Raw genomic sequence first — 40,662 nt, forward strand, 5'->3', positions numbered from 1 at the left:
TCCTCAGGGGTGCCTCGGCACGGCGGAGACACCCCTGAGGGCCAGCCGGGACCCCTGGCGTCAGCGCGGGCGGTAGGTGGTGAGGTTGACGGCGGCGGTGACGGTGACGGCGTCGGTGGGCAGGTCGGCCGGGGCGACGTGGCGGGCGCTCGGGGTCATGCCGATCAGGGTGCGGGCCTCGGTGGCGGTCAGCGTCAGCATCCGGCGGTGGGTGGTGGAGCCGGCCGGGGTGAAGTGCTCGTCGAGGGACTCGCTGACCCGGCCGGCCTTGTCCGGGTCGACCTGGAGCAGGCCGTAGGCGGTGATCAGCTCGGTGAGGTGGTCGGCAGCCGGGGTGACCACCAGCAGCCGGCCGTCCGGGCGCAGGACGCGGCGGAACTCCTGGCCGTTGCGAGGGGCGAAGACGTTGATGATCACGGATGCCGCGGCGTCCGCGACCGGGAGCGGGCGCCACAGGTCGGTCAGCACGGCGGCGGCACGCGGATGGGACCGGGCCGCGCGGCGCAGGGCCGGCTTGGACACGTCCAGGCCGAGGCCGACGGCGGCGGGGGCGGCGTCCAGCACCCGCGCGAGGTAGTCGCCGGTCCCGGTTCCGGCATCGAGGACCATTTCTCGTACGACAGAAGGCGCGGCCTCGACCGGCACGTCCGCGAGCGGAGCGGCTGCGGTGAGTGGCGGGTCAACGGTGAGCGACGCGGCTTCCGCAAGCGCGGTGGCGATGAACGCGTAGTGGCCGGCGGCCAGGAACGCGGACCGATCGGCGATCATCTCGGCACTGTCGCCGGTGTGCGGGAGCCGTCCGGCGCTCAGATCGGCATAACCCTGCTTGGCCATGTCGAAGCTGTGACCGTCCGGGCAGCGCAGCGCCCGCTCGTGCCGCGAGAGTGGCCGTCGACACACCGGGCACCTCAGGTACGGCAATGCGCCATCGAGCATAAGGAGTTTTTTCTTCCTTTTTCGGGTGGCGGGCGGGGCGGTCGGATGGCCCTTTAGGCTCTGCTGATGGCTGGCATCATGCATTCGGACATCGTCAAAGCTCCCAAGGTTCTGCTCCACGACCACCTGGACGGGGGTCTGCGGCCGGCCACGATCGTCGAGCTGGCCGCCGGGGTCGGCCACGAGCTGCCCGAGCAGGACCCGGCCCGGCTGGGCGACTGGTTCGTCGCGGCCGCCGACTCCGGCTCGCTGGAACGGTACCTGGAGACGTTCGCGCACACGGTCGCGGTGATGCAGACCGAGGAGGGCCTGCACCGGGTCGCCCGGGAGTGCGCACTCGACCTGGCCGCCGACGGCGTGGTGTACGCCGAGATCCGGTATGCCCCGGAGCAGCACCTGGAGCGCGGTCTGACCCTGGACCAGGTGGTCGAGACCGTGCACGCCGGTTTCCGCGACGGGTGCGCCGAGGCGGCCGCGAACGGCAGCCCGATCCGGATCGGCACCCTGCTGACCGCGATGCGGCACGCCGCCCGGTCCCAGGAGATCGCCGAGCTGTCCGTGCGGTACCGGGACTCCGGGGTGGTCGGCTTCGACATCGCCGGCGCCGAGGCGGGCTTCCCGCCCACCCGGCACCTGGACGCCTTCGAGTACCTGCAGCGGGAGAACTTCCACTTCACGATCCACGCGGGCGAGGCGTTCGGCCTGCCGTCGATCTGGGAGGCCATCCAGTGGTGCGGCGCCGACCGGCTCGGCCACGGCGTGCGCCTGATCGACGACATCACCGCGCCGGCGCCCGGTCCGAGTTCGGTCACCGCGACCGGTGGCACCGAGGCGGCGCCGCCGGTGCTGGGCCGGCTGGCCGCCTACGTCCGGGACAAGCGGATCCCGTTGGAGCTGTGCCCGTCGTCGAACGTGCAGACCGGCGCGGCCGCCTCGATCGCCGAGCACCCGATCAAGCTGCTGCACGATCTGCGCTTCCGAGTCACCGTCAACACCGACAACCGGCTGATGAGCGGCACCTCGATGAGCCGGGAGATGACCCTGCTGACCGAGTCGTTCGGCTGGGGCTGGGCGGAGCTGCAGTGGCTGACCATCAACGCGATGAAGTCGGCTTTCATCCCGTATGACGAGCGATTGGTGCTCATCAACGAGGTCATCAAGCCGGCGTATGCCAAGTTGCTGGGCTGAGCCCGACCGGAAAGTAGCGCCAAATCCGGCTTTTCGCCCTTTTCCTGGAAAGGGGCGAACGTACGTCAGACGAAATTACCTGTCCGGATCTGGCGCTCCACCGTTCGGCTAGACTGCCGCCTACAAACTCGGCATAATCCGGCATCTCGCCTTGCCGATCGCGCGAGACCGAGCCATCGTCAGTCCTGTCGCGATCGACTACGATCTGACCCGTCGGCCTGCGCCCACCCCCCAACGCCGCGCCGACGGTCGAGTGACCTTGAGATACATGCTCCTCTACAGGTAGTGATTTCTGACCGGCGATGTTCAACGGCGACGTTGCAACATCGCGTCACACAACCGGTCCGTGTCCGCCTGGTCTTTCTCTTTGACACTCGTCGTGATGGAATCTCGGGGGCCCGACCCGGCGAGTCGGCCGTGCGCGGAGTCCGGCGAGCCGAATGCCGGGCCCGAATCAGGAGGACGGTGACGTGAGCAAGCGCCCAAGTGAGGCGGACGGCGTCATGTCGCGTCTGCGGCGACCCACGGGTCGACTGCGAGACCTACCCATCTGGTCCAAGCTTGGTCTCATCATGCTGGTCCCAACCGTTGCGACGATCATCGTCGGCGTCAACGGCCTGGTCGACCACATCGATGAGGCTGACAATGCGGAGAACGCACGGACCCTGGCTGCACTCTCTCAGGCCGCCGGCGGTCTCGTCGACGAGCTCCAGTCCGAGCGGTCGTACGCGATGCAGATCGCGGTCGCCAAGGACAAGGACCTCAACAAGAAGTTCCACAACGGCGCAGAGGTCCCCGCGGTCGTCAAGGCCGCGGTCGACAAGTACAACGCCGAGCACTCCAAGGTCGAGGCCGCGAACCAGCCGTACGCGCAGCAGCGTGCCGCCCTGGACGAGGTTCCCGGGCGGGTCGACATCCTGCTCTCCCGGCTGGACTACAACCTGGCCGACCTCGCGGCGTACCGCAGCAAGGTCACCAAGGGTCTGGAGAGCGCCAAGAGCGTCGAGACCAACTACAACAAGTTGATCGACGACCTGCTCTCGGTGCGTGACGTCGCGGCGCAGCAGGCCAGCGACACCGGTCTGAGCGACCACCTGCGGGCGGTCGCCGAAGTGGCGCGGGCCAAGGAGAACATCTCCACGGAACGCTTCATCGGCCACCAGGTCATCGGCGCGCAGGAGTTCAACAACACCCTGCGGCAGGCGATGCTCTCCGCGAGCCTGGGCTTCACACAGGCGACCACGACGCTCCAGGCGGTCGCGACCGACGGTGAGTTCGAGTTCTTCAAGAACACCACCGAGGCCAACGACGCTCAGCGCGAGGCCACCAACCTGACCGGTCCGCTGCTCGCCAACGTGGGCACCCAGATCGAGAACAAGAACCTCACCACGCCGGCGTGGGAGAAGGCGATGTCCGACTACAACAACACCTTCCGTCAGGTCGAGGTGCAGTTGGACAAGGACATCGTCGCTCAGGCCACCGACCTGCGGAACACGACGAACCGCCGGGTGTTCGTGGAGACCAGCATCCTGCTCGGGATGCTGCTGCTCGCGATCCTGTTCGCCTGGTTGGTCGCCCGCTCGATGGCCCGCTCGCTGCGTGAGCTGCGTCAGGGTGCGCTCGCCGTCGCCCAGTTCGGCCTGCCGCACGCGGTGAGCCGGCTGCGTGACCCGGCGCTCTCCGCGTCGCTCACCCCGGCACAGGTCGCCGACCAGATCGCCGAACCCCTTCCGGTACGCAGCCGGGACGAGTTCGGGCAGGTGACCGAGGCGTTCAACGCGGTCCACCTGGAAGCGGTGCGTACCGCGGCCGAGCAGGCCGCGCTGCGGGCCTCGGTCGCGACGATGTTCGTCAACCTGGCCCGCCGTTCCCAGATCCTGGTCGACCGGCTCATCGGTCACCTGGACCGCCTGGAGCGCGGCGAGGAGGACCCGGACCGTCTGGCCGAGCTGTTCCAGCTCGACCACCTGGCCACCCGAATGCGGCGTAACGACGAGAACCTCCTGGTCCTCGCGGGCGCCGACTCCACCCGTGTGCAGCGCGAGCCGGCTGCTCTGATCGACGTGCTGCGCGCCGCGCAGTCCGAGGTCGAGCACTACACCCGGATCGAGTTCGGCGTCATCGACCGGGACATCGAGGTGTCGGCGCACGCCGTCAACGACATGGTCCACCTGGTCGCCGAGCTCTTCGACAACGCGACCGCCTTCTCCCCGCCGAACTCGAGCGTTCTGGTCGAGGCTCGCCGGGCCGGTGAGAACGCGATTCTCACCGTGGAGGACCACGGCATCGGCATCAGCCGCGAGCAGCTTCGCGACCTGAACGAGCGCCTGGCCAACCCGCCGACGGTGGACGTCGCCGTCTCCCGGATGATGGGCCTGGTCGTGGTCGCCCGGCTGGCGAACCGGCACGGTGTCCGGGTCGAGCTCCGCCCGGCCGACCGCGAACGCGGCACGCTCGCCGAGGTGGGCCTGCCCAACTCCGTCCTGGCCATCGGCGGTGCCGGTCGCGTACCGACCGGTTACGACGCCCGGCCGGGTGGATACGACGCACCGCCGGCCGCGATGCCGTCCTTCGGTGAGCCGCTCGCTCTGGAGAGCGGCCGCGGCGGATACCCGGGCAACCGGCCGTACGACCCGGCGCTCAACGGCACCAACGGTTCCGTTCCGGCCTGGTCCGACCTGACCGGCGCGGCTCCGTCGAACGGTTTCGGCGGCGGCCAGTCCAACGGCTTCGGTGGTGGCGGTCAGTCCAACGGTTTCGGTGGTGGCGGTCAGTCCAACGGCTTCGGCGGCGGGACGAACGGGTTCAGCAACGGTTCCACGACCAACGGCTTCCACGGCCCGCGGAGCAACGAGCCGCTGCCGCCGCTCCCGTCCGGCCCGATCAGCTCCGGCCCGCAGGGCTTCGCCGGTCTGGACGAGCTGGCTCAGCGCCGCAACGGCAACGACTACCAGCGCCCCGACGGGGACATGAACAGCTACGGCGCGACGATTCCGCGTCAGCTCCCGGCCAACCCCGAGAGCCAGAGCCGCAGCTCGTTCATGCCGCCGGTGTCCGCTCCGCCGGCCCCGCCGGTCTCCGCTCCGCCGGTTCCGTCCGCTCCGCCGTATTCGGCGCCGCCGGCCGCTCCGACCAGCCCGACCTCGTACGCGTCGGCGCCGCCGGCCTGGCCGCCGGTCGCCGGCGACCGGGAGAACGCCACCCCGCACGTGCCGGAGAACCTCGCCGCGGCGCTCGACATGACCGCCGAGATCCCGAGGTACCGTCCGGACAACGCGGAGTCGAACCCCGAGGTGGCCCGTCCGGTCAACCCGTCCATGGCGGCGTTGCCCGCGTCGGCTCCGCCGGCGTACGACACCTACGACCCGTCGGTCGCCCCGGTGAGTGGTCCGGCCGAGGTGCACGCCACCGCGACCGCACAGATCGCGGCGGCGCAGGCTCCGGCCCGCGAGAGTGCGATGCCGTTCGCCGACGAGACCATGGAGCTGCCGATCTTCCGGGAGCTCGAGTCGGCCTGGTTCACCACGATCCCGGCCTCGAAGCCGTCCGTCGCCGGCAGCGGTGACGAAGCGGTGGTCTCGCAGCGGATCCCGACCGGCGAGCCGGTCCGGACCGCTGGGGTGCCGCAGCAGGCGGTCTCCCCGGAGGCTCGGGAGCTGGACGCGGCCACTGTCGGCGCGAACAGCTCGGCGGCCAACGCCGGTTCCTACGGCGGCGGCGCCGCTGCGGGCAACAGCCCGTGGCAGACCGCGGCCGACGAGGGCTGGCAGGCGGCCGCCAAGGCGTCCGAAGTCTCCATCGACACGACCACCACGGCGGGGCTTCCCAAGCGCACGCCGATGGCGCAACTCGTCCCCGGCGGTGTTGACCGGGGCGGTAACTCCGTCCAGCGCCGTACGCCCGAGGGGGTCCGCGGCCTGCTGTCCGCGTACCACCGGGGTGTCGCGCGCGGTCGCACCAAGGAACAATCGACCAACCCGGAGGAGACTCCGGGAGGGCAGCAGCCCTCGCAGGCTGGCAAGGAGCATGAGGCATGACATCTACGCAGGATCTCGGTTGGCTCCTCGCCAACTTTGCTGACCGCGTTCCCGGGGTCGCACACGCGATCGCGGTCTCCGCCGACGGCCTGCTCCTGGCGTCGTCGCGGGATCTTCCCCGGGACCGCGCCGACCAGCTGGCGGCGATCGCCTCCGGCCTGGTCAGCCTGACCCAGGGTGCCGCACGGTGCTTCGAGGGTGGTGCCGTCCTGCAGACGGTCGTGGAGATGGACAATGGGTTCCTGTTCCTGATGTCGATCTCCGATGGTTCCTCGTTCGCGGTGCTCGCGGCGCGTAGCTGCGACGTCGGTCAGGTGGGCTACGAGATGGCCCTGCTGGTCGACCGCGTCGGTGAGGCACTGACCCCGGCACCGCGATCCGCGGCCGGGGTGCTGGGCTGAAGGCGCAGTGAGCCGGCCCATCCGGCTACTGTCCAAAAACTTGAAAACCAATACACTTCGAGAGGCCGAGGGAGGGGTTGACGGTGACGATGCCCGAACGCGATGAGCCGACCGGTTCGCTGGTCAGGCCGTACGCCGTGACCCGTGGTCGAACCCGGCCGAAGCTTGAGATAGCGCTGGAAGCGCTGGTCGAGACAACCGTGCGCGGCCGTTCAGGAATTCGCGGCAGCCAGGGTGGAAGCGAGCATCAGTACATCGCGGCGATGTGCGACGGGGGACGAGTGCAGTCACTCGCCGAGATCGCCGCCCGCATGCAACTGCCGCTAGGTGTGGCACGAGTGATCGTCGCAGACATGGCCACTGACGGCCTGGTTGCGGTGTACGAGCCCACCTCGCTTGAAGACGAGACCGACGCGGTAGGCACGGAACTGCTGGAAAGGGTGCTGAGTGGACTTCGCAGGCTCTGACATGTCGCAACGTCCCGCTGCGGGACGCGTGACATCGGCGAAGATTGTCATCGCCGGTGGTTTCGGCGTCGGTAAGACGACGCTGGTGGGGTCGGTCTCGGAGATCACCCCGCTTACCACCGAGGCGATCATGACTTCTGCCGGTGTGGGTGTCGATGACAACCGGCAGGTACCGGGGAAGATGACCACCACGGTGGCCATGGACTTCGGCCGGATCAGCATCGACCGGGACCTGATCCTCTATCTGTTCGGAACGCCTGGCCAGACACGGTTCTGGTTCATGTGGGACGAGCTGGTCCGGGGCGCGATCGGTGCGGTCGTCATGGTGGATACGCGTCGGCTCGCCGACTGCTTCGCCGCCATTGACTTCTTCGAGCACCGTCGCCTGCCGTACCTGGTGGCGATCAACTGCTTCGATGGCATGCAGTATCACAACCCGCAGGACGTTCGGGACGCTCTGGCGATCTCGAGCGACGTGCCGGTGGTGAGCTGTGACGCCCGCAACCGCGAGTCGACGAAGAACGTCCTCATCTCGCTTGTCGAGTATGTGCTGACGATGCGTCGCACGCGTGCGGTAGCGCCCGCCTGACGAACGGTGAAAGCCCCGCTCCGCGAGTCGGAGCGGGGCTTTCGCGCGCCTTACCGCAGGCAACCCGCGCAGCGGATCAACAACCCTGCGTGATCGGGGGTCCGGGCAGGGCGGGCAGGGCAGCCAGGTCGTCGACCCGGTGCTCGGGCAGATAGGCGTCGATCCGGGACGCGTACGGCGTGGTGGCCCAGGCCTCGCAGAGCTCGCTCGAGCAGGCGCTGAGAAGCCCCAGGACGTATCCGTGGCCCCGGAGCTGATCACGGTCGCGAAGAGCCTCCGGGCGGGGCCTACGGAGCCGTTCAGCGCCCGCGCGGTGGGTGGTGACCGCTGCCATGAGCCGGTCGTTGCCGGGTTCCACGCCGCAAGCATCAAGCACCGGCGGTGAGCATGCCGCAAGCATCGAGCACCGGCGGTGCGAAAGCGTGAGGGGCCGCGACCCATCGGGTCGCGGCCCCTCACCACAGCTGGAACTCAGCGGCCGTTCGTGTTCCCGGCCCCGTTGCGGTACTCGTCGGCCGGCTGACCGTCGCGGGTGAAGTCCCACCCGCCGGCCGCCTCGCGACCCGGGCGACCGCCCATCGCGAACCCGCCGATCTCCTGACCGCGCCGCCAGCCCCGGAAATACCCGGTGGTGTGCGCCGCGATCGAGGCCGCGTCCCGGACGATCCGCAGCGGCCGCTCCTCGCGCAGCGGTGAGCCCGGCACCAGGTTGGCCTGCGGCACCCGCTTCGGCAGGCCGGCCGAGGTTTCCGCGGCGACGGCCGGGGTGGCCGCCTTCTCCGCGGCACGCCAGCCGCTGTCGTTCGGGTTGGCCCAGTCCCGGATGCCCTCGCCGGTCTCGGTGGTCGGGCCGGTGAACCAGGCGGACCTGGCCGCCGCGAAGATCAGCAGGTCACCGTCGCTGCCGTCGGCCGCGACCGGGGGTGCGGCGCTGCGGTCCAGCGCGGTCACCCGCGGCGGCAGGCTGTCGGCGCCGCGACCGCCACCGTCGACCACGCGCAGCGACGGCGGCTCACCGAGCTGGTCGAGGCCGGGCAGCTTCGCCCGTCCGCCGTTGAGCTGCGGTTCCACCAGGCGCAGTGCCGGCGGCTCCTTCGGCATGTCCTGCCACGGCGGCCTGATCCGGCCGTCCGGGCCGGGCAGCCCGGCCGAGGCGGCGGGCCGCTCCGGCAGGGTGGCCTCGTCGCCGCCGGAGTTCAGCAGCGGCCAGTTGGCCCGCGATCCCGGTTCCGGCGTCTCCTGGGCGGGACGCTGGGCCGGCATCGGCATCGGCAGGCTGAAATCGGTCGGTCCGGTGGGCGTGCCGTTCGTCGCCGCGGGCGGCGGCGGGGTGGCACGGGCCGGCCGGGCCGGGATGACCGTGCGTTGCCGCTCGGCCCTTGCCCGGTTGAGCTCGGCGTTGGCGAGCGTGGGCCGGAACGGCTCGCCCGCGTCCGCCGGGCTGCCCAACCCGCCGGCCGGCGAGATCGGGGTCCGGCCACCGGGGGAGATCGGATTCCGGGCGGCCGGGGAGATCGGGCTGCGGGCAGCGGGCGAGATCGGGCTCCGGGCGGCCGGCGACGCCGGTGCGGACGGAATCCGGCTGCCCGGCAACGGCCGGCTGCCCGGCAACGGCCGGGTGCCCGGGGTGATCGGGGTCATCCCCGGCGGGGGCGGCGGCACGGACACCGGCCGGTTGCCCGGCGAGGTGGTCCGCATCGGCAACCCGTTGGCCGCGGCCGGCGCCACCGGCGGCGGCATGATCGGGTCCGGGGCGGCCGGGGGAGCGTTCATCGGCCGCGGGGTGGCCGGTCCGTTGCCGGCCACCGAGGGTTCGGGGCGGTTCCGGCGGCCGAACCGCGACGCCAGGTCGGTGCTGGGCGTGCTCGGCAGGGCAGCCGGTTCGACGGCCCGGCGGGAGGAGCGGCGCCCGACGTTCGACTCGGTGGCCGGGCTGGAGGCCCGGGCGGTGAGCGTGCCGACCAGGGCGGCGCACGCCGCGTCGCAGGTGCGGATCGCGGCGATGGCCTGGCGGACCGTCTCGGCGGCGGCCGGCGCCAGTGACTTGTTGATCCCGCCCCGGCGCGGGGACTCGCTGATCGCCACCTGCAGTGCGGTGACGGCGGAGATCACCTGGTCCTCGGTGCCGGCTCCGGTGCGAGCGAGGGTGTGCGCGACGTCCTGCGCGGCCTGCGCCGGGTCGCCGCCGCGGCCGGTCAGCCGGCCCGGCTCGGGAACCGCCTCGAGCACGGCCATGGCGAGCGGGTGCGACGGATCCGGGTACGCCCGCAGGGCGGCCGGGTACAGCTCGCGGAGCACCTCGCGGAGCGCGACCGAGGCCGCGTTCCGCCCGACCAGCATGGCCACGTGCGCGGCCAGGATCGGCTTGTAGCTGACCAGCTCACGCGGCGCGGGCAGGGTGACCGCGGCGATCGCGCCGGCCTGGAGAGCACGGGCCAGCCCGACCGCGCGGCGTGCCGCGGCCGGGGCGGCCATCTCCTCCGGGGAGTCGTCGTCCGAGAAGCGCTCGGCGAAATCGTCCGCGTCGTCGTCATCGATCACGACGAGCGGCCGGCCGGCGGCGGTGAGCAGCGAGGTGACGACGTGGTCGTCACTGTCCGCGGCGACCGCCGCGTCGCTGAATCCGGTCGTGCGTTCCACGAGCAGCGTTCCCAGCAGGGCGTACCCGCTCGGGTCGTCGCTGATCTCGTGGACGCCGAGCAACCGGCCTGCGTCATCCACCACGGCGATGGTCAGGGGCGCGGCCGAAGCCGTACGCACCCCGTCATCAGCCGACGCCAGACCGCAGTACACGCGCACGAGCGCCACGGCGTCCTCCTCCCCGGGACTGCTTCTCTGTGGCCAAGGACTGATTTTCCCTGGTAATCGGTCAGTCACGCCAGTCCACAGCGGCGGAGATCTTGCTGATCACCGAGCGCCAGCCGAGACTTGCCTGCTGTGCACCGATCTTCTTCAGCCGCCGACGGCCGAAGAAACCACCCATACCACCGTTTTCCGCGGCACGGAGGGAATCGTCGAGGTCATCGAGCGGGGAACCGGGCGACAGTGCCAGGATCACCGGCTTCAGCCGGAGTGCGTACCCGAGGTCCCGGGCCACCTCTCCGGCGGCGATGAGCAGCGGCAGATCCCACGTGTCGTGACCGCCGCGCAGGTTCTCCACCACGAGGTCGAGCTCGTAGCGTTCCTCCGGCAGCGGGTCGATGTCGCTCGACTCTACCCGCTCCGCCAGGTCACCCCAGGTGTCCAATTGTGCGAGATCGTGCGGAGCACCCGAACGAATGAAGGACACCAGCGCTTCGGCGTTCTTGAAGGCGAGCAACCGGCCCTTGTGGCTGAGGAACATGGGCACTACTTCGTCGTCCGGCTGGGCGTTCGCGTCCTCCGGCTCGTCCTCGAAGTCGGCCGGATCGGGTTCGCCGTCCGCCGGCTTCTCGCCATCGGCCTTGCCGGTGGACGTGTCGCCGGCCTTGTCATCGGTCTTGTCGTCCTCGGCGAGCAGCGCCTGGAACTCCTCGTCGACGATGACTTCTTCCTCGTCGTCGTCCTGGACGACGGCGGCCCGCTTGCGCGCCTCGAACGGGTCGTCCTCGTCGACCTCGATCTCGGTCGGGGTCAGCTCGGCGACTGTCCGGTATGCCCGGAGGGTCAGCCCCACGCCGCCCGGGAGTGCGATCTCCACCGGCTCGACACGGGCCTGCTCCCAGAGCTCACGCCCGTTGAGTCCTTCCGGCGAGGACTGCTCGGCCACCGGCGCGGACGCCTCGGGCTCGTCGGACTGGCTGGTCACGGTTGACCTCCGGGTTGATCTGAGGTGGGACGGACGGGTGACTACGGGCACATACCCTAGTCCGCAACGCTGTGTGACAGCGGCCCCGTCCCCTCCACTTCCTCCGCGCGTCGGTGATAAACCCTCAATAACCCTTCGGGTGCCAGACGGTCTTCGTCTCCAGCAGCGCCGTCATCGGCTTCAGCCCCGGGTCGGCGGACAGGTCGATCCCACCGTCCGGCGGGCGGATCACCCGCTTCAGCGTGCCGGCCGCGGCCCGTTCCAGCTCGGCCGCCAGCTCGGCGTGCTCCACCCCGGTCAGGTCCAGAGCGTTCACGTCGGCGTGCGCGGCCAGCCAGGGCGCGGTCTCGGCGTACCGGCCGGTGAGGATGTTCACCACGCCGCCCGGCACGTCCGAGGTGGCCAGCACCTCGGCCAGGGTGATCGCGATCTGCGGGTCGGCGGCCAGCACCACCGTGGTGTTGCCGGTGACCACCGCCGGGGCGATCACGCTGACCAGGCCGAGCAGGCCGGCCGGGGCGACCACCGCGACCACGCCGGTCGGCTCGGGCGCGGAGATGTTGAAGAACGGCCCGGCGACCGGGTTGGCCCCGCCGGCCACCTGGGCGATCTTGTCGGACCAGCCCGCGTACCAGACCCAGCGGTCGACCGCGGCGTCCAGCTCGCCGGCCGGGACGCCGAGCGCGGTGAACTCGGCGCGCCGGGCCTCCACCATCTCGGCCACCCGGTACAGCACCTGGCCACGGTTGTACGCGGTGGCGCCGGCCCAGCCGGACTGCGCCGCCCGGGCCGCGACCACCGCGTCCCGGGCGTCCTTGCGCGAGGCGAGGGCCACGTTGTCGCCGTCCACCAGGTAGGTCCGTCCTGATTCGCTGCGCGGGAACTTGCCGCCGATGTAGAGCTTGTAGGTCTTCCGTACGGTAAGCCGCGCGTTCTCCGCGACGGCGACCGCCTTCGATGACTTAGGCAAGGTACGCCTCCAGGCCGTGCCGGCCGCCCTCGCGGCCGTAGCCGGACTCCTTGTAACCGCCGAACGGCGACGCCGGGTCGAATTTGTTGAACGTGTTGGCCCAGACCACCCCGGCCCGGAGCTTGTCGGCCACGGCCAGGATCCGCGAGCCCTTCTCCGACCAGATCCCGGCGGACAGCCCGTACGGGGTGTTGTTCGCCTTCTCCACGGCCTCGGCCGGGGTACGGAAGGTGAGCACCGAGAGCACCGGCCCGAAGATCTCCTCGCGGGCGATCCGGTGGGCCTGGGTGACGCCGGTGAAGATGGTCGGCGCGAACCAGAAGCCCCGCTCCGGCAACTGACAGGCCGGCGACCAGCGCTCGGCGCCCTCGGCCGCGCCGATCTCGGAGAGCTCGGTGATCCGGGCCAGTTGCGCGGCCGAGTTGATCGCCCCGATGTCGGTGTTCTTGTCCAGCGGGTCGCCGACCCGCAGCGTGTCCATCCGGCGCTTGAGCGAGGCGAGCAGCTCCTCGGCGATGTTCTCCTGGACCAGCAGGCGCGACCCGGCGCAGCAGACGTGCCCCTGGTTGAAGAAGATCCCGTTGACGATGCCCTCGACCGCCTGGTCGAGCGGCGCGTCGTCGAAGACGATGTTCGCGGCCTTGCCGCCCAGCTCCAGGGTGAGCCGCTTGCCGGTGCCGGCCACCGTCCGGGCGATCTCCCGGCCCACCTCGGTGGAGCCGGTGAACGCGACCTTGTCGACGTCCGGGTGGGCGACCAGGTAGGCGCCGGTGTCACCGGCCCCGGTGACGATGTTGACCACGCCCGGTGGCAGTTCGGCCTGCCGGCAGACGTCCGCGAAGAACAGCGCGGACAGCGGGGTGGTCTCGGCCGGCTTGAGCACCACGGTGTTGCCGGTGGCCAGTGCGGGCGCGACCTTCCAGGCCAGCATCAGCAGCGGGAAGTTCCACGGGATGACCTGGGCGGCCACGCCGATCGGCTTCGGGTCCGGGCCGAACCCGGCGTACGGCAGCTTGTCGGCCCAGCCCGCGTAGTAGAAGAAGTGCGCGGCGACCAGCGGCAGGTCGACGTCCCGCGACTCCTTGATCGGCTTGCCGTTGTCCAGCGACTCCAGCACGGCCAGCTCGCGGGAGCGCTCCTGGATGATCCGGGCGATCCGGAACAGGTACTTGGCGCGCTCCGCGCCGGGCAGCGCGGACCAGGCGCCGTAGGCGTGCCGGGCGGCGGCGACCGCGCGGTCCACGTCCTCCGGGCCGGCCGTGGCGACCTCGGCGAGGACCTCCTCGGTGGCCGGGTTGACGGTCTTGAAGGTGGCGCCGTCCTTGGCGGCCTCGAAGGCGCCGTCGATGAAGAGCCCGTAGGAGGAGTCCAGCTCGACGACCGAGCGGGACTCGGGTGCGGGTGCGTACTCGAACATGGGTCCCTCAGTCCAGGGTGAAGTAGTCGGGACCGGAGTAGTGGCCGGTGGTGAGCTTGGTGCGCTGCATCAGCAGGTCGTTGAGCAGCGAGGAGGCGCCGAACCGGAACCAGGCCGGGTCCAGCCAGTCGTCGCCGGCCGTCTCGTTGATCAGCACCAGGTACTTGATGGCGTCCTTGGTGTTCTTGATCCCGCCGGCCGGTTTCACGCCGATCTGCCGGCCGTGCCGCTCCCGGAAGTCGCGCACCGCCTCCAGCATCACCAGCGTGATCGGCAGCGTCGCGTTCACCGCGACCTTGCCGGTGGACGTCTTGATGAAGTCGGCGCCGGCCAGCATCGCCAGCCAGGAGGCGCGCCGGACGTTGTCGTACGTCGCGAGCTCGCCGGTCTCCAGGATCACCTTGAGATGGGCACTCCCGCACGCCTGTTTGACCGCGACGATCTCCTCGAAGACCCGGGTGTAGTCGCCGGCCAGGAACGCGCCGCGGCTGATCACCATGTCGATCTCGTCGGCCCCGGCCTCCACCGCCGCCCGGGTGTCGGCCAGCCGCACCTCGAGCGGCGCCTGGCCGGACGGGAACGCGGTGGCGACGCTGGCCAGGTGTACGCCGGAGCCGGCCAGCGCGGCGTGGGCCACGCCGGCCATCGCCGGATAGACGCAGATCGCGGCGACCGGGGGACAGCTCGGATCGCCGGGATCGGGATGCCGGCCCTTGGCGCACAGTGCGCGCACCTTGCCGGGTGTGTCGGCGCCTTCCAGGGTGGTCAGATCGACCATCCGGATCGCCAGATCGATGGCCTTGGCCTTGCTTCCGGCCTTCACCGATCGGGTGCCGAGCGCGGCAGCTCTCGCCTCGACACCCACCTTGTCGACCCCGGGGAGGCCGTGCAAGAACGAGCGGAGGTCGGACAGCCCGATGGGCGCTGTCACAGTCATGAAAACGATTCTATGCGACCCCAGGACAGTTGATCTTGAATGAACGGTAGGTTGAGCCCCGTGGACGTCCTAGTCGTAGATCACCCGTTGGCGCAGACCCGGCTCACCGCGATGCGCCGGACCGAGACCGAGTCCGGTGTCTTCCGCGCCTCCCTGCACGAGCTCACCACGATGGTGGTCTATGAGGCGGCCCGGCTCTTCGCGGTCGAGAAGTTCCCGATCCAGACCCCCGTCGCGCAGACCGAGGGCACCCGGCTGGCCAACCCGCCGCTGATCGTGCCGGTGCTGCGGGCCGGGCTGGGCATGGCCGACGCCGCGCTCGGCCTGCTGCCCGAGTCGTCGATGGGCTTCGTCGGGCTGGCCCGCGACGAGGTGACCCATGAGCCCCGGGCGTACATGGAGTCGCTCCCGGCCGACCTTGCCGGTCAGCCGGTGCTGGTCCTCGACCCGATGCTGGCCACCGGCGGCTCGCTGATCCACTGCTGCGAGCTGCTCGCCGACCGCGGCTGCACCGACATCATCATCTGCTGCGTGCTGGCCGCCCCGGAGGGCGTGCAGCGGCTGAAGGACTCCGGCCTGCCGGTGCGCCTGATCACCGCGTCGATCGACGAGGGGCTCAACGAGAAGGCGTACATCGTCCCGGGTCTCGGCGACGCCGGCGACCGCCAGTTCGGCGGCATGCGCCGCTTCTGACCGCGGTCCTCCTCCAGGCGCGCCCGGCGCAGGCCGGGCGCACCCCGCAAAATCACCTTCAGCTGGTGTACGACCAGGACTGCGCCTTGCCGTCCCGGAACGGCATCACCCCGTGGAACACCGTGGGGGAGTCGGCGAAGACCAGCGGCAGGAAGTGCCGGTCCGACTCCCACATCGGCAGTGTCCCGCCGAGCAGATCGGCCCGCTCCACCCAGTGCAGCGACCCCTCGTCGTTGCCGGTCTTCGGTGTCCCCGTCCAGGTGGGGATCCGGAAGATGAATCCGAACCAGTTCTCCCCGCCGCGGCCGAATCCCGGCCAGGAGATGGTCCCGGCGAAATCGAGCGGCCCGCACTCCAGTCCGGACTCCTCGGCGATCTCCCGGCGCATCCCGGACGACACGTCCTCGTCCGGTTCGAGTTTTCCGCCGAGCCCGTTGTAGTAGCCGAAGTGAATGTCATCCGGCCGGGTGTCCCGGCGGATCATCAATACCCGCGCGGAATCGGGTGACATGACATATCCGAGCGTGGCGAGTACGGCCCGCATGCGCGTCTCCTGTCGACGTCGAAATGGACGCCGCGCAGGGTAATCGGAAAGTCCCGTTTCGTGGGGTAATGTGAGCCGCGCCACCCGAAGGTAACGGTAGGTGGTCGCCCTGTCACTGACGCTTTCTGTAGAGGAATGGCTATGGCAGCCACCATCCCCCCGGCCCATCCGGTGATCGGCGCGGACGAGATCGCCGCCGCGGTCCGGGTGCTCAGCAGCGGCCTGGTCGTGCAGGGCCCGGAAGTCGCCGCGTTCGAGGACGAGTTCTCCGCCCTGGTGGCCGGCCGGCACTGTGTCGCGGTCAACTCGGGCACCTCCGCGCTGCAGCTGACCCTGCTGGCACTCGGCCTGAAGCCCGGCGACGAGGTGATCGTGCCGTCGTTCTCGTTCGCCGCGACCGCCAACGCGGTCCGGCTGGCCGGTGGCACGCCGGTCTTCGCCGACATCGAACCCGGCTCGTTCTGCCTCGACCCGGACGCGGTGGCCGCGGCGATCACGCCGCGCACGGTCGCGGTCATGCCGGTGCACCTGTACGGCCACCCGGCCGCGATGGACCGGCTCATGCCGCTGGCCACCCGGCACGGCCTGGCCGTGGTGGAGGACGCCGCCCAGGCGCACGCCGCCGCGCTGCACGGCACCCCGGTCGGCGCGTTCGGGGTGGCCGGCTGCTTCAGCTTCTACCCGACGAAGAACATGCACGCCCTCGAAGGCGGGATGATCACCACTGCCGACCCGGAGTTCGCCCGGCAGCTGCGCCTGCTGCGCAACCAGGGGATGGAGCAGCGCTACCAGAACGAGATCGTCGGCGCGAACATGCGGCTCACCGACGTGGCCGCGGCGATCGGGCGGGTGCAGCTGGCCAAGCTCGGCGGGTGGACCGGGCAGCGCCGGGCGAACGCGGCCCACTTCGACGCGCACCTGACCGGGGTGCGGCTGCCGCCGGTCGCGGACGGCGCGCGGCACGTCTACCACCAGTACACCGTGCGGGTGGAGGGGAACCGGGAGGCGTTCCAGGCGGCGCTGACCGACCAGGGGGTGGGCAACGCGGTGTACTACCCGACGCCGATCCACCGGCTGCGCCCGTTCGCACAGGACCGCGGCGTCCACCTGCCGGAGACCGACCGGGCCGCCGCCGAGGTGGTGTCGCTGCCGGTCTACCCGACGCTGACCGCCGCCGAGCTGGACCGGATCGTCGAGGCGGTACAGGCGGCCGTGGTGCCGGCATGAGCGCGCTGCGCGCCGGCCTGATCGGGTACGGCGCGATGGGCCGCAACCACGCCCGGGTGCTGCACGCGCTGGACGGCGTCGAGCTGGCCGGCGTGCTCGACCCGGCGCCCGGCCTGGTCGGCCCGTACGGCGTGCCGGTCGTCACCGGCCTGGACGAGCTGCTCGCCCTCGGCGTCGACTACGCGGTGCTGGCCTCGCCGACCGGCCTGCACGAGGAGATCGGCCTGCGGCTCGCCGAGGCCGGTGTGCACACGATGATCGAGAAGCCGCTGGCCCCGTCGGTCGCCGCGGCGCAGAACCTGGTCGACGCGTTCGCCCGGCGCGACCTGATCGGCGCGGTCGGGCACATCGAGCGGTACAACCCGGCCCTGCAGAGCCTGCGGACCCGGCTGGAGGCCGGCGAGCTGGGCGAGATCTACCAGGTGGTGACCCGGCGGCAGGGCCCGTTCCCGGGCCGGATCGCCGACGTCGGCGTGGTGATGGACCTGGCCACCCACGACATCGACCTGACCGCCTGGGTGACCGGCCGGCAGTACCTGCGGGTGGCGGCGCACACCACGGCCCGCAGCGGGCGCCCGCACGAGGACATGGTCTCCGCGGTGGCCGGGCTGGAGGGCGGGCTGATGGCGAACCACGTGGTGAACTGGCTCAGCCCGTTCAAGGAGCGGTCCACCGTGATCACCGGCGAGCGGGGCAGTTTCGTCGCCGACACGCTGCACGCCGATCTGACGTTCTACGCCAACGGCGCGATCGGCACCGAATGGGAGGCGCTCCGCAATTTCCGGGGCGTCGCCGAGGGCGACATGATCCGGTACGCCATTCCGAGACGCGAGCCGTTGCTGGTCGAGCACGAACGATTCCGGGACGCGGTGAACGGCGGCGTGAATGACACGGTCACGCTGATCCAGGCATTGCGCACCGTCGAGGTGGCCGACGCGGTGCTGCGATCGGCCCGCGAAGGCGGCACCGTGGACGTACCCGAGGCATTTGTCACCGCGCCCCGGAATCTTCCGGAAGCGCACAGCGGTCGTGCGCAGTCGCCTCGGGAATGGTTCTCGGACCGTTCGTCCCGGACGTTCGTCCCCTAGCCGTGGACGAGCGGGTCCCGGACGTGACGGTCATCGTCGCGGTCTACAACACGATGCCGTATCTCACCGACTGCCTGGCGTCGGTCTTCGCGCAGACCATCGGGGCGGACCGGCTGCAGGTGATCGCGATCGACGACGGCTCCACCGACGGCGGCGGCGCCGAGCTGGACGCCTGGGCGGCCCGGTTCCCGGCCACCCTGACCGTGCTGCGCCAGCCGAACTCGGGCGGCCCGGCCGGACCGAGCAACCGCGGCCTGGAGTACGCCACCGGGCGGTACGTGTTCTTCCTCGGCGCCGACGACCGGTTCGGCCCGGAGGCGCTGGCCCGCCTGGTCGCCGCGGCCGACGAGACGCAGGCCGACGTGGTGCTCGGCCGGATGGTCGGCGGCGGCGGCCGGCGGGTCGACCAGTCGGTGTTCGCCGGCGGCGACCGCGACGACCTCACCCTGGCCGGCTCGCCGCTGGCCTGGGCGCTCTCCAACACCAAGCTGTTCCGCCGCGCGCTGCTCGAGGAGCACCGGATCCGGTTCCCGGAGGAGATGACCTCCTGCTCGGACCAGCCGTTCACGATCCGGGCGGTGCTCGCCGCCCGGCGGGTCGCGGTCCGCACCGGGTACGACTTCTACCACGCGATCCGCCGCACCGACTCCAGCAACATCACCTTCCGGACGCCGGTGACCCGGCTGCTGCACGACACCGAGCAGCTGATGGCGCTGGCCACCGGCCTGGTCACCGACCCGCAGGCCCGGCACAACGTGCTGGTCCGGCACTTCTCCTGGGAGGTCGGCAAGCTGCTCGGCGAGCGGTTCCTGGCCGCCGCGCCGGACGAGCGGCTGGCCGTCCAGCAGGGTGTCGGGCGGCTGGCCGGGGCGTACCTCACCGAGGCGGTCAGGCGGGCGCTGCCGGTCCGGCACCGGGCGGCGATCGGGGTGGCCGAGCGCGGCACCCCGGACGACCTGCTCGCGCTGGCCCGGCACTACGCCGAGCACCGGCTGAGCCCGGCGGTGGCCGACCGGGACCGTTACTACGTGGCCTTCCCCGGCTTCCGGGCCGCGGGCCGGGACTTCCCGGACGCGTGGTTCGACGTCACCGCCGAGGCCGTCAAGATCGATCAGCAGGACGGCCCGGCGTCGGTCCGGTGGGGCCGGGACGCGGCCGGGCGGGCCGCGCTGCTGCTGAGCTGGCCCACCCGGATCCCGTCGCAGGAGGGCGAGACCGCGCCGGTGGTCCGGGTCCGGCGCGGGCCGAGCGTGCCGGTCGCGCTGGACCGGGCGGCGGCGGCCGCCGCGATCCCGGTCGACGACCTGGTGCGCGGCGAGTCGCACCGCCGGTTCCGGGACATCACGTTCGCCCGCCGCGCCGGCGGCCACTCGGCGCGCTACCCGGTGACCGCGGCGGACGTGTCCGGTGCCGGTCGGCGGCTGCACCGGATCGGCGCGAGCCTCTACCTGGTCAACGCGGCCCGCGGCGCGGACGGCCAGGTCGGCGTCGAGGTCCGCCCGATCACGGTGCGCCGGATCGCCGCGCGGCTGCGCCGGACGCTCAGCGGCCGCTGACCGGGCCCGGGTCGCCCAGGATCAGCTCGTCGTACTGCCCGGCGGTCACCGACCAGTCCCAGGCGGCGAGCGCGTGCGCGGCGGCGGCCGCCCCGGCCGCCCGCCAGATCGGCTCGGTCGCGGTCTCCGCCAGGATCCGCCGGACCGCCGCGTCCGGGTCGTCCACCACCCAGCCGGCCGGGAAGATGCTGCCCGCGCCGGCCCGCTGACCGGCGAAGAACGGCCAGTTCCGGACGACCGGCACGGCACCGCTGGCGGCGCCCTCGACCAGGCCGAGGTGGAAGCTCTCCCGTACCGAGCTGCTCAGGATGACGCCGACGCCGGCCAGCGCGCCCGGCACGTCGTCGGTCTGCCCGGCCCGGTGCAGCGCCCCGCGGCCCTCCAGGTCGGCGACGTCGGCGGCGTACCGCTGGTGGTAGGCGGCCGCGACCGGGTTCGGCCCGGCGTCCAGCTCCTTGCCGATCAGCACCAGGTGGTACCGCTCGTCGTGCCGGCGCAGCTCGCGCAGCACCCGGAAGGCCCAGCGCGGGTCCTTGGCGATCGCGCTCACCCCGACCAGGCCGAGCGCGAACCGGGCGTCCGGCGGTTTCGGCAGGCGGTAGCGGTCCAGCCGGACCGCGTTGGTGACCACCGGGGTGCGCGGTGCGCCGGGCTGCCGCAGCCGGGGGACCACCGCGGTGGCGAACTCGCGCAGCGGCTCGGAGACGAACACCAGGTCGTCGACCCGGGACAGGTCCAGCAGGTGCGGGAAGACGGTGAACGCCTCGTAGCTGTGCAGCCGGACGATCACCCGGGCGGTGCCGGGGTCGAGGGTGGCCAGCATCGCGGCGTGGCCCAGGCACCAGTCCACCACGACCGTGTCGGCCCAGGCCAGGTCCGCGGCGAACACGTCGCGCAGCGCGTCGCCGTAGTCCGGGGCGCCGCCGAGCTGGTGCCGGATCAGCCGGCCGGTCTGTTTGGTGAGCAGCGCGGCGCCGTCGTCCGCGGTGAGCTCCAGGTGCCGGACCTCGACGTCCGGGCGGGCCCGGTACCGGGCCATGATCTCGGTGAGGAAGTAGACGTTGGTGTGTGTCAGGAAGAGCAGCCGCCGGGGCCGTCCGGGCGGCGGGGCCGCCGCCGGGACGCGACGCCCGCGCGGCGCCGCGAGGGCCCGTCCGGTCGCGCTGGTGTGCAGGCCGGCGAGATATCCGTACGGATCCCGCGCGCTCGGCGACCCCAGCGAGTCGAAGTGCACCGCCCGGTTGAACAGCAGCGGGATCACCTTGGCGAAGCGCCGGGTGGTCTCGGCCAGGTCGTCCCGGGCCAGCGCCGCGTCGGCCAGGGCGAGCTGTGCCGCGGCCGCCTCGCGCAGGAACACCGGGATCCGCCCGGCGGCGAACTCGGCGTGTGCCGCGGCCTCCAGGTGGTCGGCGCCGGCCCCGGTGTCCCGGGTGTGCCGCGCGGCGACCGCCCGGACCGCGCCGGCCTCGGCCGGCAGGCTCAGCTCCAGCAGCCGCCCGGCGACCCGTTCGGTCCAGCGGATCCGGCGCTCGTCACCCAGCAGCGGGGCGCCGAGCAGCAGCCGCCAGGCGCGGCGTCCGCGGGGATCGCGCAGCACCCGCCGGCCGGCGCCCTTGCGGGCCACCCGCTCCAGCAGCCGTCCGGCCCGTTCGCCGAGCGCCTCGGCGGCCACCGCCGGCGACGGGCCGGCCCGCAGCACCCGCCGCAGCCGGTGCCGGCCCGGTGCGGCGGCCCGCTCGGCGACCGCCCGCAGCGCCGGGGTCAGCCCGTTCACCGCGTGCGCGGCCCGGTTGCGCCGGGCGAACTGCCACACCGTGTGCACCGCGTGCGGGTCCAGCGCGACCAGCACGTCGGCCGTGCGGGCCAGCGCGCCCAGGACCGGGTCGTGCCGGGCGCGCAGCCAGAGCTTGCGGCCCTTCACCGCGCCGGCGTGCTCCCGCTTGTCCGGTCCGGGCAGCTTCGCGGCGGTCCGGACACCGTGCACCGCGGCCGCGCCGTCCGCCAGGGTGACCTTCCCGGCCGCCGCGCCGGTCGCCAGGGTGACCCGGGCGCCGGCCGCCGCCAGCTGGCGCAGCGCGTCGGCGAGCACACCCGGCCGGCCGGGGACGCCGGTGCTGACGATCAGGACCCGGGTCACGTGACGGCGCCGGTGACGCGCCGGATCGCCGGGTCGAGCTGGGCGGCCCGGGCGAACCGGGTGGCACCCGCCCGGGTCGCGGCGCGCTGCTCCGGGGTGGCGGTCACGGCCAGCCGTGCGGCGGTCCGGAACGACGTGGCCAGCCGGTCGGCGTCCGCGCCGACCGCGCCGGTCCACAGCGGGCTGCCGGCCAGCACGTCCGAGGCGTCGTGCTCGACCTCGTGCGCGGAGACCACCGGCAGGCCGCTGGCGTACGCCTCGTAGACCTTCCCGGAGGTCATGTACCGCCCGCCGGTGACGATGAAGACCAGCGCGTCCCAGCCGCCGTAGACCGCGGCCACCCCGGCCTTCGGCACCGGCCCGCCGAAGCGCACACCGTCGCCCGCGGCGGCCCGCAGCATCTCCGCGTACGCGTTGTCCTCCCGCGCCGCGCCGGCCCCGATGTGCCCGCGCAGCTCGAAGGTGGCGTTGCCGAGCAGCGGGTCGGCGGCCCGCGCCGTACGCCACCCGGCCAGCACCGCGGCCAGCAACGGCACCGGGAACGTGATCGTGCCCAGGTAGCCGAACCGCAGCCCGGCCACCGGGTCCGGGGTGCGCGCGCCGGTCGGCACGCTGTCGTCGTCGTAGCCGTTGCGGACCACGTGCACCCGGCCGGCGATCGCCGGGTGGCGCTCCCGGTAGTGCCGCGCGATCGGGTCGTTCACCGTCCACACCTCCAGCGCCGCGCCGAGCACCCGGCTCTCCCAGCGGCCGGCGATCGAGCCGGGCGGGAACGCCTCCACGCCGTTGACCACGTCGATCGACCAGCCGTCCCGGAAGTCCACCACGTACGGCACCCGGTGCTTCTCCCAGAGCGCCCAGGTCGGCGCGAGGGTCACGTACGGCGCGCACGTGGTGACCAGCAGGTCGGCCGGGTCCGACGAGTGCAGCCGGAGCACCGCCTCGGTCAGCGCCGGCGCCCAGCCGCCGAACGACGGCTCGGGGAACGTGGTCAGGTGCTCGTGCCGGGCCCGGGTCGCCCAGGCGGCCGGGTCCAGCGACCGGGCCCGGGAGAAGTGCCGGACCTCGGTGTCCAGCTCGGCGCGCTCCAGCGGCACCTCGACGATCCGGATCGCCGGGTGCACGCCGGCCGACAGGCTGTGGTCGAGGCCGAACTCGCGTTCCCAGGACTCCCGGCGGATGGTCAGCACGGTGACGTCCCAGCCCTGTGCGTACAGCCGGTTGGCGGTCTCGCGCATCCGGTACGCCGAACTCTTCGCGGCGGGCGGGAAGCCGATCGCCAGGTAGACGGCGTGCGGGCGGCCCCGGTCCGGGCGGCGCCGGGGACCGGTCACCCGGGACCAGCGCCGGCCGATCGAGCGGTGCGGACGTGTCATGTCGTATTTGGCCCTCAGGAGTGTCAGCCGCGGCCTGTTGCCCGGAGAGTGCCCAATTGGGCGGTTACCTTGGCATCGCAGCATACGTTTTGCGGGCCTCCCGCAGCCCCGTTTCGGGATCACCCCGGCGGAGGTTTTTCCAGGAAGAGGGCGTCATGGGTTCGGACGAGGCCGCGCCGGCCGGGCGGCGGATCGTGATGCTTGTCGACAACGGCGTCAACGGCGACTCGCGGGTGCAGAAGCAGGCCCGGTCGGCAGCCGAGGCCGGTTTCGACGTGACGCTGCTGGGCCGTTCGCCGGACGGCAAGGAGCACACCTGGACGCTCGGCCCGGCCCGGGTCCGGCTGCTCCCGATGCCCACGCCGCTGCACAAACGGCCGCACGAGTTCCGCCGGCACTGGGTGGTGGCGCCGCTGGCGTACCCGCCGACCGGGGTGGGCGCCCAGCGCCACCAGGCGATCAAGGCGTGGAAGGCCGACCTCCAGGTCCGCCGGGCGATGGGCGCGCAGGGCGTGGACGCCGCGCTGCTGCGCGCCGAGTCGCTGGCCGCCCGGGCCACCGGCCGGTGGGTGTCGCTGCGCCGGGCACAGGGCGTCCGGTCGCGGGCCGCGCGCAAGCGCCTGGACACCCCGGTGGACCGGTTCTACACCTGGTTCTGGCAGGCCAGCCTCGGTGACCGGTCGTGGCGGCGGATCGAGCCGGGGCTGTGGGACTGGGAGCTGGCGTACGGCAAGGTGATCGACCGGCTGGAGCCGGAGCTGATCCACGCCAACGACTTCCGGATGCTCGGTGTCGGTGCCCGCGCCAAGATCCGGGCGCAGTCCCGGGGCCGGAGCGTCAAGCTGGTCTGGGACGCGCACGAGTTCCTGCCCGGGGTGCGCCCGTGGACCGACCACGCCCGCTGGCGGCTCGGCCACATGGCACACGAGCGGGAGTACGCGCCGTACGCCGACGCGGTCACCACGGTCTCCGACGACCTGGCCGGCCTGCTCCAGCAGGCGCACCGGCTGCCGGAGCGACCGCGGGTGATGCTGAACGCGCCGGCCGCCGACCCCGATCACGACCCCGGGGACGGCCCGGTGCCGGGCGCGGACCTGCGCGCGATGTGCGAGCTCGGCCCGGAGACCCCGCTGGTGGTCTACAGCGGCGCGGCCGCACCGCAGCGCGGCCTCGACGTCATGGTCGACGCACTCCCGCGGCAGCCCGGCGTGCACGTCGCGCTGGTCACCAACAACCACCACGGCGCGTACCTGACCGGGCTGATGGCCAGGGCCGAGCAGCTCGGCGTCCGGGACCGGGTGCACCTGCTCGCCTACGTGCCGCACTGGCAGGTGGTGCCGATGCTGTCCGGCGCCGACGCCGGGGTGATCCCGATCCACCACTGGCCGAACCACGAGATCGCGCTGATCACCAAGTTCTTCGAGTACTCGCACGCCCGGCTGCCGCTGGTGGTCAGCGACGTCCGGACGATGGCCGCGACGGTGCGCGAGACCGGTCAGGGCGAGGTGTTCACCGCCGAGGACCTGGACGACTACGTCCGGGCGGTGACCCGGGTACTGGCCGACCCGGCGCGCTACCGGGCCGCCTACGACAAACCCGGCCGGCTCGACACCTGGACCTGGGACGCCCAGGCCGAGGTGCTCGTCGACGTGTACCGGGGCCTGCTGGAGAGGAACGCGAAGTGAAGATCTGTGTCGTCGGCCTGGGGAAGATCGGGCTGCCGCTCGCCGTCCAGTTCGCCGCGAAGGGCCACACCGTGCTCGGCGCGGACGTCGCCGAGCCGACCGTGCGGACCGTGAACGAGGGCCAGGTGCCGTTCCCCGGCGAGGCCGACCTGGACGTCAAACTGAAGGAGGCGGTCAGCGCCGGGCTGCTCACCGCGACCACCGGCACCGCGGCCGCGGTGGCCGCGTCCGAGGTGGTCGTGGTGGTGGTGCCGCTGTTCGTGGACGGCGACGGCGTGCCGGACTTCGGCTGGATGGAGTCGGCGACCCGGGACATCGCCCGCGGGCTGCGCCCCGGCACGCTGGTCAGCTACGAGACCACGCTGCCGGTCGGCACCACCCGGGACCGCTGGGCGCCGCTGCTGCGGGACGGTTCCGGGCTGGTCGCCGGCGAGGACTTCGACCTGGTCTTCAGCCCGGAACGGGTGCTCACCGGCCGGGTCTTCGCCGACCTGCGCAAATATCCGAAGCTGGTGGGCGGGGTGACCGCCGCCTCGGCCGCCCGGGGGGTCGCCTTCTACCAGGCGGTGCTGGACTTCGACGAGCGCGCCGACCTGGCCCGGCCCAACGGGGTGTGGGACCTGGGCAGCGCCGAGGCGGCCGAGCTGGCGAAGCTGGCCGAGACCACGTACCGGGACGTCAACATCGGGCTGGCCAACCAGTTCGCCCGGTACGCCGACACGCTCGGCATCGACGTGGACGTGGTGATCGACGCCTGCAACACCCAGCCGTACAGCCACATCCACCGGCCGGGCATCGCGGTCGGCGGGCACTGCATCCCGGTCTACCCGCGGCTCTACCTGTGGAACGACCCGGACGCCACGGTGGTCCGGTCGGCCCGGGAGGCGAACGCGGCGATGCCGGCGTACGCGGTCGACCTGCTCGCCGCGGCGCTCGGTGACCTGACCGGGCGGGTGGTGCTGGTGCTCGGCGCGGCGTACCGGGGCGGGGTGAAGGAGACCGCGTTCTCCGGGGTCTTCCCGGTGGTGGCCGAGCTGCGCCGGCGCGGTGCCGTGCCGTACGTGAGTGATCCGATGTTCAGCGACGCCGAGCTGACCGCACTGGGTCTGCCGGCCTGGGCCGGCGGCCCGGCCGACGCGGCGATCGTGCAGGCCGACCACGCCGAGTACCGCGGGCTCACCCCCGAGGCGCTGCCCGGCGTCCGGGTGCTGGTGGACGGGCGGCGGGTCACCGACCCGGCGCGCCTGCCCGGCATCCGCCGCCTGGTGATCGGCGGCTGACCGGCGTTATATCAGATCAAGCTCCACCGCAGCACAAAAATTGAATGAAGCTCCCCCGAAGGGGTCCTGCAACGCGGTTGCCTGTGGATGAGATGATCCCGGTGTGACCGGTGCGGGGATCCTTGTACCACCCGGTCTCGACGTCATGCCCGCGACGCGCTGAAAGCTCGCGGGAAACCGTAGACCCGCTGGTCTGTCGCCCCTCGTCCGTCCCGGTCGAGGCGTGGCCGTCCGTGACCGGGACCCCGCCGTGGTCGGGGGAGAGGACGACAGAGGTGCTGCGCCCCATGGTTGTCGCGCGGAAGGTTGTTCCGCAGCCGGTGCGCCGCTGGCTGGCCCGGGCACTTCCGGAGGCCGCACGTAACAAGATCTCACCACCCGCGCCGGCCCTGCCCCGCCCGATCGACCTGGCCCGGGTGGATCCGGAGGCGACCCCGCTCTCGGTCCGCGCGGTGAACCTCGATCGGGTGGCCGACGCGCTGGACGCCGCCGGCGTGCCCTGGTTCCGGGTGCCCGCCAACCGGTTCGAGCGGACCGTGGTGGCCGTCGCCGAGTCGTCCCGGCCGCAGGCCGAGCGGGTGCTCGCCGGGCTGGCCACCTCCGGCGCGGAGCTGCGCCCGGTGCTGCCGGAGCGCCGCTGGACGGTGACCGCGATGCTGCCGGGCGCCGCCATGCCGCCGCCGCGCCCGGGCAAGGGCGCGAAGGGGCCGACCGGCCGCGCGGTCAACGCGCCGGACCGGCCGGTCACGGCGAAGGCGAAGATCGAGAGCGTCGAGGGCCCGGAGGAGGAGCTGGCGCCCGAACCGGTGGCGACCGCGGTCTACTGGCCGGTCACCGACCCGGCGCGGACGCTGCTGCTGGGCCGCCAGCACGCCTGCGAGGTCGAGTTCTGGGCGGAGCTGCCGGATCGCCTGGTCAGCCCGCGGTACAACCGGTCCACCGAGGTGGTGCCGGCCGGCGACCCGGTCGTCGAGGCGGACGAGAGCGTCTTCAGCGACTTCCGGGAGGTCGCCGGCGAGCCGGGCCGGCGGTACCCGACCCGGCAGGCGTTCCTGACGCCGCCGATCGACCACGTCGACTTCCCGATCGACGTCGTCTACACCTGGGTCGACGGCGGTGACCCGGCCTGGCTGGCCCGCAAGAACGCGGTGATGGCCGACAACGGCTGGGCCGGCGGCAACGACCAGGCGGCCAACCTGGCCCGCTTCATCTCCCGCGACGAGCTGCGCTACTCGCTGCGCTCGCTGCACATGTACGCACCCTGGGTCCGGCGGATCTTCCTGGTCACCGACGACCAGGTGCCGGCGTGGCTGAACACCGAGCACCCCAAGGTCACCGTGCTCAGCCACAAGGAGATCTTCGGGACCGCGGGCCGGCTGCCGACGTTCAACTCGATGGCGATCGAGACCCGGCTGCACCACATCGAGGGGCTCTCCGAGCACTTCATCTACATGAACGACGACGTGTTCCTGGGCCAGCCGCTGCAGCCCGGGTTCTTCTTCACGGCGAGCGGGCAGACCCGGTTCTTCCTGTCCACGTACCGGGTGGACGGCGGGGATCCGCTGCCGGACGAGCCGCCGGTGATGGCGGCCGGCAAGAACAACCGGGCGATCATCGAGCGGGAGTTCGGCCGGCGCACCGCGTACAAGATGAAGCACACGCCGCACGCCGCGCGCCGCAGCGTGCTCGCCGAGATCGAGGAGCGGTACCCGGAGGCGCTCGCCGCCACCGCCGCGCACCAGTTCCGGCACCCGGACGACGTCGCGGTGCTCTCCTCGCTGCAGCAGCACTGGTCGTACCTGACCGGGCGCGCGGTGATCGGCGAGATCAAGTTCATGTACCGCGATCTCGCGCAGCCGCACACCGACGAGCACTTCGACATGACGCTGAAGAAGCGGCCATATCAGGTGTTCTGCCTCAACGACACGGTGGAGAGCGAAGTCTCACCCGAGGAGCAGGCAAAACTGCTGGCGCGCTTCCTGAGCGCGTATTATCCGTTCCGGTCTCCGTTCGAGCTGCCGTGACGGTGCGCATCTTCCCGTGAGGCAAGACCCATCAACCCCCACCCTGTCGCATCGGGTACAAGGAGTTTCGTTGTTCAAGGTTTCGATCATCCTGGCGTGCTACAACGTCGATGCCTTCATCGAGGACGCGTTCGAGTCCATCGTGCGGCAGTCCGCGTTCGCTCAGTTCGAGGTGATCCCGGTCAACGACGGCTCCCCGGACCGGACCTGGGAGATCATCCAGGAGTACCAGAAGCGGTACCCGGACAATTTCTTCCCGATCAGCTTCGACCAGGGCTCGGGCGGGCCGGGCCGGCCGCGCAACGCCGGGCTGGAGCGCGCCACCGGCGAGTACGTCATCTTCATGGACCCGGACGACCGGATCTACAAGGACGGCTACAGCACGCTTCTCAAGGCCATGGAGAAGCACCAGAGCGACGTCGTGATCGCCACCCGGTACGGCGTCAAGGAGAAGGCCGACGGCAAGAACCCGGTCTGGGTCGACTGGATGGCCGACCCGCCGTACGTCAACCAGAACTCCTACGAGGTGAAGCTGGACCTGCTCTCGCAGCGCCCGGTCATCCTCAAGACGATCTACCGGCGTGACCTGATCGACCGGTACGGGCTGCGCTTCCTGGAGAGCGTCAGCAGCAGCGAGGACGAGATCTTCGACAAGAAGTACCTGCTGCTCTCCGAGAAGATCACCAAGATCAACGACGTGGTGTATCTGTACACCGTCGCGCGCACCGGCAGCATCACCAGCAAGATCCGGATCAAGGTCTACGAGGACCTGGTCCCGATCTTCAAGGGTCTCGATGACTCGCTCTCGGTGTACTTCAACGACGCCATCGTGTCCTACCGCGTCGCCGCCCTGCTGCGCACGTTCTACCTGCCCAAGCTGCTGCTGCTCGACCCGGGCCTGACCGACCGGGCGCTGGAGCTGTGCCGGGACGCCTGCGAGGCGTTCGGCTTCGACCGGCTGCTGCAGACCGCGAACGCCACCGACAAGCGGATCATCGAGCTGCTCCGCGACCGGTCCTACAGCCAGCTGATGCTCTTCTTCATGAACCACCGCACCGGCGCGGCCAACCGCCGCAACCGGGTGCAGGCGAAGAAGCTCAAGGAGATGGAGCGCCGCCCGGTCAAGCTGGCCCTCAAGGCCTCCAGCCTGGTCGGCCTGAGCCGCAAGGCGGTCAAGGAGAAGGGCGGTCTCGGCAAGCTCTGGACCACCCGGATCCGGAAGAACCTGGCCGGCGCCCCGAACGGCTACTGGATCTTCATGGACCGCCGGGAGAAGGCCTCGGACAACGGCGAGGCGCTCTACCGCTACGTCCGGGACAACCGGATCCACGACAAGATCGCCTTCATCATCCGGCGGGACAGCCCGGACTACGCCCGGCTGGTCGCCGACGGCTTCAACGTGGTCGCGTACAACTCGCTCGAGCACTGGCGGCTGCACTACAACAGCGAGTACTTCTTCGCCTCGCACGTCGACGACGTGATCATCAAGCCGTGGGCCTCGTTCGGCGCGACCGACGGCAAGCCCCGCTACAAGCTGGTCTTCCTGCAGCACGGGATCATCCGGTCGGACCTGTCCGGCTGGCTCGGCGCGAAGACGTACCAGCTGTTCTGCGCGTCGGCGAAGCGCGAGTACGACGGTCTGATCAACAACGTCCGCTACAACGTCGGCCCGGACCAGGTGAAGCTGACCGGGCTGGCCCGGCACGACCTGCTGGAGGCCAAGGACGGCGACTACGTCCTGGTCAGCCCGACCTGGCGGTCGTTCCTGTCGGACGCCACCGAGGCGGAGTTCCGGGACTCGGAGTTCTTCCGCAACTGGCACCGGTTGATCCACGACTCGCGGGTCAGCGAGGCGATGACCGGGGCCGGGGTGCGCCTGAAGCTGGTGCTGCACTCCAGCATCAGCCAGTTCGCGCACTGCTTCGACGAGGACGAGCACGTCGAGGTGGTCCGCTACAGCGACGTGACCAGCTTCGCCGAGCTGCTGTCGTCGGCGCGGACGCTGGTCACCGACTACTCGACGATCTCCTTCGACGTGCTCTACCTGCGCCGCCCGGTGATCTACTACACCTTCCCCGAGCTGCAGAAGCACAGCACCAACGCGGGCGCCGACCTGAGCCTCTACGGCGAGCTGGGCACCCGGGTCGAGGAGCACGAGGCCGCGGTCGCCGCGCTGGTCGCGGCCGCCGGCGACGGCTTCCGGTCCGCCGAGGACAAGGTCCGCGCCGCGGACGACTTCTTCGCGTACGGCGACCGGCAGAACCGCAAGCGCATCATCGACGCCGTGCTGGAGGGATCCGCCAAGTGAGCAAGCTGATGTTCGTCTTCGGGACGCGACCGGAGTTCATCAAGCTCTACCCGGTGATCATGGAGGCTCGCCGGCGCGAGCACGACGTGATCGTCGTCAACACCGGCCAGCACCGCGAGATGCTCGACCAGCTGCTCGACGAGATGGGCATCACCGCCGACTTCAGCCTGAAGATCATGACTCAGCAGCAGACGCTGGCCGACATCCTGGCCCGCACGCTGAGCCCGCTCGACCAGGTGGTCGCCCAGGTCCGCCCGGACCACCTGTTCGTGCACGGCGACACCTCGACCACGCTGGCCGGCAGCCTGATCGCGCTGTACCGCAACGTGCCGCTCTCCCACGTGGAGGCGGGGCTGCGCACGTTCAACAAGCACTCCCCGTTCCCGGAGGAGATGAACCGGCAGCTCACCGGCGTGCTGACCGACTACCACTTCACGCCGACCGAGGTGACCCGGGGCAACCTGGAGCGCGAGGGCAAGGACCCGTCGCGGATCTTCGTGGTCGGCAACAGCGCGATCGACATGCTGCGCTACACCGTCCGCGACGACTTCCAGCACCCGGTGCTGGACGAGGTCGGCGACCGCAAGCTGGTGCTGATCACGGTGCACCGCCGGGAGAACATCTCCGAGCTGGGCCAGATGTTCTCGGCCCTCAACGACGTCGCGGAGCGGTACGCCGCCACCCACCGGCTGGTCTACCCGATCCACATGAACCCGGTCGTGCGCGAGGCGGCGGAGAAGTACCTCACCTCGCCGGCCATCCGGGTGATCGAACCGCTCGGCACCACCGACTTCCACAACATCCTGAGCCGCTCGCACATCGTGATGACCGACAGCGGCGGCATCCAGGAGGAGGCGCCCAGCCTCGGCAAGCCGGTGCTGGTGCTGCGGGACACCACCGAGCGCCCGGAGGGTGTCGAGGCCGGCACGCTGCGCCTGGTCGGCACGGGCCGGGAGGCGATCGTCCGCGAGGCGGTGCGCCTGCTCGACGACCCGGCCGAATACCAGCGGATGGCCACGATCGCCAACCCGTACGGCGACGGCACGACCTCGCAGCAGATCATGGACGTGATGGACAAGGTGGTAGCGGACGCCGGATGAGCGGTCTGCTCACCGTCGTGACGCCGGTGTGGCGGGTCCAGGGATACCTCACGGAATGCCTGGACTCGGTGCTGTGCCACCAGCACGACGCCGCGGTGCAGCTGGTGGCGGTCGACGACGCGTCACCGGACCACTGCGGCGCCCTGCTCGACGTGCGGGCCGCCGCCGACCCGCGGGTCGTCGTGGTGCGCCTGGACCGCACCCGGGGCCCGGGCGAGGCCCGCAACGCCGGGCTGGAGCGGGCCACCGGTGACTACGTGTGGTTCGTCGACGGCGACGACTGGATCGTGCCCGGCGCGCTCGCGGTGATCGAGGCGCGGCTGCGCTCCGAGAAGCCGGACGTGCTGGTCACCGGGGTGGCCCGGGAACGCTGGAACCGCCAGGTGAGCCGGTGGACCACGCCGGACCGCGTCACGTGCGGCCCGGCCGCGCTGACCGCGCCGCCGCCCCCGCTGGGCGGACTGATCGTACGACGGCAGCTCCTGCTCGACGCCGGCCTGCGGTTCCGTCCCGGCGCGTACGAGGACCTCGTCTTCGCCTACGAGGTCCTGCTCACCGCGACCACGGTGGCCACCGTCGAGCCGGCCTGCTACGTGGCCCGCCCGGACCGGCCCGGTGCCCTGCGCGCCACCGGCACGGCCGCGATGACCGGTGCCGTCGCCCAGTTCGGCCACCTGCTCGGCCGGCCGGAGGTCGCCGCGGCCGGGCCCGAGGTGCGCCGCCGGGTGACCGCCCGGGCCGCCGACGCGCTGCTCGGCGTGCTGCACCGGGTGCCGGCCGGGTCCCGCCGGGGCATGTTCGCCGGGATCGCCGCCCTGCTGCGCGAGCACGGCCCGGACCGCCCGGACGGCCTGCGGCTGCGGCTGGTGGCCGGCAACGCGTTCACCGCCTACCGCGCGCTGCGCGCCGTGCGCCGGGTGCCGCGCCGGGTCGCCCGCCCGGTCCGCCGGTGGCGCCGGAACCTGCGCAAGGCCGCACTGCGCGGCTACTACCAGTGGCAGCTGCGCCGGCCGATCGACGAGAACCTCGCGGTCTACGCGGCGTACTGGTACCGCGGGTACGCCTGCAACCCGGCCGCCGTCTACGAGACCGCCGCCGAGCTCGCGCCCCGGGTCAGGGGCGTCTGGGTGGTCCGCGCCGGTGGCCGGGACGTGCCGGCCGGTGTGCCGACCGTCCGGCCGGGCAGCCGCGCCTACTTCCGCGCCCTGGCCCGCGCGAAATACTTGATCAACAACGCCACCTTCCCGCCGTACGTGGTGAAACGGCCGGCGCAGGTCCACGTGCAGACCCACCACGGCACCCCGCTCAAGACGATGGGCCTGGACCAGCCCCGGTTCCCGGCCTCGCTGGCCGGCTTCGACGCCGAGCGGATGCGCCGCAACCTGGCCAAGTGGGACTTCAGCATCACCGCGAACCGGCACACCACGCTGCTCTGGGACCGGCAGTTCCCGATCGGCGGCGAGACCCTGGAGACCGGCTACCCGCGCAACGACCGGCTGGCCCGGGCCACTCCCGCGGACACCGCCGAGGCCCGCGCGGAGTTCGGTGTCGCCGCGCACGAACGGGTGGTGCTCTACGCGCCCACCCACCGCGAGTGGCACCCGGTCTTCACCCCGGTGCTGGACGTGGACGCGCTGGCCGAGGCGCTCGGCCCGGACACCCGGGTGCTGCTGCGCGGGCACTACTTCTACGACTCGCTGGGCTTCCCGCCGTCGCACCCACGGGTGATCGACGTGTCCCGGCATCCGTCGATCGAGCGACTCTGCCTGGCCTCGGACGTGTTGATCACCGACTTCTCCTCGGTGATGTTCGACTACGCGGTGCTGGACCGGCCGCTGGTGATCTTCGCGCCGGACTGGGACGTCTACCGGGCGGTCCGCGGCGTCTCGTTCGACCTCGCGGCCGAGCACGCCGGCACGTTCGCCCGCACCTTCGAGGAGCTGGTCGAGGCGTTCCGCAGCGGCCAGGTCCAGGGCGCCGGGGCGGCCGGCATGCGGACCCGGTTCCGGGACCGGTTCTGCGCGCTGGAGGACGGCCACGCCGGCGAACGGGTGGTCCGCCGGGTGTTCCTCGGCGAGACCGGCTGATTCACTCGGCGGCTGTGGTGACCATCATCCGCGCGGCTCTTTGTCGGATGCCCGATCCGGTGAACTCTTCCGGCAACTCCGGTCCTCAACTCCGACAGGGCGCGCCGTCACGCCGACCGGCGCCGGATGCGGGTGATGACCTGGAAACGGTCACTTCGGATGATCGCGGTACTACCGATGGCTCCCGGACGCCACTCGGGCCCGGCGTGCCGCGGCCGGGCGGACGACCGGCTGCTGGCGGTCGAGCGCTGAGCCGTTATGTTTTCTTCATGACCTCCATTCCGCTCGCCGAGGAACTTCTCCTTCTCGCGTACGACGATCAGACCGGCAAAGCGACCGGCTCCCGGATCGGGCTGGATCTCGGCATGGCCGCGGCCGTGCTGATCGATCTGGCGCTGGTGGGCCGGGTCGCCTACGTCGACGGCTACCTGCAGGTCAAGGACACGACGCCGGTCGGTGACACGATCGCCGACGCGGTCCTGACCAAGCTGGCCGGCGACCCGCCGCACACACCCGCCCAGTGGCTGCAGCGCCTGCGCCACCGGCTGCGCACCCGGGTCCTGGAGGACCTGTGCGCCCGGGGGGTGGTCAAGGACGTGGACGAGACCCAGCTCGAGTTCATCCACGTGCACCGCTACCCGACCGCCGACCAGTCGTACGAGGTGGAGATCCGCAACCGCCTGACCGAGGCGCTGACCACCGACAAGGTGCCGGACGAGCGCACCGCGGCGCTGTGCACCCTGCTCAGCGCGGCCCGGATGGAGCCGGCGCTGAAGCTCCCCGCCGACCAGGCCGAGCACGCCCACCGCCGTCTCGAGGCGATCTCCGCCGGGGCCGGGTTCGCCGGTGGGGCGAACATGGAGGACTCGATCGTGCGCCCCAGCGTCGCGCTGGTGGTCATCACCCTGGGCAAGGCCATCTCGGCCGCGCTCGGCGCTCCCAAGGTCGCGTGATCACGTCCCGGGTGTCCGGCCGGACACCCGGGAAACGAGGAATCACACGCCGAGCACCGCCGCGATCTCCGCGCGCAGGGTGGCCAGCCCGGCGGAGGCCCGGCTCCGGGCCGCCGCCACGTCATCGCCGGCGACCGGTTCCACCACTTCGAGGTACGCCTTGAGCTTCGGCTCGGTGCCCGACGGGCGGATCACCACCCGGGTGCTCGGAGTCCGGAACGTCAGCACGTCGTTCTCCGGGAGCCGATCGGTGACCTCGGTGACCGGCGCGCCGCGCAGCGTGGCCGGCGGGTTGCTCCGGGCCCGCCCCATCGCCGCCCCGATCTCGGCGAGGTCGTCCACCCGTACCGAGAGCTGGTCGGTGGCGTGCACGCCGAACTCGACCGCCAGCTCGTCCAGCCGGTCGGCCAGGGTGCGCCCCTCGGTCTTCAGCCCGGCGGCGAGCTCCGCGACGGTCAGCGCGGCGGTGATGCCGTCCTTGTCGCGCACCATGGCCGGGGCGACGCAGTAGCCGAGCGCCTCCTCGTACCCGAACGCCAGGTCCTCGGCGGCCCGGACGATCCACTTGAACCCGGTCAGGGTCTCCGCGTACGGCACCCCCCGCGCCGCGCACAGCCGGCCCAGCAGCGACGACGACACGATCGTGGTGGCGTACGTCCCGGGCGTGCCGCGCCGGATCAGGTGATCGGCGAGCAGCACCCCCAGCTCGTCACCGCGCAGCGGCCGCCAGGCGCCGTCCGGCCCGGGGACGGCCACCGCGCAGCGGTCCGCGTCCGGGTCGTTGGCGATCGCCAGGTCCGCCCCGGTCCGGCCGGCGAGCGCGACCAGGTGGTCCATCGCGCCCGGCTCCTCCGGGTTGGGGAACGCCACGGTCGGGAACTCCGGGTCCGGCTCGGCCTGGTCGGCGACCACGGCCGGCGCGGCGAACCCGGCGGCCGCGAACGCCGCGACCAGGGTGCCGCCGCCGACCCCGTGCAGCGGCGTGTACGCCACCGTGAGGTCACGCGGCCCGGCCACGTCCAGCACGGCGGCGGCGCGGTCCACGTACCCCGCAAGGATCTTGTCGTCGAGGACCGTGCCCGCGTCGCCCAGCGGAACCCCGGCGGCGCTCGCGACCCCGCGGATGGCGGCCTCGATGCCGGCGTCGGCCGGCGGCACGATCTGCGCGCCGTCCCCGGCCGGACCGCCGAGCCGCGCGCCCAGGTAGACCTTGTAGCCGTTGTCCTGCGGCGGGTTGTGGCTCGCGGTGACCATCACACCGGCCACCGCGTCCAGCGCCCGCACCGCGTACGCCAGCACCGGGGTGGGCAGCACCGCGGGCAGCAGCAGTGCCTCCCGCCCGGCGCCGGTCGCGACCCGGGCGGTCTGCTCGGCGAACTCCCGCGAGCCGTGCCGGGCGTCGTACCCGATCACCAGCGGCCCGGTGCCGCCCTGCTCGGCGAGCCAGCCCACCAGGCCGGCCGCCGCCCGGGTGACCACCGCGAGGTTCATCCCGTTCGGGCCGGCGCGCAGCCGGCCGCGCAGACCCGCGGTGCCGAAGGTCAGCGGCCCGGCGAACCGGTCGGCCAGCTCCCCGGCGGTGGCCGGTAGCCGGTCGATCAGCTCGCGTAGCTCGGCCCGGGCCGCCGGATCCGGATCGTCCGCGAGCCAGGCCTCCGCCGCCGCCCTCACATCAATATCAACTTCTGGTGCCATTACGGATTGATAGCACAGAGCCGTCACAGGTTGAGCTGGAAGCTCTCCGTCATCGCCTCGAAATACGGCTTGCTCTGGTCGAACTCGGCCGCCGGAGTGCTCAGGAAGAACGAATACATCGTGCCGTTGACCTGGGTCATCCGCCAGATGCCGTGGCGCATCGCGTCACCGGTGCCGCAGGTGTACTCGAACTGCGCGGCGGCGTGCCCGGCCACCTGGAGGTCCTCGGTGATCCCGAGCGACTTGAACGGCTTGGGGCAGTTGGCCGACTTCTTCAGCCCGTTCGGCGCGATCTCGGTGACGAACCGGGCCGGTGACGCCTTGCCGGCCTCGGCCAGCACCCGCACTTTGCGCAGCGCGTCGTCCGGGTCGATGTAGTCCACGTACGTCTTGCCCGCGGTCCGCTTCCAGCCGGCCGGCACCTTCACCGAGATGGCCTTGTTGCCCTTGTAGTCCTGGGTGTCCCCGGCGACGACCGGTGCCGGCGCGTCGGACTGCGGCGCGGCCACCGGGGTGGTCGGCGCCGCCGGGTCGTCACCGCCGGTCAGCGAGAAGATCAGGATGATCGCCAGCAGCGCGGCCACCCCGCCCCCGCCGACCGCCAGCTGCTTGTTGCGCGGCCAGCCCTGGAACGTCTGCACGGCCTTGCCGGTGGTGTCCTTGACCGCCTGGGTGGCGTTCTGCACCGCCATCCGGCGCTTGGCGGCCGGACTGGTGACCACGGTGCCCTGCCGGACCCCACCGGGCAGCCAGGCGTCCTGCGGCGGGATGACGGTGGTCGCGCCGGTCGGCTGGGGGATCTTGTGCGCGGGCAGCATGCCGGTCGGGTACCCGGCGCCCTCCGGCTCCGGGGCGCGACGGCGCCCGCCGGACGAGTTCTGCTGCTCCAGCTTGGTCAGGTGGTCGGTGAGCGACTCGCCGGAGGAGAGCATCGCCCGGCCGCCGATCTGGCCGCTGGGCTGCGGCGGGATCTGCTGCGTCGCGGCAGCCTGCGGCGGCGGCGAGACCGGCCGGGTCTGCGGGACGACCGAATACGGGTCGGTCATCATGTGCGGCGGGTTCTTGCTGGCCAGCGGGCCGGCCAGCTGCTGGCGCAGCAGGGTGCGCGCGGTCTGCACGTCCATCCGCTGCGCCGGGTTCTTCTCCAGCAGGCCCATCAGCACCGGGGTGAGCGAGCCGGCCCGCATCACCGGCGCGGGCGGGTCCTCGACCACGGCGTGCATGGTCTCGATCGGGTCGCCCTTGTCGAACGGCGGGCGGCCCTCGATCGCGGTGTAGAGCGTGACGCCGAGCGAGAACAGGTCGCTGGGCGGCCCGAACTCGTGGCCCATGGCCCGCTCGGGCGAGATGAAGTGCGGCGAGCCGAGCACCATGCCCGGCGTGGTCAGCTGCACGTCGGTGGGCATCCGGGCGACACCGAAGTCGGTGAGCACGCAGCGGCCGTCACCGCAGATCAGCACGTTGGCCGGCTTGACGTCGCGGTGCAGCACGCCGTGCGCGTGCGCGACCTCCAGGGCGCCGAGCAGCGCGATGCCGATCTTGGCGACCACCCGGGCCGAGACCGGCCCGTCCTCGATCACCATGTCGGCCAGGCTGCGGGCGTCCAGCAGCTCCATCACGATCCAGGGACGGCCGTTCTCGTGCACGACGTCGTAGACCTGGACCACGGCGGGGTGCTGCAGCGCGGCGGCCGCCCGGGCCTCGCGCATGGTCCGTTCGTACATCGAGTCGCGGTCGCTGGGCGCCAGGCCGGGCGGGAGGATGACCTCCTTGATCGCCACGTCGCGGCGCAGCAGCGTGTCAGCCGCGCGCCAGACCGTGCCCATGCCACCGTGACCCACCGCGGCACGCAGCGTGTACCGGCCGCCGATCAGGGTGCCGGGAGCCGCGCGCCCGTTGACGGAGGACGCGTCGCCGCTGCTCCACGTCGGAATCTGAGTCACTGAGGATGCCACCGAGGGGGTCTAGGGGGCTGGTCTGACCCCGCTATCTTGCCCGCTCGCCTGCCGCAACGAAAGTCGCGGTTTCAGTGTTCATCGGGAAACGACACTGGGTAGCCAAGGTATGGCCGAGGGTGGACGTGTTCGGACGCTCCGTGTCAAATCCCGCATCGCGGCCGCCGGGACGAATTACCGTTGATGGCGGGGACGTTGCGTCGCCGTGCAACCGTGGGTTCTTTGATCCGCTTCGTGCCCCGCAACGTACTCGTAGTGTGTCGCGTCACCTCCGCGATTCGTTACCCGTTGATGGAGTCAGCGGGCCGGGACGATCTCCCGCGCGCCTGCCCGAACCGTCCACAGCGCCGCACCACCGGGGCCGGCATGTTTACCCGACCGTTACACAGCGTGACCAAATTCGGACTAAGCTGTCGCGCGTCGCCCAACCCGACGAATCTCGAGAGTGATCTGGAACCCGACGTGACTACTGCTCTGACAGCGCCGCAAGGCGCCGATACGGCGTGGCCGGAGACTCAGCCCGGTGACGACGACCCGCTGGCCGGCCGGCTGGACAGATGGCTCGCGGCCCGGGGCGCCGAACTCGTAGCCATGCGTCGGCACATCCACGCCCACCCAGAGCCGTCACACTCCGAGTTCGAGACCGCCGGACTGATCTTCCGCAAGCTGACCGAGGCCGGCCTCGAACCCCGCCTGATGCCCCGCGGCAACGGCGTGATCTGCGACATCGGCGAAGGCCCCCGGGTGATCGCGTTCCGCGCCGACATGGACGCGCTGCCGCTGCAGGACCTCAAGGACGTGCCGTACCGCAGCACCGTGGAGAAGCTCACCCACGCGTGCGGGCACGACGTGCACACCACCGTCCTGCTCGGCCTCGGCCTGCTGCTGGCCCAGCTGAACGAGCAGGGCGAACTGCCCGGCCGGGTGCGGCTGCTGTTCCAGCCGGCCGAGGAGGCGATCCCGTCCGGCGCGCCCGAGGTGATCGCCGCCGGCGGCCTCAAGGACGTCGCCGCGATCTACGCCCTGCACTGCAACCCGCAGCTGCCGGCCGGCCTGGTCGGGGTCCGCTCCGGCCCGTTCACCGCGGCCGCGGACACCGTCAAGGTCGTCCTCTCCGGCCCGGGCGGCCACACCGCGCGCCCGCACCTGACCGCCGACCTGGTGCACGCGCTGGGCCGGGTGATCGTCGACGTCCCGGCCCTGCTGGACCGCCGGATCGACCCGCGGGCCGGCGTCTCGCTGGTCTGGGGATCGGTGCACGCCGGCCAGGCGTTCAACGCCATCCCCGGCTCCGGCGAGGTCAGCGGCACGGTCCGGATCCTGAACCGGGACGCCTGGCGCGAAGCCCCCGAGATGATCACCAAGCTGATCCGCGACGTGGTCGTCGCGACCGGCGCCGAGGTCGACGTCCAGTACCGCCGCGGCGTCCCCCCGGTGATCAACGACCGGATGGCCACCGCGATCGTGGCCGGTGCGGCCGGCGCCGCGCTCGGTGCCGACCGGGTGGTCGAGGCCGAGATCAGCATGGGCGGCGAGGACTTCTCGTTCTACCTGGAACACGTGCCCGGCTCGATGTTCCGCCTCGGCACCGGCGTGCCCGGCTCCGACATCCGGCACGACCTGCACCAGGGCGACTTCGACGTCGACGAGAGCTGCATCGGATATGCCATCCGGGTGATGACGCACACCGCGCTGGCGGCGCTGTCCACCGGCTCGTTCTGAGGCTGCGTTCTCAAAGATCTTTTTGTCGTGCGTCCGCCGGGGTGCAGACCGTCGCTCCCGCCGGGACCCCGGCGGGCTTCGCAGGCCGCTGGCGCGTCCTGACCGCGAAGCCCTCCGGGGCGACGCCCGCGGGTGGTCACGGAAAACCCCTGGCCGGGCCCATTACTGCCCGGCCAGCTCCATCCACAGTCCAGACCCGTCCACAGGCCACCCCCACCCCCAAACCCACCCCCACCACACTGTTCAAGGGGGAGCCCCCTGGGAGGGTGGGCTCTGCGTGGGGTCGCTGCGGGCGCTGACGACCCCCAGCCCGGCTCGTTCCGTCCAGCTGGTGCTGGGAGCCGTTATGCCGGGCTCTTGACGGCGCTCAGAGCCAGCTCGTGGTGCCCGGCTGGTGCTGGCGGCCGGTATGCGGGGCTCTTAACGGCGCTCAGGGCCAGCTCGTAGTGCCCCGATGCCGCTCAGCCTATTTTGATCTCGGTGGGGCTCTGCGGTCTTGGGGT

At 71.9% G+C, this 40,662-nt stretch carries 28 protein-coding genes and 1 pseudogene; 17 read left to right on the forward strand and 12 right to left on the reverse strand.

All coding sequences use genetic code 11. From position 1 onward, the window contains the following. Nucleotides 1-60: 60 nt before the first annotated feature. A complete protein-coding gene (locus Apa02nite_RS47360; RefSeq protein ID WP_203831017.1) occupies nucleotides 61-936 on the reverse strand; it encodes a putative RNA methyltransferase in 876 nt (291 codons plus the stop codon). A 66-nt stretch (nucleotides 937-1,002) separates the two neighbouring features. On the opposite strand from Apa02nite_RS47360, the gene Apa02nite_RS47365 reads away from it, so the two are divergent. The 5 genes from Apa02nite_RS47365 to Apa02nite_RS47385 all read left to right on the forward strand — a co-directional run bounded on the left by Apa02nite_RS47365 (nucleotide 1,003) and on the right by Apa02nite_RS47385 (nucleotide 7,618). After that, the gene (locus Apa02nite_RS47365) at nucleotides 1,003-2,124 is read left to right on the forward strand and encodes an adenosine deaminase (protein WP_067706825.1); all 1,122 of its coding nucleotides are present in this window, start codon (nucleotides 1,003-1,005) and stop codon (nucleotides 2,122-2,124) included. A gap of 470 nt (nucleotides 2,125-2,594) precedes the next feature. Next, nucleotides 2,595-6,161: a sensor histidine kinase gene (locus tag Apa02nite_RS47370; RefSeq protein WP_203831018.1), complete on the forward strand. Its 3,567-nt coding sequence runs from the start codon at nucleotides 2,595-2,597 to the stop codon at nucleotides 6,159-6,161. Beyond that, on the forward strand, nucleotides 6,158-6,562 hold the full coding sequence (locus Apa02nite_RS47375; protein ID WP_067706828.1) for a roadblock/LC7 domain-containing protein: 405 nt from the start codon (nucleotides 6,158-6,160) through the stop codon (nucleotides 6,560-6,562). The genes Apa02nite_RS47370 and Apa02nite_RS47375 overlap by 4 nt, the downstream gene beginning before the upstream one ends. 89 nt (nucleotides 6,563-6,651) lie before the next feature. Beyond that, on the forward strand, nucleotides 6,652-7,029 hold the full coding sequence (locus Apa02nite_RS47380; protein WP_067706884.1) for a DUF742 domain-containing protein: 378 nt from the start codon (nucleotides 6,652-6,654) through the stop codon (nucleotides 7,027-7,029). Between the two features lies 1 nt (nucleotide 7,030). Further along, the gene (locus Apa02nite_RS47385; protein WP_067706830.1) at nucleotides 7,031-7,618 is read left to right on the forward strand and encodes a GTP-binding protein; all 588 of its coding nucleotides are present in this window, start codon (nucleotides 7,031-7,033) and stop codon (nucleotides 7,616-7,618) included. A gap of 76 nt (nucleotides 7,619-7,694) precedes the next feature. Here the strand turns inward: Apa02nite_RS47385 and Apa02nite_RS47390 are convergent, their stop codons facing one another. The 6 genes from Apa02nite_RS47390 to deoC all read right to left on the reverse strand — a co-directional run bounded on the left by Apa02nite_RS47390 (nucleotide 7,695) and on the right by deoC (nucleotide 14,729). Then, nucleotides 7,695-7,976, reverse strand: coding sequence for a hypothetical protein (locus tag Apa02nite_RS47390; protein ID WP_203831019.1), 282 nt, complete (start codon nucleotides 7,974-7,976; stop codon nucleotides 7,695-7,697). A gap of 113 nt (nucleotides 7,977-8,089) precedes the next feature. Continuing rightward, complete coding sequence (locus tag Apa02nite_RS47395) at nucleotides 8,090-10,426, reverse strand: transposase (protein WP_203831020.1); 2,337 nt, start codon at nucleotides 10,424-10,426, stop codon at nucleotides 8,090-8,092. A gap of 61 nt (nucleotides 10,427-10,487) precedes the next feature. Beyond that, a complete protein-coding gene (locus Apa02nite_RS47400; protein WP_239165078.1) occupies nucleotides 10,488-11,366 on the reverse strand; it encodes a SatS C-terminal domain-containing protein in 879 nt (292 codons plus the stop codon). Between the two features lie 163 nt (nucleotides 11,367-11,529). Then, the gene (locus Apa02nite_RS47405) at nucleotides 11,530-12,375 is read right to left on the reverse strand and encodes an aldehyde dehydrogenase family protein (protein WP_203831022.1); all 846 of its coding nucleotides are present in this window, start codon (nucleotides 12,373-12,375) and stop codon (nucleotides 11,530-11,532) included. Continuing rightward, entirely contained in the window at nucleotides 12,368-13,792 is a 1,425-nt protein-coding gene (locus Apa02nite_RS47410; RefSeq protein WP_203831023.1) for an aldehyde dehydrogenase family protein, read from the reverse strand. Before Apa02nite_RS47410 ends, Apa02nite_RS47405 begins: the two co-directional genes overlap by 8 nt. Before the next feature lie 7 nt (nucleotides 13,793-13,799). Further along, on the reverse strand, nucleotides 13,800-14,729 hold the full coding sequence (deoC, locus tag Apa02nite_RS47415; protein WP_203831024.1) for a deoxyribose-phosphate aldolase: 930 nt from the start codon (nucleotides 14,727-14,729) through the stop codon (nucleotides 13,800-13,802). 60 nt (nucleotides 14,730-14,789) lie between these two features. Here deoC and upp point away from each other — a divergent pair, with 60 nt between their 5' ends. Continuing rightward, nucleotides 14,790-15,422: a uracil phosphoribosyltransferase gene (gene upp / locus Apa02nite_RS47420; protein ID WP_067706845.1), complete on the forward strand. Its 633-nt coding sequence runs from the start codon at nucleotides 14,790-14,792 to the stop codon at nucleotides 15,420-15,422. Nucleotides 15,423-15,480: 58 nt separating this feature from the next. Here the strand turns inward: upp and Apa02nite_RS47425 are convergent, their stop codons facing one another. After that, nucleotides 15,481-15,966 (reverse strand): NUDIX hydrolase, encoded by a 486-nt coding sequence (locus Apa02nite_RS47425; RefSeq protein ID WP_067706847.1) that lies wholly within the window; start codon nucleotides 15,964-15,966, stop codon nucleotides 15,481-15,483. A gap of 141 nt (nucleotides 15,967-16,107) precedes the next feature. On the opposite strand from Apa02nite_RS47425, the gene Apa02nite_RS47430 reads away from it, so the two are divergent. From Apa02nite_RS47430 to Apa02nite_RS52170, 3 genes and pseudogenes are all read left to right on the forward strand, one after another. Further along, nucleotides 16,108-17,193, forward strand: a complete 1,086-nt coding sequence (locus tag Apa02nite_RS47430; protein WP_067706850.1) for a DegT/DnrJ/EryC1/StrS family aminotransferase — start codon at nucleotides 16,108-16,110, stop codon at nucleotides 17,191-17,193. Continuing rightward, nucleotides 17,190-18,170, forward strand: a pseudogene (locus tag Apa02nite_RS47435) (Gfo/Idh/MocA family protein); the annotation flags it as partial. The gene Apa02nite_RS47430 and the pseudogene Apa02nite_RS47435, both read left to right, overlap by 4 nt. 113 nt (nucleotides 18,171-18,283) lie before the next feature. Continuing rightward, complete coding sequence (locus Apa02nite_RS52170) at nucleotides 18,284-19,837, forward strand: glycosyltransferase family 2 protein (protein WP_203831026.1); 1,554 nt, start codon at nucleotides 18,284-18,286, stop codon at nucleotides 19,835-19,837. On the opposite strand, the gene Apa02nite_RS47445 is transcribed toward Apa02nite_RS52170, so the two are convergent. Together Apa02nite_RS47445 and Apa02nite_RS47450 are read right to left on the reverse strand one after the other, a co-directional pair. Continuing rightward, entirely contained in the window at nucleotides 19,824-21,974 is a 2,151-nt protein-coding gene (locus Apa02nite_RS47445) for a glycosyltransferase family protein (protein ID WP_203831027.1), read from the reverse strand. The two genes, Apa02nite_RS52170 and Apa02nite_RS47445, sit on opposite strands and share 14 nt — an antisense overlap. Further along, complete coding sequence (locus Apa02nite_RS47450) at nucleotides 21,971-23,350, reverse strand: glycosyltransferase family protein (RefSeq protein ID WP_203831028.1); 1,380 nt, start codon at nucleotides 23,348-23,350, stop codon at nucleotides 21,971-21,973. Before Apa02nite_RS47450 ends, Apa02nite_RS47445 begins: the two co-directional genes overlap by 4 nt. Nucleotides 23,351-23,547: 197 nt before the next feature. Here Apa02nite_RS47450 and Apa02nite_RS47455 point away from each other — a divergent pair, with 197 nt between their 5' ends. The 7 genes from Apa02nite_RS47455 (at nucleotide 23,548) to Apa02nite_RS47485 (ending at nucleotide 34,787) form a co-directional block, all read left to right on the forward strand. After that, entirely contained in the window at nucleotides 23,548-25,035 is a 1,488-nt protein-coding gene (locus Apa02nite_RS47455) for a glycosyltransferase family 4 protein (RefSeq protein ID WP_203831034.1), read from the forward strand. Then, nucleotides 25,032-26,315 (forward strand): nucleotide sugar dehydrogenase, encoded by a 1,284-nt coding sequence (locus tag Apa02nite_RS47460; protein WP_067706859.1) that lies wholly within the window; start codon nucleotides 25,032-25,034, stop codon nucleotides 26,313-26,315. Before Apa02nite_RS47455 ends, Apa02nite_RS47460 begins: the two co-directional genes overlap by 4 nt. 287 nt (nucleotides 26,316-26,602) lie before the next feature. Then, nucleotides 26,603-28,339, forward strand: a complete 1,737-nt coding sequence (locus Apa02nite_RS47465; protein WP_239165077.1) for a stealth family protein — start codon at nucleotides 26,603-26,605, stop codon at nucleotides 28,337-28,339. A 70-nt stretch (nucleotides 28,340-28,409) separates the two neighbouring features. Further along, the gene (locus Apa02nite_RS47470; RefSeq protein ID WP_203831029.1) at nucleotides 28,410-30,647 is read left to right on the forward strand and encodes a bifunctional glycosyltransferase/CDP-glycerol:glycerophosphate glycerophosphotransferase; all 2,238 of its coding nucleotides are present in this window, start codon (nucleotides 28,410-28,412) and stop codon (nucleotides 30,645-30,647) included. Further along, a complete protein-coding gene (gene wecB / locus Apa02nite_RS47475; RefSeq protein ID WP_203831030.1) occupies nucleotides 30,644-31,747 on the forward strand; it encodes a non-hydrolyzing UDP-N-acetylglucosamine 2-epimerase in 1,104 nt (367 codons plus the stop codon). Before Apa02nite_RS47470 ends, wecB begins: the two co-directional genes overlap by 4 nt. Continuing rightward, nucleotides 31,744-33,834, forward strand: coding sequence for a bifunctional glycosyltransferase/CDP-glycerol:glycerophosphate glycerophosphotransferase (locus Apa02nite_RS47480; protein WP_203831031.1), 2,091 nt, complete (start codon nucleotides 31,744-31,746; stop codon nucleotides 33,832-33,834). The genes wecB and Apa02nite_RS47480 overlap by 4 nt, the downstream gene beginning before the upstream one ends. A 269-nt stretch (nucleotides 33,835-34,103) precedes the next feature. After that, a complete protein-coding gene (locus Apa02nite_RS47485) occupies nucleotides 34,104-34,787 on the forward strand; it encodes a GOLPH3/VPS74 family protein (protein ID WP_067706871.1) in 684 nt (227 codons plus the stop codon). Nucleotides 34,788-34,829: 42 nt separating this feature from the next. On the opposite strand, the gene Apa02nite_RS47490 is transcribed toward Apa02nite_RS47485, so the two are convergent. Beyond that, complete coding sequence (locus Apa02nite_RS47490) at nucleotides 34,830-36,482, reverse strand: phospho-sugar mutase (protein WP_203831032.1); 1,653 nt, start codon at nucleotides 36,480-36,482, stop codon at nucleotides 34,830-34,832. A 23-nt stretch (nucleotides 36,483-36,505) separates the two neighbouring features. After that, on the reverse strand, nucleotides 36,506-38,425 hold the full coding sequence (locus tag Apa02nite_RS47495; RefSeq protein WP_203831033.1) for a serine/threonine-protein kinase: 1,920 nt from the start codon (nucleotides 38,423-38,425) through the stop codon (nucleotides 36,506-36,508). 474 nt (nucleotides 38,426-38,899) lie between these two features. Between Apa02nite_RS47495 and Apa02nite_RS47500 the strand changes: the two genes are divergently transcribed. After that, nucleotides 38,900-40,159 carry an amidohydrolase gene (locus Apa02nite_RS47500; protein WP_067706879.1) on the forward strand — a complete coding sequence of 420 codons (1,260 nt, stop codon included), beginning with the start codon at nucleotides 38,900-38,902 and terminating at the stop codon, nucleotides 40,157-40,159. The last annotated feature ends 503 nt before the right edge of the window (nucleotides 40,160-40,662 follow it).

The organism is Actinoplanes palleronii, assembly GCF_016862315.1.
GTDB lineage: Bacteria > Actinomycetota > Actinomycetes > Mycobacteriales > Micromonosporaceae > Actinoplanes > Actinoplanes palleronii.

Bases quoted from the DNA above. Each gene is read 5' to 3' on its own strand.
- Apa02nite_RS47430 (WP_067706850.1), top strand. From the start codon at position 16,108: ATGGCAGCCACCATCCCCCCGGCCCATCCGGTGATCGGCGCGGACGAG.
- Apa02nite_RS47425 (WP_067706847.1), bottom strand. From the start codon at position 15,966: ATGCGGGCCGTACTCGCCACGCTCGGATATGTCATGTCACCCGATTCC.
- Apa02nite_RS47385 (WP_067706830.1), top strand. From the start codon at position 7,031: ATGTCGCAACGTCCCGCTGCGGGACGCGTGACATCGGCGAAGATTGTC.
- deoC (WP_203831024.1), bottom strand. From the start codon at position 14,729: ATGACTGTGACAGCGCCCATCGGGCTGTCCGACCTCCGCTCGTTCTTG.
- Apa02nite_RS47480 (WP_203831031.1), top strand. From the start codon at position 31,744: ATGAGCGGTCTGCTCACCGTCGTGACGCCGGTGTGGCGGGTCCAGGGA.
- Apa02nite_RS47490 (WP_203831032.1), bottom strand. From the start codon at position 36,482: ATGGCACCAGAAGTTGATATTGATGTGAGGGCGGCGGCGGAGGCCTGG.
- Apa02nite_RS47450 (WP_203831028.1), bottom strand. From the start codon at position 23,350: ATGACACGTCCGCACCGCTCGATCGGCCGGCGCTGGTCCCGGGTGACC.
- Apa02nite_RS47465 (WP_239165077.1), top strand. From the start codon at position 26,603: ATGGTTGTCGCGCGGAAGGTTGTTCCGCAGCCGGTGCGCCGCTGGCTG.
- Apa02nite_RS47380 (WP_067706884.1), top strand. From the start codon at position 6,652: ATGCCCGAACGCGATGAGCCGACCGGTTCGCTGGTCAGGCCGTACGCC.
- Apa02nite_RS47455 (WP_203831034.1), top strand. From the start codon at position 23,548: ATGCTTGTCGACAACGGCGTCAACGGCGACTCGCGGGTGCAGAAGCAG.
- Apa02nite_RS47485 (WP_067706871.1), top strand. From the start codon at position 34,104: ATGACCTCCATTCCGCTCGCCGAGGAACTTCTCCTTCTCGCGTACGAC.
- Apa02nite_RS47375 (WP_067706828.1), top strand. From the start codon at position 6,158: ATGACATCTACGCAGGATCTCGGTTGGCTCCTCGCCAACTTTGCTGAC.
- Apa02nite_RS47410 (WP_203831023.1), bottom strand. From the start codon at position 13,792: ATGTTCGAGTACGCACCCGCACCCGAGTCCCGCTCGGTCGTCGAGCTG.
- Apa02nite_RS47360 (WP_203831017.1), bottom strand. From the start codon at position 936: ATGCTCGATGGCGCATTGCCGTACCTGAGGTGCCCGGTGTGTCGACGG.
- Apa02nite_RS47365 (WP_067706825.1), top strand. From the start codon at position 1,003: ATGGCTGGCATCATGCATTCGGACATCGTCAAAGCTCCCAAGGTTCTG.